Below are 56,418 nucleotides of genomic sequence, written 5' to 3'. Positions count from 1 at the left end.
TTGTCGCGCCCCTCCTCGGCAAGGTCGCCGATGAAATCGGCAAGGCCGGCTTTTGTCAACGCTGCGGCGGCCTCAGTATCTGAGTGCGCCTCGACGGGATCGGGGAGGCAAATCAGTTCCTTCAGCGATATTGTCGGCAGCTTTATGTCCTGCGCGGCATAGAGGGTCCGCACCCTCCTGGGCAAGGCAATGGTGCCACGGCCATGCGGCCAGAGTCCGTTGAACGCTTTGAGCAACGACGACTTGCCGCTGCCCGATTCGCCGACGAGAAGCGTCCATTCGCCATGGTCGAAGTGGAGGAGCCCGGTGGTGACGAAGGGTTGATCATCGCCCGGGTGCATCAGTTCAAGATGCCGGATCGTCAAGCCGAACTCAGGATCCTGCCGGGTATAGTGCAGTTCGGCGTGACCGGTGTGGGCATAGAAATCGCGCGGCCGCTGCACGTCTTCGATGGCCCTTGCAAGGTCGGTAATGCGGTCCGCGTTCGCCCTGAGCCTCGCTATGTCGGGCATGACGTGGATGAACCACGAACAATCGTTGATGATCGCATTGGCGAGCTCCGCGCCGGTTACGTATGCTTGCAAGCTGAGCCTGGCCTCCACATAGGGGAGCAGCCCGGGCGCGTAGGCGACGATGCGCGAGCTGAAAAAGTTGTAGACGAGTTCGAAACCCATATAGCTCGCGGTCAGAATGTTGAGCCTTGCCCAGGTGCGGTCAATGTCGAGATAGCGCCGCCTGTGAACACCGTTCTGTGCTTCCTCGCCGCCGGCGGCCGCGACGTGGAAACTGCGGTGGAGAAGCGTAGTCAGTTCGCGGCGGTAGCTGCCCTCGGCCCATTGCATCCTGACATCCAGCCTTTGCTGGATCGCTCCGATCTTCACAGCCAAAAGCGTGTTGGCGGGGACATAGACGACGACGGCCACAAGCGTCAGGCAGGCGCTGGCGTAACTGCCAAGGAACTCCAGTCCGCTGACCTTGGTGGACGTTTCAATGATTTTGCCCCCGACAAAGAGGAGCGACAGGACCACGCCGGCGATGCCCATGGCAAGCCCGATGGCGCCGCCGGTCATGCCCTTGATCGATTCCTGGATGCGCTGGTCGATATTGTCCGGCACTGCGGCGTCGGACGGAATGGCGTCCACCGCGCCGTGCTGCAGGTGAAAATGCGTATGGTTGCGGTCGAGCAGTGCGTCGTTGAAACGCCGGTCAAGCCAGGCGCGCCACTTGCGATGCAGGCTCGTCGAGAAGAAGTGGCGGACTGCGGTGAAACCGACTTCCTTGAGTACGACGATCGCGGCCAAGGTCACGGCGCTTGCCAGAAGCGACTTGAGCGTTGTCGGGTTTTCCGGATGGTGGAGGAAGGCGATTGCGCTGACAAGTTCGCCCGACGCCTCGGCGAACCAGACGCTGGCCATTGCCGACAGGGCCGTAAGCACGACGATGATCGCCGCCAGTCCCCAAGCCTCCTGCCAACTGTCGGAGAACCAATAGGCCCACATCAGCCCCCAGAAGCTGCGCATCGAGGAGACGGGGGTCGGCTGCGGCTGCTTTCCCAGTTGCGGCTCCACCAGTGCAACGCCTCCCTGCCGTGATCAGTACATCCCTCACTGTTGCATTCGCCGCTCAACCCTCCGAAGAGCGGAGTGCCGGTTGAGTCCTCCCCGGTTCGATGCGCAGCTCGCTACGCCCAAGGCTCCTGAAACGTTCCTGACCAGATGTCATGACGGAGGCGTGACGCTTCGATTCCATGGCGACTGTCAGTCGGCAGTGTCTTCAGCGGCGGTGTGCTACATCAAGCCGTCCAGGCCAACGGCAGCGAGCAACAACGATCCTCACTGCAACAGACGCTACAAACAAGTATAGTCCCTAAGCGATCGCGGAGGGAGAAGGAAAAGAACAAATGTCCATGGACGCGGGACCGCGAAAGTGGACGCCGGTGTGGAGCAACGGCCGAACGGACGTCTGATACTGACGTGGCCGTGCTCTATATGCGATGGATTAGGTAAGCGGGCTTGCAGTGCCTCCAATAGCTTCCACGCAAAAGAACCGTGGCCGGCAATTCCGTTACTGATACGCACCAAGACGAACGCGACGCGTTGCGCTATAATAATTGCTTATGGCGACGGAAGCTGGGCAGCCGATTTCACCTGTTCAAGAGCAGGATTTGCGCGGTCGCGAGATGATTGCGATCGTTAAGGAATTTGTGCGCGAAGTGCATCTTCGGCACGATCGAGCCATGGACGTCGTCCCGTCGAGCCGCATCGAACGCGATCTCGGCATCGACAGCCTCGGCCGGACTGAACTGGCCTTGCGGATCGAGCGCGCATTTCGCGTGCAATTGCCCGCCGAAATCGTCGCCGGGGCGGAGACGGTCCTTGACCTTGTGCAAGCCTTGGAGCGGGCGCAACCCGCGTCGGAGCGGATCGCGCCGAGTACACGGCCGGCCGCCGTTCTGTCCTCCGTTCCGGCTGCGACGGAGGCACGCACGGTGGTCGAAACGCTGGAGTGGCATGCGACGCAGCATTCGGACCGACTTCATCTGACCGTGTTGCAGGATGAGGTGACCAGTATCGGAGCCCTGACCTATGGAGAACTTGCGACGAGAGCGCGCCGGATTGCCGGGGGTCTCATCGTCCGCGGCGTCGTTCCGGGTGACCGGGTGGCACTGATGCTGCCAACCGGCATCGATTTCTTCGTCGCGTTCTTCGGGATCCTTTACGCCGGCGCCATTCCGGTTCCGATATACCCCCCGACACGGCTTGCACAGCTTGAGGAGCATGTCCGCCGCCAGACCGGCATTCTCGGCAATGCGGGCGCCCGCCTGCTTATCACGATGCCGGAGGCACGACGGCTTGCCGGACTACTCAGAGCGCTTGTGGACACGTTGAACGCGGTCGATTGCGTCGCCGATATAGAGAGCGCGGCAGCAGCGGTGGACCTTCCCCGATCTTGCGACCCGAATGCCGTCGCGCTCATCCAATATACCTCCGGCAGTACAGGCGATCCCAAGGGCGTCGTGCTGAGCCACGCCAATCTTCTTGCCAATATTCGCGCGATGGGCAGCGCCATGCAGGCAAGCTCCGCCGACACCTTTGTGAGCTGGCTGCCGCTTTACCACGACATGGGTCTCATCGGTGCGTGGCTGGGATGCCTCTACTACGCCGCGCCGCTTTACGCGATGTCGCCTCTGAGCTTCCTTGGAAGGCCGGCAACCTGGCTGTGGGCGATGCACAACTTTCGGGCGACCTTCTCCGCTTCGCCGAATTTCGGCTTCGAAATTTGCCTCAATAAGGTTGCCGACGCCGACCTGGAGGGCCTTGATCTCTCTTCGCTGCGTATGGTCGCTAATGGCGCGGAGCCGGTGAGCGCGTGCACGCTTCGCAGGTTCATCGAGCGGTTCGGCCGTTACGGCGTTTCCGCTGAGGCGGTGGCCCCGGTCTATGGGCTTGCTGAGAATTCGGTGGGTCTCGCCTTTCCGCCGCTGGAACGCCCGCCTGTTGTCGATCGCGTCGATCGCGATCGCTTGGCCACAAGCGGCGTGGCAGAAGCTGCCAGCCCGGAAGACCATACGGCCCTTGAAATCGTCGCCTGTGGCCAGCCATTGCCCGGTCATGAGATTCGGATTGTCGACGAAGCGGGCCATGAACTCGGCGAACGACGGGAAGGAAGGCTCGAGTTCCGTGGTCCCTCGGCGACGGCCGGCTATTTCCGAAACGACGAAAAGACCCGCGCGCTCTTCCATGACGACTGGCTCGACAGCGGCGATCGCGCCTATATGGCCGGGGGCGACGTCTTCGTCACGGGCCGCGTCAAGGACATCATCATTCGTGCCGGTCGCCATCTCTATCCGCAAGAAATCGAAGAGGCGGCGGGGGCCTTGCCGGGAATACGCAAGGGAGGGGTCGTGGTCTTCGGCACATCCGATCCGGACTCCGGCACCGAGCGAGTGGTGGTCGTCGCCGAGACGGCCCAGACCGATCCGGCTTCACGAGCATCCCTGCAGGCGCGCGTGATCGACGTCACGACCGACATCGCCGGCACGCCGGCCGACGAGGTTGTCCTGGTCCCACCGCGGTCGGTGCCCAAGACATCGAGCGGCAAGATCCGCAGGAGCGCCGCGAAAGCGCTCTACGAGGCGGGCCGTATGGGATCCGCCCCACACAGCGTCGCGCTGCAATTCACACGCTTGATACTGCTGAGTGCCGTCCCTCAGATGTGGCGCTCTGCGCGGCTCTTTCGGGAGGCGCTGTATGCAGCCTGGTGGTGGACGGTTCTTGGCGTTGCACTGCTGCTCGGATCCCTCGCCGTGCTCGTTATCCCGCGTCTCCCCTGGCGCTGGCGTGCCGTTCGGTGGACTGCGCGCACTGCGTTAGCAGTCATGGGCGTGTCCGTCTCTACCGGGGGAACGGAGCGCATCCCGAAGAGCGGCGCGATGCTGGTCTTCAATCATTCGAGTTATGCAGATGCGCTCGTTCTGGTCGCCGGCCTTCCGGGCGAACCGGCGATCGTCGCCAAGAGGGAACTGGCCGAGCACGTCGTCGCGGGCCCGCTGCTGCGGCGCCTCGGTATTCCCTTCGTCGAACGCTACGACGTTTCCGCGAGCCTCCAGGATGCCGAGGCGTTGACAGGTCTTGCCCGCGCGGGCCGTGTGCTGGTCTTCTTTCCGGAGGGTACCCTCACGCGCAGAGCCGGTCTTTCAGGCTTCTATCTCGGTGCGTTCAAGGTAGCGGCGGAAGCCGGCCTTGCGATCCTGCCGGGGGTCATTCGTGGAACGAGATCAATGCTCCGAAGCAATCAATGGTTTCCGAGACATGTGCCGCTCAGCGTCGAGATCGGCGAGCCGATTGCGCCGTCGGGCACGGACTTCGGATCCGTTCTGCGGCTGCGCGACGCGGTACGCAGCGCAATCCTCGCCCGCTGCGGCGAACCCGATCTCGGCGGGCTGGCAAAGCCGGAACCGCCACAAGTCGTGGCGTAGCGGCACGGTCCCTCCTGCAGTCAACCGCCGATGACAAGCGAAGGGGGTAGGTCGCGCACGCCCGACGAACTCTTGCCGCAGGCCAAGTCCCATGGCTGGCACGGCCCGTTTTCTCGACGGCGAGGGGGCAGCATGGTATGGTTTCGCCGCGCACCGACCTTTCACTCCGGAGTGTTCGGCAGGTCGGTGGAAGGGATGGCCTGCAATGAACGCCACCGGCCAGATATCCGGATTTGGCTGGGAGCATTTCCATCATGACGCCGACATCGGGGTGTGCGGAAGAGGTCGGTCTGTTGTGGAGGCCTTCGAGCACGCCGCCTTGGGCCTAACCCGGATTGTCACCTACAGTCCGATCGCCGCGGATAGCCGGGTTGATGTAGAATGCCGTCAAAACGACCTGGAATTGCTCTTCGTGGACTGGCTCGACGCCATAATCTACGAGATGGCGACCCGCAAGATGCTTTTCGGGTGCTTCGCGATCCGCATAGAAGGACTTGCTTTACGGGGCTCGCTCTGGGGTGAGTTCGTTGACGTGGTGCGACATGCACCGGCTTGCGAACCGAAGGGAGCCACGCTCACGGCATTGAAGGTGGCGCGAGACGACAATGGCCTCTGGTCTGCACAATGCGTCATCGATGTGTGAGGTGCTTCGATGAACCCGGCAAGTTTCCCTGAGCTCAATCCGGTTACGTGGCGCATCGAACCGACCGGAGCGATGCGCGTGCCGGCGATCATTTTCGCGGGTGAGCAACTTATCACCGAGATGGACGATAAGGTTGGTCAGCAGGCCTGCAACGTCGCCACCCTGCCGGGGATCGTGTCTGCCTCTATCGCGATGCCCGATGCCCATTGGGGTTATGGGTTTCCGATCGGCGGCGTGGCCGCCTTCGATCCGGCGGAGGGAGGCGTGGTCTCTGCCGGCGGCGTCGGCTTCGACATTTCCTGCGGCGTGCGAACGATGCTCACCGGCCTGTCGGTAGAGGATATTCTGCCGCGGCAGGAGGCTGTGGCCGAATCTCTGTTCCGGCAAATCCCCGCAGACCCTCATTGCTTATGTCCATATACTCTCGGGTGTAAGGATATCAAACGGGACAATGCGCTGTTCTATCGAGGATGTATCACGGCGATCGATCAGTCGCAGCATGACATCGATGAGCTCCGCAGGCATTTTGTCTAGTGGATGGGACAATGATGCTGTGATCAGCCCCTCGCTCAACCCTTTGCGTGTTTCTGGCCCCACGTCGCTGCAGACGATGCGGATCTTATTCTGTCGCTCAGCCGGGAGCTCGCGCATAGCGCGCAACACGCCCGATATACCGCCGCCGTTGACGAAAATGCCCTTGATCTCCGGTTCCTGCAAAATCAGGCTGCGTACGATCTCGTAGGCGTTTTCCGGCTCCTCATGCGTGAGGAGCGTATCGCTGATCTGAAAAGAAGGGGCGTTTTCTCGCATGTATGAACGGAAGCTGGCATCAGCTATATCCTGGCACTGATATCGATTGCTGCCGACGAGAGGAAACACCTTCCCGGCCCCGTCGGCGGTTTGGCTGATAAACCACGCGGCAGTTCTTCCCCTCTTCCAGTTGTCGGTACCCACAAACCCGGCGCGGCTGGCGGCAGACAGATCGGTGACATATGCGACGACAGGAACTCCTCTACCGCGCAAATCGTCGATCGCCTGGCTTACCAAGGGGTGATCGGCAGTGATGACTGCCACAGCATCTGCCGTCTCGCCAATCCTCAGCAGGTTGGCGGAGACTGCCTCCGGAGACAAATCGTCCTCAAATATGACATTCGGTTCGATCACGGCATCGTTCCTTCTGCAGGCCGCCGCCGTCAGTGCTTCTGCCCACAATTGGTAAAGGGGCCGATGAGACTGCTGCAGGAGAAAAGCGAACCGGCGGCGAGGAAGATTGTCATGTTTGCGTTGGCGCAATGCCCCCAACCCATAAAAGCCAATCTTGTCCGCGGCATCGAGGATCCGGTCAACTGTGTCGGCCCGAACGGCTCCCGTACCGTGCAGGAGCCTGTTGACCGTGGACAGGCTTACGCCAGCAGTATTCGCCAGGTCAGATATTGTCGGTCTGTTCATCGCGCTCTCCACCATGCCATCCGTGAATGATACGTTTTGGAACGAAATATGTTCCAGCACGCCAACTCGATTTCATTTTGGCATTCCGCGCGCTACAGTTCAACATGCATTCACGTCCTTGAGATGACGTGAAACGGGAGGAGAAATTATGAAGAGTATTAAGCGCTTTAGCGTCGCGTTGCTTGCAGCCACTGCCGTTACTTTCGCTGTGCCTGCGGCCATGGCCGCTAACATCGCCGTCGTAGGCGGCAAGAACGACGACGCTTTCTGGAACCTGATTAAGAAAGGTGTTGATGATGCTCGTTTGGTCGTCGAAGCGAACGGCGGCAAGGTAAATTACCTGCGCCTTCAGACCTATGACAACTTCGCCCCCGATGTTGTCCAGCTCATTCAGACGGCAATTAGCCAGAAGGTTGATGGTCTGGTTATCCCGAACTGGGTCCCTGAAGGCGAGGATCCGGCTATCAAGGAAGCCGTCGCAGCTGGCATTAAAGTCATTCTGATGAATGCTGGCGGGATCGATAAAGCCAAGGAACTCGGCGCAATCAACTATGTCGGCTCGGACGAATATCTTGCGGGCGTCGCCGGCGGCGAATATTTCTTCAAGAATGGCAAGAAAAACGTCCTCTGCGTGAACACCGTTCCGGGCGCCGCCAACTTGGAAGCGCGTTGCAAGGGTGTCATCGAGGGCATCACCAAGAGTGGCGGTGCTGGCAACCAGCTGCCCTTACCCGCAACTAGCTTTGGCGATGCCACCGCCGTTGCCGAGGCCATCAAGGCAACACTACTTCAAGACTCCAAGATCGACGGCGTGATCACGATCTCAGCTGGCGACGCGGACTCAGCTGCCATTGGTATCCAGCAGGCTGGGAAGACCGAGGGCGTTCTGCTGGGCACCTTCGACCTCAACCAATCCGGCCTTGACCGTATCAAGAGCGGAACTCAGAGCTTCGCGATCGACCAGCAGCCCTACCTCCAGTCGCTCCTGGCTGTAACACTTCTGGCCTCTGCGATCGACTTTGGGACGGAACTTCCGACGTCACCAGTTCTCACCGGTCCGAGTATCGTTGACAAGTCCAACATTGAGGCAACCCTGGCGGGCGTCTCGAAGGGCGCGCGCTGATCGCAAGTCGATGTTTCGCGCCGAGCCGCCACAAACGCTGCGGATCGGCGGATGCATCCGCACTTCGAAGCAGCCAACACTGGGAGTGAATTGCGTGAAAAACCTGTCCTTGGGTGATCTTATTCGACGTCCCGAATCCGGTGCCTTCCTCGGCCTCGCTTTCGTGCTCATTTTCTTCGTTGTCTTCGGGAGCGTTGAATTCCTGAAGCCAGCCGGTGCCGCCAGCTGGCTTAACGTTGCGGCGAACCTTGGTATCATAGCATTCCCTGTGGGGTTGTTGATGATATCTGGTGAGCTCGATATTTCCATCGGCGCCATGATCCCAGCGGGCGCGCTCACGGTCGCGATCATCACCGGCACCTACGACATGCCGATCTGGGTGGGCATTCTGGGCGCTTTGAGCTTGGGGCTGGTGGTCGGCTTGATCAACGGCTTCCTGGTCATTCGGACTGCAGTACCATCGCTCATTGTGACACTTGGCACTCTGTTCGCGGTGCAGGGCTTGATACTGGGCTTTTCCGTGCTTTGGACAGGGACAACGAGCGTGGCGCTCAGTCCAGCCGAATCCGGCGTGATAGCCAAGTCGATCTTCGGATCTTTCGTCGGTGGAAGCTTCCAGGTAACAATTTTCTGGTGGATCGCCCTTACGGCTCTCTACATATTCTATGTCCATTTTTCGCCGTTCGGGAACTGGATCTTCGCCATGGGCGGCGACCGCGTGAGCGCGCGAAATGCAGGTATTCCAACCGACAAGCTTACTGTGACACTCTTTGTGCTGTCGTCCGTTAGCGCAGCCTTTGTCGGGATGTGTCAGGCGATCTTGTTCAACGTCGCGCAGGTCTCTGCCGGCATGACATTCATCTTCAATTCGATCATCGCAGTTGTGGTCGGCGGTGTTCTGCTGACGGGTGGTTTTGGTTCCATCGTCGGAATTTTCCTCGGCACGATTACCTTCGCGATTGTCAACCAGGGCATCTACTTCACGACTTTTGACCGCAACTGGTCGAGCCTGATCATCGGCGTCATGCTGCTGCTGGCCGTGTTGATGAATAACACGTTCCGCATCATGGCCCTGACCTATTCGCCGAAGAAGAAGTGAGGGGCAGCTATGAGCACTCCAATTCTCGAACTCAGGAACGTCAATAAATCCTTTGGCCCAATCGACGTCCTTAATGACATCTCGCTCAAGGTGGATGCAGGTGAGGTTCTGTGCCTTCTTGGCGACAACGGCGCCGGTAAATCTACCCTCATCAAGACGCTGGCGGGCGTTTACAAGCCGACTACCGGCGAGGTGCTGATGGATGGAAAGCCTGTGGACTTTCACGGGCCACGCGACGCCCAACAAATGGGTATTTCCACCGTCCACCAGTTCGGCGGAACGTTTCCTCTGATGAGCATCGGCCGCTCGTTCTTCATCGGAGCAGAACCGACAAAGGGATTCTGGCCGTTCAAGATCTATGATCGAAGGAAGGCCAACGAAATCGCTGTAAAAGCTGTGCAGGAATTCGGAATCACCCGGATCGATGACGGTGACCGGTTGATCGGCGGCCTGTCAGGGGGCGAGCGTCAATCTCTTGCGATCGCGCGTGCAGTCCATTTCGGCGCACGCGTTCTGATCCTCGACGAGCCGACCGCAGCATTGGGTGTCAAACAGGCATCACACGTTCTGCGCATCGTCCTTGAAGCGAAGAAGCGTGGCATAGCCGTTATCTTCATAACGCACCAGGTGACACATGCGATGGCCGTCGGCGACCACTTCGCTGTCCTCATCCGTGGGGCGGTCGCCGCCAACTTCCGAAAGGGTGAAAAGACCCGCGAGGAAATCACCGATCTCATGGCGGGTGGTGAGGCCCTGGCGAACCTTGGCGCCGAGGTGGAGAGCTACATGGCTGCCCATGAGGGCCATCCTCCCCCGGTTACGCCAAACTGATTTGATATGGATAGAAAGAAACCCTCATGAAGATCGCCATTGACCCGTTCATGCATCGACATCTCAGCCTGGAAGAGCTTCCAGGCAAGGTGAAGGAGCTCGGCTTCGACTGGATCGAGCTTAGCCCGCGCGCCGACTTCCTGGAATGGTTCAAGGCGCCGCGCGTGTTTCCGGAACGCATCAAGACCCTCAAGAAGGCGCTGAAGGAAGCCGATGTCGGGATTGCCTCCCTTCTGCCGATGTATCGCTGGGCTTCCAACGACGAGACCGAGCGCCAGGCAGCGGTGAAACACTGGAAGCGTGCCATCGAAATCGCCGTCGAGCTGGAAGTCGATACGATGAACTCGGAATTCGGCCGCGGTCCGCATCCCGACAAGGGTTCCTGCTACTGCTGCCACACTGGCTCGATGATCGAGGCCTGCGAGGATGCATGGTGGCGCTCGATGGAGGAACTGGTGCCGATCTTCGAGCGTGAAGGCATCCAGCTCAATGTCGAGCCTCACCCGGAAGACTGGTGCGAGACGCTCCAGCCGGCACTCGACATCATCCGCACGGTCAACTCGAGGAACGTCAAGTTCCTCTACTGTGCCCCGCATACCTTCTATTTCGGCGACGATACCAAGGCGATGCTGCGCGAGGCGAAGGACGTCCTTGCCCACGTCCATGTTGGCGACACGTTCAATCACAAGGCAAGCTCGGGCCTGCGTTACATCCTCAACCCGCCCGGTACCCAGGCACGGGTGCACCAGCACCTTAATATCGGCCAAGGTGAGGTTCCGTGGGAGGACTTCTTCGGAACGCTGGCCGATATCGGCTTCGACGGAATCATGACTTCCTGCGTCTTCGCCTGGGAGGACAAAGCAGACGAGTCCGGACGCTTTATGTGCTCCGAGATCAACAGGTACATCGACAAGCACAAGAAGTGAGACCGCTGATACGGTCTCAATAGTCCGCCACGGGGCGGGCCCATTCGAAATGACGGTTTGCGCAACCGGCGGGCTTTGTCCGCCGAATGGCGGAGCTTTGCCAAACACAAGAGCCGGCGCAGTGCCGGGGGAGTAACTGAAATGATCAATGGTGAAAGACAGATATCGCGCCCGCTCCGCTGGGGGATGGTGGGAGGCGGCCGAACTGGCCAGGTCGGCTACAAACATCGTACAGGTGCGCAACGTGACGGAACATACAAACTGATATGTGGCGCCTTTGACTTGGACGCCGAACGCGGACGTGACTTCGGCGTAAAGCTCGGCATCGAGGCGGACCGTTGCTACGCCGACTACAAGGAGCTGATCGCGAACGAGTCGGCGCGCGAGGACGGCGTCGAGGTTGTCTCGATCGCGACTCCGAACTTCACTCACTACGAGATCACGAAGGCCTGCCTGGAAGCCGGCATCCATGTGATCTGCGAAAAGCCTCTCTTCTTCACCGTCGTCGAATGCGAGGAGATCGAGAAGCTGGCCAACGAGAAGGGATTGATCGTTGGCGTGACCTACGGTTTCACTGGCCATCCGCTGGTGCACCAGATGGCTGCGATGGTCGCCAAGGGAATACTGGGTGAGATCCGCATCGTCGACCTTCAATACACGCACGGCTTCAATTCGGGTGACGACGTCGGCGCACCGGAAGCAGTGAAGTGGCGCACGAACCCAAAGACGGCCGGCCCGACCTTCGTTCTCGGTGACATCGGAACGCATCTCTATTACCTGTCAGAGATCGTCCTGCCGGATCTGAAAATTGAGAAACTTCTTTGCGACCGCAAGGCATTCATTCCGAGCCGCGCACCGCTGGAAGACCACGCCACCGTTTTGATGCACTATGACAACGGCGCGCGCGGTCGTCTTTGGGTATCGTCCGTCAATGCCGGCAATATGGGCTCGCAGCGCTATCGTTTCACTGGTTCCAAGGCATCGATCGAATGGTCGGATGCCCATCCCGACCAATTGATCTATGAAGTCCAGGGCGAACCCAATCGCACGCTCCATCACGGCATGCCTTATTTGGAAGAAGAAAGCCTTGCGGTCGATCGCATGGGCGCGCTTCACACCGAAGGTCTGGGCGATAGCTGGGCCAACATCTATCTCTGGATCGCCCAAGCAATCGACGCGAAGAGCCACGGTGACGAGGCCTTCCTGAAAACGCATCATTACCCGGGAATAAAAGCCGGCACGGAAGGCGTGCGCTGGCTGGAGAACTGCGTCCGCTCGGCAGATGCGGGCTCCGCCTGGGTCGATTTCAAATAGTTGCAGCCTAGGGGGCGCGTCACCCTCCACTCCTCCCAAGCACGGGTCCCCAATTTTTCGAACACTGGAAAGACAACCTTATGAAACTCTCGATTTGCACTGACGTAATGGGCGATTTGTCCTTCACGGATATGCTCGACAAATGCGTCAAACTCGGCGTCGAAGGTGTCGAAATGACCGGGGGCGGTTGGTCCCGCGCGCCGCATTTCCGCGCCGACGAGCTCCTTGCCGACAAGGGGCTGCTCAAGTCCAAGCTGAAGGAGATCGAGGCGCGGGGCCTGGAGATCGCCGCCCTCAATTGCTCGGCAAATCCGCTCGATCCGGGTAACATGGGCAAGCGGCATCGCAAGGAGATGGAGCAGACAATCCGTCTTGCCGGCGAAATCGGCGTTAAGACGATCGTCACGATGTCCGGGCTGCCGGAAGCCGCTCCGGGCGATATGGTGCCGAACTGGCTCGTCTATACCAAGAGCTGGCCGGATGAGATGCCCGAGCGTGACCGCTACCAATGGGAAGACCGCGCTTTCCCACTGTGGCACGACCTCGTGAAACTCGCCAAGGAGGTCGGCGTTGAGAAATATGCGCTTGAGAACTTCTCGGCGATGCTCGTATGGAATCCCGAAACTCTGTTTCGTCTGCGCAACGAGGTCGGCCCGACCGTGGGTATGAATCTCGATCCCAGCCATCTGTTCTGGAAGGGCGCCGATCCGATTGCCTCGGCTCGCGCGCTCGGAAGCGCAATTCATCATTGCCACGGCAAAGACACGCGTATCGAGCGCGGACTTGCCGACGTCAACGGCCTCCTGGAGCTCAAGGATGTCACAGACGTGGCCAACCGCACTTGGAACTACGTCGCAGTCGGCGCCGGCCACGATCTGCAGTGGTGGAAGGAGTTTTTCTCTGTTGTTCGCATGGTGGGCTATAACGGCTGGGTCAGCCTCGAAATGGAAGACTTTACCATGTCGACTGACGCCGGCATCCAGTCGTCCATCGACGCGCTTCAGGCCACGATCAGCCGATGACTCAGCCGTACAAGTTCATCGTCACGGTTGAGCTTGTTCCGGGGACGCGGGACGAGGTTCTCGCCCGCGCTCCGGAGTTGCAGTCAGCGACGAGGGCCGAAAACGGCTGTCTTTCCTTTGACTGCTTTACCTGCACGGACGATCCGAACCGGCTGGCTTTTATCGAGTCGTGGCAAGATGAGCATGCCTATGCGGAACACCTACTAAGAGACCATACGCAACGCTTCCTCGAGTTTTACGAACCGTTCCACCGGTCGTTTACTTTCGAGACAATCACGGCCGAAACCTCATGCGCAATCCAATCACTATAACAACTGCGCCCTGCTGTTGGGGTGTCGATGACGTCAACAATCCGCACCTACCAGCCTGGGAAAAGGTGCTCGATGAAGCGCAGGCAGCCGGCTTTGGCGGATTGGAACTCGGACCCTATGGCTATCTGCCATTGGATCTGGGGCAGGTATCAAAAGCGCTCGACCAACGCGGCCTAAAGGTCGTCGCCGGTACAATCTTTGCAGATCTCGTTTCCCCGTCCAATCGCGAAAATCTTTTGCGCCAGACCGACGAAATCTGCGCGCTCATCACCCGGTTACCGAAACCTGAAACGCACCCGGGCCAATACTATGCGGCGCCCTATCTCACAGTGATGGATTGGGGTCACGACGAGCGCGACTATGCGGCGGGCCATTCTGATCGCGCACCCCGCCTCGATGAAAGCGCGTGGCAGGGCATGATCGACAACATCTGTGCCATCGCGGCGCTTGCGCGCGGCAAATGGGGCGTGCGCTCGACGATCCATCCTCACGCAGGCGGATATATCGAGTTCGCCGACGAGCTGCAGCGAGTCGTCGACGACATCCCGGCCGATCTTGCAGGGCTCTGCCTGGATACCGGCCATATGGCCTATTCCGGCATGAATCCTGTTGCCACGCTTCGGCAATACTGGGATCGCGTCGACTACATCCATTTCAAGGACATCGACGCCAAGGTCTACGCCGAGGTCATGGAAGAGCGCATCCGTTTCTTCGACGCCTGCGCCAAGGGTGTCATGTGCCCGATCGGTCGCGGATCGATCGACTACCATTCCGTCCGAGCGCTTCTGACCGAACTTGGCTACGGCGGCTACATCACCATCGAACAAGAGCGGGATCCGCGCAACACGGGCAGCGTTCTGGATGATCTGGCAGCCAGCCGGGCTTTCCTTGCGCGTGCCGCTTTCTGAGTAGGAGAGACTCGAAATGAAACCACTCGACGTCATTACCATCGGCCGATCATCAGTCGATCTCTACGGCCTACAGGTGGGCGGCCGATTGGAGGATATGGGCTCGTTCAGCAAGTACATTGGTGGTTCCCCGACGAACATTGCCTGCGGGGCAGCACGGCTCGGACTGAAATCCGGCCTGATCACGCGGGTCGGCGACGAGCACATGGGCCGCTTCATCCGCGAACATCTTCTGCGGGAGGGTGTGGATGTTGGTGGTGTCGTTACCGATCCGGAACGTCTGACGGCCCTTGTGCTCCTCGGCATTCGTGACGAGGATACATTCCCCTTGATCTTCTACCGCGAAAATTGTGCAGACATGGCACTCTGCGAGACCGATATCCAGCAGGCCTATATCGCCTCGGCGCGCGCCGTTGTCGTAACAGGCACGCATTTGTCGAATGCTCGCACCGAGGCTGCTGTTCTCAAGGCGCTCGGCTTCGCGCGAGATAGCGGTGCCAAGACCGCGCTCGATATCGACTACCGGCCTAATCTCTGGGGAGTCGCCGGTCATGATGACGGTGAAAGCCGTTTTGTTGCCAGCCGTGAGGTTACCGAAAAACTTCAGTCGACATTGCATTTCTTCGACCTGATTGTCGGCACTGAAGAGGAATTTCACATCGCCGGCGGGACGACCGATACTGCCGCAGCCTTGAGAGCAGTCCGTGCGGTATCGTCTGCTACGCTAGTCTTGAAGCGAGGCGCCAAGGGGGCGGTAGCGTTTGAGGGCAGCATCCCTAACAGTCCGGACGATGGAATCTCGGGCGAAGGTTTCCCGATCGAAGTCTTCAATGTCCTCGGCGCCGGCGATGGCTTTTTCTCCGGTCTCCTCAAAGGCTGGCTCGACGGTGAGGATTGGTCGACCTCTCTCAGATACGCAAACGCCTGCGGCGCGTTTGCGGTCTCCCGCCACGGCTGCACGCCCGCTTATCCCTCATTGAGGGAGCTGGATTTTTTCCTGCAACGAGGTATTCAGCGGCCAGACCTGCGCAATGATGGAGCGGTCGAACAGGTCCATTGGTCGACCAATCGCCATCGCAATCATGGCGAAGACTGGCGGGACTATCGGATATTCGCCTTCGACCATCGATTCCAGCTCGAGCAAATGCCGGGCTACACCTTGGAACGCGGTGGCGCATTCAAGGAACTCTGCCTCCAGGCTGCAGTCCAAGTTCAGGCTGGACGACCGGGCTACGGCATTCTCTGCGACAATCGCATCGGCAGAAAGGCGCTGCATGCAGCCTCGGGGAGTGGCTTGTGGATTGGGCGGCCTTGCGAGTGGCCAGGGTCACGCCCACTGACGCTGGAGCCCGAACTTGGGAGCGACTATGGGGGCTTGAGCGAATGGACGCGCGACAATGTCGTAAAGGTCCTGTGCTTCTGCCACCCAGGCGATGATGCCCAGACACGTGCCGACCAGGAGGCGACCGTCAAACGACTGTTCGAAGCGTCTCGGCGCAACAATTTGGAGTTCCTGCTGGAAATCATTCCGTCGAAGGTCGGCCCGGTTAACGACGAGACCACCGCTGTGCTCATACAGCAGTTCTACGATATCGGCGTTTCCCCCGACTGGTGGAAACTGGAACCGATGACGACGCCCGCGGCGTGGTCGAACACGATAGCAGCAATTGAAAAGAACGACCGGTACACGCGCGGCATCGTCGTGCTCGGTCTCGATGCGCCGGAGGCGGAACTCGCCGCCAGCTTTGAGGTAGCGGCGAGTTTCGACCTGGTCCGCGGATTCGCGGTTGGGCGAACCATCTTCGGCGATGTCGCGCGCGCCTGGATGAAGGACGAAATCGAAGACGCGGTCGCCGTCGAGGAGATGGCGAAGCGTTATGGGCGCCTGGCGTCGATCTGGGACAAGGCGCGGGCAGTCGCGCGGGAGAAGGCAGCATGACAAAGACAATCAAGCTCACGGCAGCCCAGGCGCTGGTCAAATGGCTTTCCGTGCAGATGACAGACGACGGCGATCGCTTCATTGAAGGCGTTTGGGCAATCTTCGGCCACGGAAACGTGGCAGGTCTCGGCGAAGCTTTGCATGGCATTGGGGATGCCCTACCGACATGGCGTGGCCAGAACGAGCAGACGATGGCGCATGCTGCCATCGCTTATGCCAAGACCAAGCGGCGAAAGCGCGCCCATGCTGTGACTTCGTCCATCGGACCGGGGGCCACCAACTTGGTGACGGCAGCCGCGCTCGCACATGTCAATCGGCTGCCGGTGCTATTCATCCCCGGTGATGTCTTTGCCAATCGCCGGCCGGATCCCGTCCTTCAGCAGATCGAGGATTTCGATGACGGTACGATCAGTGCCAACGATGCTTTCAAGCCCGTAGTCAGATATTTCGATCGGATCGCACGACCGGAACATCTGCTGACCGCGCTTCCGCGGGCGCTCTCGGTAATGACCGACCCAGCAAACTGCGGTCCGGTATGCCTCGCCTTCTGCCAGGACGTGCAGGCGGATGCTTTCGACTACCCGGAAAGCTTCTTCGAACCGAAGGTCTGGCGGATCCGCCGGCCGGAGCCCGATCCGCGCGAACTGGAAGAGGTCGCCACTTTGGTACGTGCCGCCAAAAACCCGGTGATCATCTCCGGTGGCGGCGTTCTCTATTCCGATGCAGAAGATACGCTGGCCGCCTTCTCGAGAGAGCACAATATTCCTTTCGTTGAAACTCAAGCGGGGAAGGGTGGCAATGCCTGGACCGTTGAGTTCAACTTCGGATCTCCAGGGGTTACCGGCTCGGAATGCGCCAACCGTCTATGCGAAAATGCAGACCTGGTGATTGGTGTGGGAACGCGGTTTCAGGATTTCACGACGGGATCCTGGGCGCTCTTCAAGAACGACGGACGCAAACTCATCTCAATCAACCTTCATGGTTACGACGCGACGAAGCACGGTGCAGTTCCTGTCGTCGGGGACGCGCGCGTGACGCTGGAGAAACTATCTGCACTTCTTCACGATCACAAAGCCGCAGATTTCGATGCCGGCTCCCGGAGCCGCTGGCATGAGGCAGTGAAATCCGCTACCGCGGCGCCCGAAGCCGGTGTAACGAACCATCTCCCGACCGATGCGCAGGTCATCGGTGCCGTGCAAAGGGTCTCCACCGACGACACCGTGGTCATGTGTGCCGCCGGCACCATGCCCGGAGCGTTGCAGGTCCTTTGGCAGTCCGCCAAGGGCGGCTACCATATGGAGTATGGCTATTCCTGCATGGGCTACGAAGTGGCCGGCGCCATGGGTATCAAGCTGGCGTCTCCTGATAAGGAGGTCGTCTGCTTCGTCGGTGACGGTTCGTATATGATGGCGAATTCGGAGTTGGCCACGGCGGTCATGCGCCGGGTCCCGTTTACGGTGGTTCTGACTGACAACCGTGGCTATGGCTGCATCAATCGCCTGCAGATCGAGTGTGGCGGAGCCGAATTCAACAACATGTACAAGGACAGCAATATCGAGGAGATGCCGGAACTGGACTTCGTGGGACATGCCCGATCGATGGGTGCCCATGCGGAGAAGGCAGCCGACATCGCCGACCTCGAGAGAAAGATCGTCGAAGCGCGTTCTCGCACCAAACCGACGGTCATCGTGATCGAGACCGATGCCGTTCCAGGCACAGGAGCGGGCGGTGGCTGGTGGGACGTCGCGGTGCCACAGGTCGGCGGCCCGGAACGGCTAGAGCGCGCGCGTGATCATTACAATCGGAATGCGCGCGATCAGCGGACCTTCAACTGAGGAGCTCGATATGGTTGATCTTCTGCGCAAACCATTCGGCAGCCATGGCAAGGTCCATGAGATCACGCCGCACGCCGCAGGTTGGCGTTTCGTTGGCTTCTCAGTCTACCGTTTGCGGGCGGGCGAGGAGGCCGCGGAGACGACCGGAGATCGCGAGGTCATACTCGTGATAGTCGAGGGCAAGGCCAAGCTTCGTGCGGCGGAGCAAGACTGGGGCGTGCTTGGTGATCGCATGAACGTCTTCGAGAAGACACCACCCCATTGCCTCTATGTACCGAATGACAGTAACTGGAACGCGGTCGCTGAAACGGATTGCGTCATTGCAGTCTGTTCAGCACCGGGAAAGGGCGGCCACGCTGCACGCCGGATCGGTCCTGGCGGAATTTCGCTGACCGCACGCGGTAAGGGGACAAATACCCGATACATCAACAACATTGCCATGGAAAACGAGGACTATTGCGATAGCTTGCTTGTGACGGAAGTCTTCACGCCTGCTGGGCATTGGTCGTCCTATCCAAGCCATCGCCACGATGAGGACGACTTTCCTCGTATCACCTATCTCGAAGAAACCTACTATCATCGCCTCAACCCCGCCTCCGGGTTCGGTGTTCAGCGGGTATACACTGATGACGGACGGCTCGATGAAACGATGGCGGTCAAAGACGGCGACGTCGTCCTTGTTCCGCGCGGCCACCATCCTTGCGGCGCGCCCTATGGTTTCGAAATGTACTACCTCAACGTCATGGCCGGGCCGTTACGCAAGTGGCGCTTCATTCCCGCACCAGAAGTCGAGTGGATCATGGAGAGCGATGCAAAATGATACAAAGAGCGCTCAACCAGAAAACCGCCCCGCACCTGTCTTATGAAGCATTCCTCGACTTGGCAAAAGCGCTCGGCTGTGTGGGCGTGGAGCCGCGCAACGATCTTGGCAGAGGGCTGTTCGATGGGATTTCTCCTCGCGAAGCGGGAGCGATGGCGCGCGAGAAAGACCTCAGGCTATTGGGGCTTAGCGAAGTCTATCCCTTCAACGACTGGTCCGCCAAGACGGGCTCTGCCGTGCAGGCACTCATTGATGCCGCAGTTGAAAGCGGCGCCGAGACCTTCAGCCTGATTCCGCGCGTCGACGGAAAGGCGACAGAGGATGGTGTTCGGCAAACGGCGCTGCGCCAGGCCATCCGCGAAATCCTCCCCATGCTGGCAGGCATCAATCTGTTCGGGCTTATCGAACCGATTGGCTTTGCGTCCTCATCGTTGAAACACAAGGCGGAGCTTGTCGATGCCATCGAGGCGGAGGGCGGGAAAGCGAAGTTCAGGCTGGTGCACGACACGTTCCAGCACGCGATCGCCGGCGGGGGAACGCTGTATCCTGCATATACCGCAATGGTGCATATATCGGGGATATCCGATCCGCTACCGGCGCTTGACGAAACCCTCGATGCGCACCGCGTCCTGGTAGACGGCGATGACCGCTGCGGCACCCTTGCTCAGATCGCCGCCTTGTCAAATGCGGGCTATGACGGACCCTTTTCGTTCGAATGTACGTGTCCCCTCGTCCAAACCAGTGGCGCGATCGAAGATGACATTCGCCGATCCTTCGAATTCATCGAGGCATCGTTGGCCCAGCTTCGAACTGACCGGGCCTATCGGTGACATTCACGAAGACCGCAATGCCGCCGCTGAAACCTTATCTCGACAAGGGACGCTCGGCCAATGACGTCAGCCTGCTGCTCGACGCCTCTCACGCAGCCATGGTTCAATCGTTTGGCGTGCTGCAGGGAGACCTGCTACCAGGTCGTATCGGAGCACTAGCATCCTTTTTTTGCAGGCGCTCGACACCGGGGTTGCCGATTAGATCGGAAACGGGCGGCTCTGAATGACGTTTTTCATCACTAGCGTCGAGCTTAGGCGCGAGACATGCGGCAAAGCCAAAAGGCTATCGTCATAGAGCCGTTGGAAGGTAGCCAAGTCCTCGGTAATAACATGAAGCATGTAGTCGGGATCGCCAAATAGGCGCTGTGCCTGAATGATTTCGGGCACCTTAAACAAGGCCGTCTCGAACGAGAGGACGTTATCCCGGCTGCCCTCCCCCAATGTCGCGAACACGATAGCAGAGAAGCCCAGCCCCAATTTCGCAGGATCAATCGTTGCACGGTAGTCTGTAATCACGCCAGCTTGCTCAAGCGCTCGCAGGCGTCGGTGGCAAGGCGACAGACTAAGGCCTACGCGAGCAGCTAAGTCCGTGGCAGAAAGTCGACCTTCGCTCTGAAGCGTGGCAAGTATCTTGCGATCAATCGCGTCCATGAGGGAGATATTGCCTCAAATCGCCGTCCGTTGGCAATACTTAAGGAACATCTCCTTCTGATTTCAAAGTATATTCCCGGACCATTCAACGAAGGTGGTTCACGCATGGAAATGGGGTTGCTGGGGGCCTTCTGGGCATTGTCGATATCGTTGGTCCTGACGCCGGGGGCTGATTGGGCCTACGCGATTTCGGCAGGCATGCGGGATCGCACAGTCGTGCCCGCAGTCGGCGGGATGCTGTTGGGCTACCTTGTGATTACGCTCGTGGTCGCGGCCGGCGTCGGTGCGATTGTAGCAAGCGTTCCCCTCATTTTGACAGGTTTAACCTTGATCGGTGCTGGCTACCTATTCTACCTCGGCCTTAGAGTTTTACTGAACCCGCCTGTTCCAAAGGTTGGCCACGGCCAAGAAAGTACATGGTCCGGGTGGCTATTTCGGGGTTTCGGGATCAGCGGCGTGAACCCAAAGGCGCTTCTGCTATTCCTTGCCCTGCTACCTCAATTCACAAGTCAGACGACTACATGGCCGATATCCGGCCAGATCACCGCATTGGGCTTGGTTCATATCGTCAACTGCGGGGTGATCTACTCCATTGTTGGCCTCGGCTCCCGTTTTGTCCTGCGCACCCGGCCAAGAGTTGCTCGTCTTGTAAGCCAGGCATCCGGGGCCGCGATGATCACCATCGCTCTCCTGCTTATTCTGGATCAGGCCCTCATTCTTACAACGACCGTGTGACGCGAAGTCCGCTTCGGGCCGAAAACCATCATCCAGCCCCATTCCCGGCGGTCTAGGGATCATGCGATCTTAGTTAGACCCTTTTCTCGCCCATGCCTGGTTCCCATGGTGGTCCTTGAGCGATCGATCGTTGCTCTCGTCGCGTTACTGTCGGGGGCATTGGACACACGTTTCACGAGCTCGGAAACATACTTCCTGTCCCGCGCGTCGTCGCCTCTCATCGCCGCCCTGCGCTATCTCACTGCTGGTCAGTGGGCGGTCGCTAACGCGCAGCTCAGAAGGATCGCGCGTGTCAGCTCTCCGCATCCGAAGATGACATCCAGGGGGCGACTGATGGCAATAAGGGTGCATTGCGTCGATTATCCGCTCACCGTCCGGGCGGAACATGCGACTATGGCTAGGGCGTGCCGGTTACCATCGCGAGCGAGCACGTGAACGTTGTCGCCAAGTACAAAACACCAAAGCGCGGCAAGGTACTGTGGCGAGGAGGAACGTGCGTCTACATTGGGGAAAATGCGCCAACACATCGTTTCTGGCAGCGGAGGTTCGATCCGCTGCCAGAGATGCTTCAACCAGCGGCCTGCTTATTTTGCCGGGGGCCTGTAGGAAGATGCGATTTTGCCCGCCTTCTCTTGGGCAGCCTTGAATTCCGCGCCCGTGTAGGCTCGCACGGTTTTTACATTCGATACAGCTCCCGATGCGCTGACGACGAGAAGTGCGGGGACCAAGTCAGCGCCATCGTCGAATTCCGTGATTGCCATCCAGTCGGTTTCGCCCGTCGTAACGTAGAAAGAATGCAGTTTCCCGCCCGCTGCTTCCATGATGCCACGGGCCGCCTTTTCTCGGTTCGATGGACTGTCAATCATTCCCTTCGCTGACGTGGTCGTATAGCACCCTGTGGTTATGAACAGTGGCATAGGACATCCTCCATCAATAGCTGGGCAGATCGGGTGATCTGCCATACTCAATATCTCAAAAAACTTGGCGTTAGACGAGCGTTGGGCTGCGGAGCGCTAGATTAGTCGCGCACAACTCGGCGACGCACAGTGAGCATGATCGCCACCGCGGCGGGCCGTGAAATGACGGCACCACCCGCCGTCGCATCCGAGGGGGTTGCACGCTAAGGCCTTGGACCGTTTAGCAGGGGAATCCCCTGGCACAGCGAGTGTCTCCTTCGGGCCGATAGCGGAGCTAGGCACGGCTTCAATTAAGGCAGCACAACGTCCGTGTGTTCTGCCGACCAGTCCCTTTTACGGCGGACGTTTAGTTGACAGACGTCGGTTTGGATCTCGCGGTTTCATTAGTTTATCCTTTCAAAGCCCGGAGGATTGTATGCGTTTATCCGGTCCCCGTGGTCCAGTCGGAAGGGTTCACGCCATTTTACCGCTTTGTCGGGCCCACCCGAGCATCATGAATAATGATGTTTTACGCTGGGCTGTCTCCGCCTAGTTGGGTCAAATCAAATGGAAAAACGGGCTAGTTCTTTGCGAAACTCAAACGGATCGAACACAGTGTCTCTCGATCCAAATGCCAAAGGCGTGCATAAACCCGTGTAGGAACGTGCGCGCACTTTCGTTGCCGATGTTGCCGTCGGCGTCAAACATCGTCTCAGCACCACCGATGTAAACTTCGGGCTGCTGCAACACCGGAATGTTGAGAGATACTAGTGATTGGCGCAGATGGTGAACCGCGCCAAAACCACCGAGTACCCCTGGTGAAGCGCCGGCTACCGCGCCGGGCTTTCCATTCCACGCGCTTATGCCATAGGGCCGTGAACCGACGTCGAGCGCATTTTTCAGAACACCGGGCACCGATCGGTTGTATTCTGGGGTGATGAATAGCACGGCGTCGGCCGCTCTGATGCGATCTCGAAACGTGACCCAGGAAGGCGGGGCGCCCTGATCCTCGAGGTCCTGGTTGTAGAGGGGCAGGTCGCCGATCTGCACGATCTCGAGCCGGAGTGATGCTGGCGCGAGTTTTTCCAGCGCCAGGGCCAGCTTTCGGTTAATCGATTCCTTGCGAAGGCTTCCAACCAGAACAGCGACATCGCGCGAAAATGACATAGGATGTACTCCAGTTTGCTCGTGGTTTGTGGATCCCGAGCCGCCGTGGGGCGATAGCCTCATTAGCGGACGCGCCCTGTTGAGATGCACGACCGGTAACTAGACAACTCGCCAATTTCCTTGCAAAGGTTGATTTTCGGCCTCCGGCATTGCCGAGAATTGGTGTGGCGGGTGCCGCAAAAGCGACGCCCGCAATTTAGGCAAGCGCTGCGGCTTGCTGATCGCGTCGGCGGGCGCTCTTTTTTTGTGACAACTGATCGCAACTCAACAGTTCCCCGTCCGAACTCATCGTCCTCGGCCCTCGATCTCGATGTAAAGTCGAACCTCATCGCCGATCATGCCAAGCGCTGATTTCATTCCGAAGTCGCTTCTTTTGACGGTTGTCTGCGCGCTGAAACCGACGACATGGCTCTTGTCCCAAGGATTTTCGCCTTCCTTGTTGAAAACGACGTCGAGCGTGGCCGGCTGGGTCACACCTGCGATGGTTAGGTCGCCAACGATGCTGCCGGTGTTTTCGTTGGCCTGTTTGAATTCCTTGCCGACGAAAGTGATGTCCGGAAACTCGGTGGCGTTAAACCAGTCGGCGCCTTGAATATCGCTATCTCGCTGAGTGTTGTTTGTTGAAATGCTTGCAACTTTTACATTCACGTCAAGGGAACTGGCTTCCGGCTTAGCTGCGTCGAATTCGAAGGTTCCCCCGAACTCCTTTGCCACGCCGATGACGCGGGAAAAGCCGAGGTGGTCGATAAAAAAGGCCATGCTGGAATGCACGATGTCGATATCGAAGGTCTTCGCTTCGACTTGACCGGCCAGCAGCAAGGTGGAGAGAACAGTAGATACGAGATATGCACGCGTGAGTTTCAACATTGACATTTTCCTCCCTTGTCAAATTGGAAAGCTTGAACCGTATGAAAGAACGGCGATGGCCGTGGCGCATACCGCCGGAACAGCACAGAAGAGCGCAAAGGCAACGAGGCGCACGACCTTACCCTTCCGGGTCGCCACCCACGGCAGGCGGTCGCTCAGAGAGGGAACCAGGAAGATGAGACTCCATACTGCGAGAGCGAGGAGGTCCGTCTTCCGGGTTATCAGTGTGACCGCGTAGACGACTGCGATCATGCCGCCCGCACCCCCCAAAAGGGAGGAAGTGCCAAAAGCGTAGTCGTCGTTTCGCAGGTTCCATACCAGTGTCGCAAGAACCGCAAAGGCGAAGATCAGGCAAAGCTGCAGGCTGGCGGATGAGGCTCCAAGCAGGGCGATGGGGGCAAAACCGAGCGCAGCGATCGCCAGCACCAGGGCACGCCTCATACCCTCCTCTCCCGTGGAAACCTCCCTATGCCGTCGCATGAGCCACATCGCGGCAAAGCCGGCGGCGGCTGCGCCCAGCACCTCGATCGGCGCAGCCCGCAAACGCGCCTCTCCGATGTACAATGCGGCCGCCACCGGCTGAAGCGCCATCAACAACGACGCCAAGCGGGGCTTGCCTGCGAGGTCAACCATGAGACCAAGGACGGTGCCGAGGAGGGCGATATAGAAAATCTTGTTGACCGCGCCCACAGGCGGAAAGGACGGAACCTTGCCGTAGGCCATGAAGTAAGCGGCAAGAAAGACCCCCGGAACAAGAAGTGCGCGCCAGACTCTCCCGATGCGCAGGAGTTGGCAAAGTCCAGCCAGGAGAAACGCTGCGAGACTGACCGCCCCGATGCCGATGACAAGTGCCTCTTGGGGTGACTGTCCCATCGAAGCTAACCCGGCTGGGTGGTGGTCAGAGGGCGCGCCTTTGAAGCCAGAGATCTCGACGTGATCTCGAGACCGCGTCCACACAAAGCTGAGGTCTTCATCGCGCGACGCAATTTCATCTGCTCCTCCCACTCCAAGGCATTACATACCAGTTAGACTCCCAATACTTACGGTATTTTAATACTTAAGGTCTGTCAAGTGTCGAGCTGCAGGATCCCTTCCTCAAGGCTGGGCTATTCATGGAGTGAACAAACGAGAGGTGAAATATTGTGAAATTCCATCAAGCGCGGTGGCGTGGCCAATACGCGAACGCTGCTTCTCTACGGGCACGCGATTGTGCCCACTAACTGTTTGAGACCGCAAAAGGCCCGAATCCGGCTTGTCGTCGCCACCGGCACTGAGTCATCTATCTGCTGCCGTTAGTTCCGGAGAAGGTTCGGCCTGGAGGCCGAGTAGACGATAAAATTCCGGAGACCAATTTCAGCGATTGGCGGGATGCACGAGCGCTTTTTCGTGGATAAGCACGCCCCAGAGACCGACGCCGCATTTGCTCTGCAAAAAGCTATAACCCTTCTCGGCGCTCGCTGCGCCTTGTACTGGAATGGCTCCACCAGAATTCTTGCCGCGACGACGCGAAAATATGCCCATGCCTGAACCCGATTCAGAAGAATTGATCTCAAAGAGTTGGCGCCAATGAAATTGCATCCGGGGTCAACGTTACGGACCACGGCTCAGACGTTAGTGCGCCATGGCCTTGACGATGTCTTCGGTGACCTTCTTGGCGTCGCCGAGCAGCATCATGGTGCCGTCCTTGTAGAACAGCGTGTTGTCGATACCGGCATAACCGGAGCCGAGTGAGCGCTTGACGAAGAGGCAGGTCTTGGCCTTGTCGACGTCAAGGATTGGCATGCCGTAGATCGGCGAGGTCTTGTCGTCGCGGGCCGCCGGATTGGTGACGTCGTTGGCGCCAATGACATAGGCAATGTCGGCCTGGGCGAATTCGGAATTGATGTCTTCGAGTTCAAAGACGTCGTCATACGGGACGTTTGCTTCGGCGAGCAGCACGTTCATATGACCCGGCATGCGTCCGGCCACGGGATGGATCGCATATTTCACATCGACGCCGGCGGCCCTCAACTGATCGCCGATTTCGCGCAGTGAATGCTGTGCCTGGGCTACGGCCATGCCGTAACCCGGAACGATGATCACCTTGGAGGCATTCGACATCAGGAAGGCGGCGTCGTCTGCCGAACCTTGCTTGACCGTGCGGCTGACGCCGTCATCGGCAGCGGCTGCCGCCGCCCCGCCACCAAAGCCACCGAGAATGACCGAGATGAAGGAACGATTCATGCCCTTGCACATGATGTAGGAGAGGATCGCGCCGGACGAGCCGACCAGCGCACCGGTAACGATCAGCGCGAGGTTGCCGAGCGTAAAGCCAATACCGGCCGCGGCCCAGCCCGAATAGGAATTGAGCATCGAGACGACGACGGGCATGTCGGCGCCACCGATCGGGATGATCAAGAGAACGCCGAGTGCCAACGACAGCGCAACGATGAGCCAGAAGACCGTGGTGCTCTGAGTTCCAACGAGCATGATCACCAGGACTACAAGCGCGATGGCGAACACTGCGTTGCATACATGACGGCCGGCCAGAAGGATCGGCTTGCCGGACATACGCCCGTCCAGCTTCAGGAAGGCGATGATCGAGCCGGTGAAGGTGATGGCGCCGATGGCCACGCCGAGCGACATTTCGACCAGCGCCTGCGGGTGGATATCACCGATGGCGCCGATGCCGAAGCTCTCGGGCGCATGCATCGCCGCCGCGGCAACCATGACTGCCGCCAAACCAACGAGCGAGTGAAAGGCGGCAACCAGCTGCGGCATCGAGGTCATGGCGATACGCCGGGCAATCACCGCGCCGGCACCGCCGCCGATGGCAAGGCCGAGCACGATCAGCAGGAAACCGCCGAAGGTGGGCTTTGCCAGGAGCAGCGTCGTGACGATGGCAATACCCATTCCGATCATGCCATAGATATTGCCCTTGCGGCTGGTGGTCGGATGCGACAGGCCGCGCAGTGCCGTGATAAACAGCACACCGGAAACGAGATAGAGGAAGGCTGAAAAGTTAGCGTTCATCAACCGGTCTCACTTTTCTTTTTTCTTGTACATGGCGAGCATCCGCTGGGTGACCAGGAAGCCGCCGAAGATGTTGACCGAGGCCAGCAGCAAAGCGACGAAGCCGAAGCCGGCGGCAAGCCCCGAGGCCGAGATCCCGACCGCGAGCAGCGCGCCGACGACGATCACCGAGGAGATCGCGTTGGTCACAGCCATCAATGGCGTGTGCAGCGCCGGCGTCACCGACCAGACGACGTAGTAGCCGACGAAAATCGCCAGCGCGAAGATCGCCAGCTGGAAGATAAACGGATCGATTGCGCCGCCGGTGGCTCCATGTGCCAAAGCGCCGGCAACGGCCGCGACATCCGGCACGCTGTCTGCCGCTTGCCGTACAGCTATGAGTGCGTGGTCAAGACCTTCCAATGCTTTGTTCAAAGCGTCATTGGCCATCAGCTCTGCCCTCCCCCAAAATTCGGATGAACGATTACGCCGCCATGAGTGAGCGCCGTCGCCTTGATCAACTCATCTTCCATGTCGAGCGCCAGCGCCTTTGACTCCTTCGACACCATCGTCTCCAGGAAGGTGAAAAGGTTCTTGGCGTAGAGCGCCGAGGCGGATGCGGCGATGCGGCCGGGCATGTTCAAATAACCGACGACCTTGACGCCCTCGACCTCGACCACTTGATCAGCAATAGCACCCTCGACATTGCCGCCACGTTCGACGGCAAGATCGACGACGACCGAGCCGGGCTTCATCGCCTTCAGCATCTCGCGGGTGATGAGCCGCGGCGCCGGCCTACCCGGAATGAGAGCCGTGGTAATGACGATATCCTGCTTGGCCAGATGCTCGGCGGTCAGCGCCGCCTGCTTGGCCTTGTATTCCGCCGACATTTCCTTGGCATAACCACCCGATGTTTCGGCCGCCTTGAACTCCTCGTCCTCGACGGCGATGAACTTGGCGCCGAGCGAGGCGACCTGTTCCTTCGAGGCTGGACGCACGTCTGTCGCCGAGACAACCGCGCCGAGACGCCGTGCCGTGGCGATCGCCTGCAGACCGGCAACGCCGGCGCCCATAACGAAGACTTTCGCGGCTGGAACAGTGCCCGCCGCTGTCATCATCATCGGCATGGCGCGATCGAATTCAGTGGCAGCATCCATCACGGCCTGGTAGCCGGCAAGGTTGGCCTGGCTCGACAGCACATCCATCGATTGGGCCCGCGTGATGCGCGGCATCAGTTCCATCGCAAAGGCGGAAACACCGGCCTTCGCCATATCATCGAGCGCTTGTTCGTTGCCATAGGGGTCCATGATCGCCAGCACGATGGCGCCGGACTTATAGGTTGCAACCTCAGGGGACGTTGGGCGGCGCACCTTCAAAACCACATCGGCATTCGCCGCGTCTGCGGCAGAGCCTATCCGCGCACCCGCATTTTCGAACTCGCTGTCCGGAATGCGCGACAACGTGCCGGCCTCCGCCTGAACGACGACATCAAAACCGAGCGACTTCAGCTTCTTGACGCTCTCGGGAGAGCCGCCAACACGGCCTTCAGATTCACTGGTTTCTTTTGGTATGAATATTTTGTGCTGCACCCGTGGTTCCTTCCGAGAGACTGCGATTTCCGATGCCGTAGATTGCGTCGGCGTGATCAATCTTCCGGCGCCAGGACGACGATCATGCCTTCGAGCTCCGGTGTGAACGGAAGCTGGCAAGAAAGGCGCGACTGCGCCTTCCGATAGTCCGAACTGTCGAGCAGTTCGTCCTCATCGATCGAAAGCGCCGGCAGACGAACCTTTATGTCGTCATCAACATAGACATGGCAGGTTGCGCAGGAACAGCAGCCGCCGCAGAGCGCAAGGAGTTCGTCCAGGCCTGCGTCGCGGATATGCTCCATGACCGACACGCCATTCCGTCCCTCAACCGGGACGACCTGGCCGGTGCGCGTGATTACTGTAAATGTAGACATCTCGATCCTCCCATATAGTCTGCGACGCACACCGCGCGGCGGTGACGTCAATTCACCTGTTCACCAACGATTTCAAAGCGATGCCGTTGTCGGCCAAAATATCGGCAGCGATGCGCGCTCGGCCCTCAACAAGTGCGCGGCCCTCGACGTAATCCTTGACTGCGTTGACGCAGTCGAGCGCGACGACAACGCCGTCCCGGAGATAGACGACGCTGAACTTTCGCTCGTTCGGATCACCCCGGACGACAGTCTGATCGTATCCACTCGAAAGTCCGACAGTCTGCAGACGCAGATCGTATTGATTGGACCAGAACCAGGGAACGGCGCTGTAGGGCGCCGGCCCTCCACACAATGTCTTCGCCACAGCGGTGGCCTGGTCGCTCGCATTCTGGACGGACTCGATCCGCAGGCCATGGCCGGAGACCATGCGCGCGCAATCACCGATGGCGAACACGTCGGCCAGGCTGGTTCGGCAATGGTCGTCGATATCGACGCCGTTGCGTCCAGCAGCACCTGCAACAACAAGCGGTTCGACACAGGGCAGAATGCCGATCCCGACGATCGCCATGTCGGCAGCCAGCATTTCGCCATCCGTCAGCCGTACGCCGCTCAGGCGCCCATCGTTCCCAACGAAGCTCTCGATACCGGTTGCCAATCTGATATCGACGCCATGATCGCGATGCTCCTTCTCGTAGAAACGAGAGAGGGGCTCGGCCGCTACGCGGGCAAGAACGCGGTCCATCGCCTCCACGACGACAACTGCCTTGCCGAGCTTGGTCAGAACGGCCGCCGCCTCAAGCCCGATATAGCCGCCTCCGATGACGACCACGCGCTGGACGCTGGCAAGTTCATTCATGATCCCGTCGACATCGGCCCGATTGCGCACGGAATGGATGCCGCGAAGCTCGTGACCGGCACAGGTCATTTTGCGCGGCCGACCTCCGGCCGCCCAGATCAGCTGCCCATAGCCGAAGGCTGCACCATTCGCACAAGAAACGCGCTTTTCTGTCGCGTCCAATCTCGTGACCTCGTTGCCGAGCAGAAGATCGATGTTCCGTGTGGCCCAGAATTCGGGTGGGCGAATGAGAATACGCTCGAATGGCTTGGCGCCAGCCAGATAATCCTTGGACAGCGGCGGGCGCTCATAGGGCAGATCGCGGTCATCGCTGACAAGGCCGATCGACCCGGCAAAACCATGCTGGCGAAGCGAGACAGCCGCCTGAACGCCGCCATGCCCGCTGCCCACGATAAGACAATCGTAATCCATCGTCGCGCTCCTCCCAGTTGGCGCAATCTCGTATTGGTCAGGTTTGATCCGGGCTTGATCGCCGACGCTTGCCTCAGGGCCGCGTCGCGCCAATCAGGATAAAAGCCATGGTTGCCGGCGACGTGCCCTTGTTGCGCCAGGCATGACGAGTGCCGCACTGGATGGCGACATCACCCTGGCGAAGATGAACCTCCGCGCCATCGTCGAGCTCCAGCCAGATGTCACCTTCGAGTACGACGTCGTAGTCGACCGTGTCCGTCGTGTGCATGCCGGGTGCCTCGCGCTCGAAGAGCTCAGCAAGGCCGGGCAGATATTGGTGTTGCTCCGCGTCGGCGGCGACCGGGTCGAAGGACGGATCAGCCATGACGGAATCTGGTGGAAATTGCACGATCATCAAACGCGTCTCGCCCGGAGCAGGTGGTATGCTGATTCCCCGAAGAGATGGGTCGCCGCGATCGAGCGGAAGACTTAATTGTGAGGGCGTCGCCCAGCAGACAGACGTCATGAAGCCGGGGATGGATTGATGCAGATGGGCGTTCGGAACCGCGCCGTCGCTGACGAAAACGGACTTGCCGTCACGGATACCGGTCACCACGCGGCGCGGCACTCTGGCACTGATTTCAGTCGACATAGACAAGCCCCTCCTGCAAGAGTTTGGGTCGCATGTCGTTGACGTCGAGGCTGAGTTCTCCGGCCGCGTAACGCTGGCGCTTCTCCTCCTCCATCCGCTCCCTGCTTCGGCCCTTTTCCAGAACGGCTGCAGCGTTCTCCGCCGGCACCACGCAGACGCCGTCATCGTCCGCGATGATCACATCGCCTGGCCGAACGAGACATCCGGCGCAAACAATCGGAACCTGTACGTTTGCCAAGGTCTCCTTGACGGTCCCTTGCGCGGAAACCGCCTTCGACCAAACGGGAAACCCCATGTCGGTCAGCGTGGCTATATCGCGAACGCCTGCGTCGATAACCAGCCCGCGAATACCGCGAGCCATTGCCGACGTGGCAAGCAGATCGCCGAAATAGCCGTCCTCGCAAGGCGAGGTCGGCGAAACGACGAGAATGTCCCCTGGGCGGGCTTGCTCGAGCGCCACATGGATCATCCAATTGTCACCAGGCGCCACTTCGCAGGTCAGCGCATTGCCGGAGATTTTTACCGGCCGGTAGATCGGGCGCAGCGAGGAGGCAAGCAACCCCTTTCTCCCCTGCGCCTCATGAACCGTCGCGACACCCAACTCGCCAAGACCACGAACAATGGCGTCGTCTGTTCGCATCACGTTTCTAACTACCTTCGCCATACTTTCCTCCCGTAACCTCCATCTCGGAGCGGCCGTCAAAACTGCCGCTAACTGATCTGGAAGCTTCCTCCGGCTTCAATTCAGGATACCATTAGTATCCGAATTCTCATTGGAATGTCAATAGTGAATTCGCATTGGGGTGTTGAATCAGCGCCTGAAGCGACCGCGACCTGCCGACACGAAAAAAGGGGGCAGCCCGCCCCCTTCGAAAACCACAGATGCTCTTTCGATCAGTGCTTCGGTGTCTTGCCTTCAAACGAAATGACATCGCCGAGCGGCTGATAGGCCGCCCCGTCGAACTGGAACAGCTGGAGCGATTCAATCGGATAGACATCCTCGCCGGCTTTCGTCGTCAGGGTGATCCCCGGCAGCAGCAAATCCAATTGTGTGTGATCGAGATTGCGGGCCGCCTCCATCATTGCCTCGCGGCTTGGCGCCTTCATCGATTCAAGCACCTTTGCCAGCGCGTCGCCGATCGCGTAGCCGGATTGGCCAAGTGCGTCGTCGGTCGAGAATTTCGACTGAGCGGCCGCGTGATCGGCCAGGTAGCGTTTCACACCAGCATCGTCTCCGGGCGCCGATGCGTTGACCTGCTTCAGAAATTGGCTCGTGATGACCCCTTTGGCATTTTCGAGGCCCGCCGGCTTCAGGGAGGCGATGGACGCGGCGATATTGGAGACGAGCGTCGTCGGCTTCCAGCCGCTTTCGGTCGCAAAGCGCACGGCCTCCGCGCCCTGTTTTGGACCGGTGATGACGACAAGCGTATCCGCCCCGGAAGCCTTCAGCGTCGAAAGCTGCGTCTCTACAGTGGGATCGGCCGAGGTTACGGGCTGAGCCGCGACGATCGAGGCGCCCGACCCGCTGATTGCACTTTCCAATGCTGCCTGAAATGTCTGTCCTGTTTCGGTGTTCAGATAGAGAAGCGCGATCTTGGCCTGAGGCTTGTTGTCCAATAGATACTTCGCAAAGGTCGCGGCCTCCGTGGTGAAGGACGGCACAAAGCCGATCTCCCATTCAGGGCCGGAGAGTTCGTGAACGCCGGAATACATGAACAGGTTGGGAACGCTGCGCTGCGTGATGTAGCGTCCGATGGCCTGATTGTTGGGTGTGCCCGCAGTCGCAAGGACAGCAAATACCTCTTCCCGCTCGGCGAGCTTGCGGACATTGGTCAGCGTACGTTGCGGATCCAGCCCGTCGTCCTCCACGACAAGTTCGATCTTGCGCGTTTTGCCATCGGCCATTTTGATGCCGCCAGCGGCATTGATCGGATCAATCCGTGTCCTCACGCCGTCGGCAATGGCCCCGAGTGCGGCCACCGGACCGGTGAGCGGCCCTGATATGCCGATCTTCACGGCGTCATCCGTGATCCCCGGCGAAGGCTCTTGTGCGTGCAAGGGCCCGGCGACAAACACCGCCAGCGCGAACGCCCGCAGTGCAAGCGACGTCCTCGATGAAGTCAGTAATTGCATGTCATTCTCCTCCCAATTGCCCGGGCACAGCGCCCGAAACACGTGACAAACCCTTTTTGTTGAAGAGGTGCTTCAAAGCCTGCAGGCCGCGACCAATCGGAAGCCCGGCGATGCCTTGTCGTGCGACCATCATCATGGCGATCAGGCAGAGGCCATAGATCAGGCCCCCGAGTGCAGGATTGATGGCTGTCGTCCAACCCGGCACGAAGACGATGAAAACAGCGCCAATGAACGCTCCAGCCATGCTGGTGATGCCGCCGACGATGCCGCCGATCAGGATGTCGATCGATTTCATCGGCAGGAACGACTGCGGACTGATAAAGCCGTTCAGGATGCAGAAGAGGCCGCCGCCGAGACCGGCAAGTGCGGAGCTTGCGGCGAAAGCCGCCAGCCTGCCCTTGGTCAGATTGACACCTAGTGATTCAGCGACCAGCGGATTGTCGCGCAACGCGCGCAGGAGCCGGCCGGTGTCACCGCGAAGCAAGCGGCTCAGCATGAACACCGAGGCAGCAGCGCAGATCAGCGAAAGACCGTAGAGCCACAATTCCTGGCTGCCTGGAAACCAGCGCGGAGCCATCGGCTGATCGATGGCAAGCCCGGTAACGCCGCCGGTGATCGAATCCATCTTCAGCAACAGTTGCGGAAAGGCGCTCGCTACGCCGAACGTGACGATCGCAAGCTGAAGCCCCTGTAGGCGCAATGCCGGCAGACCGATGAGAACGCCGATGAGGCTGGTGACGATTGCCGCGAACGGCAAAGTCACGATCGGATCCATGCCGAAGTTCACATTGAAAATGGCCGTCGTATAGGCACCGATCCCGAAGAGCGCACCCTGAGCAAGACAGATCTGGCCGCTGAAACCCAGAAGCAGGTTCAGGCCAAGGATCGCAATGCCATATGAAACAGCGATGCTGAACTCGAACAGCATGAAGTCCGGCGCCAGAACCGGGAGGCAGAGGGCGACGCTAGCGACCAGCACTGCGGGAGCGGATTGGAACATTCGGGTGCCGTTCATACTTTCACCACTGTGCTGGAGCCGAAGAGACCAACAGGCCGGACGAGGAGAATTACCAGCGTCACCGCGATCGGAATGACCACGCGCAGATCTGCGCCGATGAAGGGAAGGAAGGTCGCACCGAGGCTTTCGGCGACCCCGACGATCAGCCCGCCGACCAGCGCTCCGAGCGGGCTATCCCAACCGCCCAGCGTTGCCGAGGCGAGCGCATAGAGCAGGATGGGCATCATCATCGTCGGGCTCAGGAAAAGGCGCGGGCCGACGAGGGCAGCTGCGATGAATCCGGTGGTGGCCGCAAAGCCCCAACCGAGCATCAGCATTCGCTCGACCCTGATGCCGACCAGCAGGCTTTTCTCGCTGCTATAGGCAGAGGCCCGCATGGCAAGCCCGAGACGGGTAAAGCGGAAAATTGCACCCATGGTCGCGGCTAGGCACAGCAGTACGAGCAGGATGCCAAGGGTGCTTGCGGTTACGCGGACGCCAAGGATGTCCCAACCGCCACCGGGAAACATTGCCGGGAAGGCCCGCTGGTCGGCCCCCCAAAGCCACAGACACAGCGCCTGAAAAAACACGAACAATCCGAGCGTGACGACAACGACGGTTTCGGTCGACGCCTTCGAAACCGGCTTGATGACGGCACGGAAAACGAGAACCCCTAGCAGGAACGACGCAGCCCCGACAATAAGAAGCGACAGCGCGATCGGCACACCCCATTCGCAGAGTTGCCAGGCACAATAAGCAGAGAGAGTGGCCATCTCGCCCTGGCCAAAGTTGACGATGCGCGTCGCCCGGAAGATCAGAACCAGAGCAAGAGCGAGAGATGCATAGATGGCGCCGGAAGCAAGGCCGTCGATGAGCAGTTGGAAAAAGAGCACCATGTCAAACCCCCAGGTAAGATTGCTGGACCGCCTCGTTGCTCAACAGTTCGCTTGCCAGTCCGCTGACCGTGATATCGCCAGCCTCCATGACATAGGCGGTGTGCGCGAATTGAAGCGTGAGGTCCGCATTCTGCTCGACAATAAGAAGCGTCATGCCGTGCTCGTCGTTGAGCGACTTGAATATCTCGAAGATCTGCTCGGTGATCGCCGGCGCCAGTCCAAGGGACGGTTCGTCGCACATCAGGAGCTTAGGTCGGGACATCAGCGCCCGGGCGAGCGCCAACATCTGCTGTTCGCCACCGCTGAGACTTCCCGCCTGTTGCCGTCGCCGTTCGGCGAGCCGCGGAAATACCGAGTACCAACGTTCCATGTCTTCGGCGATCTGCTTCTTGTCGCGGATCGTAAATGCACCCGCGGCCAGATTTTCCTCGACGGAAAAGTCACCGAACGTGCCACGACCCTGCGGTATGTGGGCCAAACCCAATTCCACCCGTCGGGCCGGGCTGCACTGGCGCAAATCCGTCCCGCCGAATTCAACAACACCTCGCGACGGAAGAAGCCCCGACAGAGCACGAAGGATCGTCGTCTTGCCCGCTCCGTTGGCGCCCAGCAGGGCGACGATGGTCCCTTGCTCGACGGTAAAATTCACCTTGTGAAGAACATCGGTGGCGCCATATCCGGCGGACAAATCCCGGACCGTGAGAATGTTCATCTGGACCTCCCGAGATACGCGTCGATGACCGCCGGATTGGCTCTCACCTCTTCGGGCCTGCCGCTTGCCAGGTTCTGGCCGAGATGAAAGACCTCGACTCGGTCGCAAAGGCTCATGACAAGACCCATGTGATGTTCGATCAGGACCACCGTCACGCCATAGGCTTCCCGCACCCGTGAGACCAAGGCGCCGAACTCCGTCACCTCTCCATGGGTGAGACCACCGGCGGGTTCATCAAGGAGCAGGAGGGTTGGTCTGGACGCCAGGGCCCGGGCGATCTCCATGCGTTTCTGCGTGGCATAGGGCAGTGACCCGGCCGCTACGTCGGCAACGTCCTCCAGGCTGAGGTCGGCAAGGATATCCCTGCAGCGATGCTCGATCTCCTGCTCCCGTTGGCGCGAACGCCTGGGTCGCATCAAAGCGTCGACAAAGCGTCCTCCACTGAGGTGATGGGCGCCAAGCATGACATTCTCGAGCACGGTCATGCCGGCATAGATGCCGAGGTTCTGGAATGTCCGGGCAATTCCCATGCGGATGATTTGGCGGGGTGGCAGGGTTTCGATCGTTTGCCCATGAAGACGGATGGTACCGGCGGTCACGGTGCTCAGCCGCGTAACGCAGTTGAACAGCGTCGTCTTACCCGCGCCGTTGGGGCCGATCAGGCCGCAAATCTCGCCCATACGCACATAGAGCGAGACGCCTTTTAGCGCCTGAATGCCACCGAAGCGGACGTCGACATTTTCGACCGAAAGCACTGGGCTGCCCTCCTCGGCAGCCGGCGCAACCACAGCCATAGTCTCTCCTCCCTTGCGTTGGAACTGCTTGTCCGAGCCATCTCTCCTCGTCGCGTTTCGCTCTCCTCAAAACGCGATTGACAGCTCTCATTCCTCAAGATACCGTAAAGTATCTGAAGTCTCAGTGGTATGTCAACGGTTACTTTAGAGAGTCAAAAGAATTGTGGTGTCGGCGTAGACGCTTCTTCGACGCACGGAGCGGAAAGTCCCGACCTTGGGCTGGCGCTTCGGCGTGATGAGTTTCCGGCCCCTTGGGACGGACGACACCGCGTTATCGAATGCCTCGGCGACAGGCCGAAGTATTCGCCACAAAGCCAATAGGAGATTACGTTGATTGACCTGCGCACTGCCCCCTATGCCATCCTCGTCCTGCGCGTCGCGCTCGGTATTTTGTTTCTCGCACATGCGGGTCTTAAGATCTTCGTGTTCACGCCTGCCGGTACGGCACAGTTCTTTGGAAGCCTTGGGCTTCCCCCGGCGCTTGCCTATTTGACAATAGCGGTCGAACTTGCGGGAGGCGTTGCGCTGATCGCTGGCTTCTTCGCACGCATCGCTGCCGTAGCGCTCATTCCCGTGCTGCTTGGAGCCATATTCACTGTGCACGCTGCGGCTGGCTTTTTCTTCACCAACGCGAATGGCGGATGGGAATTTCCGGCATTCTGGATCGTTGGCCTCGTTGCCGTCGCTCTGGCCGGCGACGGAGCTCATGCGCTTCGCCCCACCCTAAAGCCTTAGGCTCTGCCACGCGGGCCGGCGCGCTAACTAGCGCGCGCGGGCCCGTCGAAGTTCTGTTCAGGGGCGGCGTGCGGACAAATTTGTCCCGCCCAGGTAAACATGACCATCGATTGTCATGACGACTACGCGACTGAGCCAGAACCTCCCACGCCATCCGCGAAGTACGCATCGACCACGCCAGCAATCGGAAAAAATGCTGACTTGCTTGGCTAGACCAATTGGGACTAGCAATCTCGCGTAGGACCGTTCATCAGGACTTCCGCTCCCACCAATTCCCTGAAGGTCAGCCATGCCACTTCACTTCAAAACCCCTACCTATGTATCAGCCTCGCTGTCGAAGGCATGCGGCCGAAATGTCTCGATCAAGCTGGACTCGCTTCAACCATCGGGGTCCTTCAAGATACGCGGCATAGGCTTGGCTTGCGAGGAACATGCCCGTCGAGGGGTCAAACGCTTCGTCAGTTCGTCAGGCGGCAATGCCGGCGTTGCTGTTGCTTACGCGGGACGGCAGCTTGGCATCCCCGTGACCGTCGTCGTTCCTGAGACGACGTCCGAACGTGCACAGCAAACCATATCGAATCTGGAGGCCCAGGTTGTCGTGCACGGCGCCTCCTGGCAGGAGGCGAATGATTTGGCCATGTCGATGCTGGATATCGCTGACGCCTTTATCCACCCGTTTGACGACCCGCTGCTCTGGAAAGGGCATTCCACAATCATCGATGAAATCGTGGAGGACGGATTGCGTCCCGACGCGATCGTTCTTTCTGTCGGCGGAGGTGGACTGCTCAGCGGTGTGGTAGAGGGATTACAGCGTCATCGCCTCGACATTCCTGTTCTTGCGGTCGAAACGCTTGGAGCGTCTTCATTTGCACAGTCGGTTGCCGCGGGACAACGCGTCGTTCTTCCAACAATCGCGAGTGTGGCGACGTCGCTCGGTGCTCGCCAAGTCTCGGAGCACGCCTTTGCGCTCACGCGCCAGTATCACATCGATTGTGCGGTTGTTTCTGATTTGCAGGCGGTTGATGCTTCTCTGCGCTTCCTTGACGACCATCGCATCATGGTCGAACCAGCATGTGGAGCAAGCCTTGCTGCGATCTATGAAAACCTCGAACAAATCCATGGTTGGGTGAATATAATGGTGATCGTTTGTGGAGGTATCACCTCCACCCCTGAGCAGCTTCAGTTCTGGAAACAGGACCTCTCCGGCGCATGATGCGTCGGGGAAATAGACCATCACGCGCAATTCAGGTTCATTCGAGTCGGGAAATTGTGGCTCCGCTTACTCCAAGACAAAGCGAAGAGTGCCACTGAAGTGGACGCTTCCCAACCCAACTATGACTGCTTCACCGGACCCATACGTTCAATTCAGATCTTGTAGGGCAATTTTCCCGTGTTTTCGTGATGGCGCTTTGATGGTTCCGTATGACAGTGGCGTGCTGCCTGTCATTGCACGCGGTCTTGCAAGTCGCTGCGCCTATCGATGCACAACCTCCGTTCCGAGGAATAATCGAATGCGGGCGCCCATATTGGAGCAGGTCGGCACCCAACGGCGGGCATGCATCAGCCGGCTGTTTCGCGCCCCACGCCATATGCCTTATACATCGAGCTCAACGCGACCTTGACCAACTCACCGACGGTCGGGCCGTTGGTGAAGCTGGATGCCGCTCCATAGGTTAATTCGAATACGATGCCACCAAGCGTCGCCGGTTCGGCAGGCGCCTTACCTTCCGGAAATAGACGCAAGAGGATCTTTCCAAGTCCCTCCCACTGAGCACGAAACAGATTTGAGTGTCGCTCACCAAACGTCGCATCGCGTCTTGCGCGGCGAAACAGTTCCAGCGCCAGCATGCCCCAGCTTGGGTCCGCTGAACGCTCTTGCGCCCAGTTGCTGAGAGTATCAATGAAGAGCTGTCCGTCCTCGATGTCCCCGAGAAGGCGTTGCAGTTCGACAACGTCTTCGCCGGAATGCGTTTCCAGCAGATAAAGGAAGATGTCTTCCTTCCCGTTGAAGTTGGAATAGAACGCACCCTTGCTGAAGCCCGCCTCCTCGGCGATGCGTTCGACGGTCGCGCCTTCGTATCCGTCGCGCGCAACAACTTCGCGCGCGGACGCCAGCAACTTTGCTTTCGTCCGCGCCTGGCTCTGTTCGCGTGTCAGTCGCATCAACTTACACTCCTTGATTGCTCCAGCACTCAGATACCACGCGTATCCCGAAAACGATATGGCGTCAATCAAGCACGGAGAGAATACAGGCCAATGACCAGAACACCATGAATTCCGGCCCCTGCTTCTGCCATCGCCAGTTCAATCCGTTGATTTTGACCACGGCGTAGCTGGCTCCCAGCAGGACTGCGACCGCCATGCCGGCCGCAAGCCGGGGAAGGATATTGAATACCATGCCCGTTCCGGCAATCAGTTCCACGACGATCGTCGCGATGACGAACAGCCGAGCGGGATGAAATCCGGCTTTGGCAAATGTCGCGGAAGCCGGACCGACGTGCCTGATTTTCCCGATGCAATGCGGGATAAACCAGATGCCGCACAGCACCCGCAGGATAGCCATAGGCTCGAGTGTGAATTCCATAGTTTTTCTCCGCCTATGCTGCGATCTTGGTTTCGATGAAGCACTCATCGAATGTTGTCGATGCTAGACCGCGTTTGCCGGGATCGAGACGGCTCGCCTCGATCATCAGATCCAGCGTCGTCTCGCGCGCTGCCGGTGGGACTTCCAGGGACCGGGCAAAGACGCCCTTCTCTCGCATGTAGTCGAGCGCGCGTTGGCCGCAGTGTTCGTCGGTCTGGGCGACTTCCATCACGATCGATCGCGCCAGCGCGTTACTTGAGGAATCGTAGAGAAATTCCGTCGCTTCGCGCAGTCCGGCCAGCAGCGTCGTGATCTGCTCACGGTGTGTGGTCGCCCATCTTCGATGGCCGACAATCGCGGTGTACACAATGTCTGGAATATAATCGCTGAACTCCCCGAGATTGATATATCCCGCATCCACACCGACAAAGTTGAGCGGCAGCACTGCCGCGTCAATCTTTCCTTCCTGGAGCGCTTTCCACCGCGCCGGATGCGTATCGACCACGCAGAGTTGGTAATCCACTGGATAGTCGAGGCCGCATCGCGAGAGCATTTCGCGCGTGTAGATCGCCGTTCCCTCGGTCATGGAGGATGTGCCGAGCACCTTCCCTTTCAACTCCTCGATCCGAGTAAAGCGGGGATTGGCAATCAGCGATAGCGGCAGGCGGTTGACGTTTCCAGCCAGGATGCGCATCGCGCCCCCGGCAACGTTATCGGCAATGGCGCCCTCCGGTGGCGTGATCGCAAGATCGGCCTCCCCCGCTTTGACTGCGGCTGTCGCTTTCTCGGCGCTACCTGTCCTCTTGAGAGATACGCGCAATCCGCTTGCCTCGAATATTCCTGCGCAAAGGGCAAGATGGACCGGTAGCCAATTGAGGCCGAGCGCACCGCCTGCCAGAACGATATCCTTCAACTCATGCTTTTGCGCCTGGTGGCCGCCGGCTACATTGAACATTCCCACCTCCCAATTTCAAAACGCGCACGCGTCCTCCCAGGGTCGCGCCGGCATTTCTTCCTCCGCAAGTCAGCATCTCGCCAATTCAAAGATGCGCCTTGCAATTTCAGATACCTGATAGTATCTACAGACCAGCACGAACGTCAATAGGAAACCCAACCCGTTCGCCGGGTAGAGGAAAGGGAGGAAAACCATGGCCGAATTGATGCGCGCGGCGCGACTGATCGCCAGCGGAGAGCCGCTTGCAATCGACACGGTCGAAGGCGTCAGCGCATCCGAACCGGACCCTGGCCGTCAGGCAGCAATTTCCGGAGCCAAGCGCATCATCGGGCGGCAGCACCTACCGCTCTAGTCATCTCCGACACACGCGTACGGGCCGCTGGACACCGCCGGTCTTTCTTAACTGCAACGAATGCGGGACATGCCCGCGTCGCGACAAGGGATTCCACATGAAATCGCGCGCTGCGGTCGCTTGGGCGGCCAACAAACCTCTGACCATCGAAACGATCGACATCGGCGGCCCCAGGACCGGTGAGGTCCTCATCGAGATCATGGCGACGGGCGTCTGCCACACCGATGCCTACACGCTTTCGGGTCTCGATTCCGAAGGCAAGTTCCCGGCAATCCTCGGCCATGAGGGCGCCGGCATTGTGAGAGAGGTCGGCCCGGGCGTGACCTCGCTCAGGGTTGGTGACCACGTTATTCCGCTCTACACGCCGGAATGCCGGGAGTGCAAAACCTGTCTTTCACGGCGATCCAACCTCTGCACATCAATTCGAGGGACGCAGGGGCTGGGGCTGATGCCGGACAAGAGCACCCGCTTCTCCTGCGATGCCGGAGAAATCTTCCACTATATGGGCTGCTCGACCTTCTCGAATTTCACGGTGCTACCGGAGATCGCGCTCGCCAAGATCCGCGAAGACGCGCCGTTCGACAAGATCTGCTACATCGGCTGCGGGGTAACCACGGGCATAGGCGCGGTGATCTACACCGCAAAGGTCTGGCCGGGCGCGACTGTTGCCGTCTTCGGCCTTGGCGGCATCGGTCTCAATGTCATCCAGGGCGCCCGCATGGTCGGCGCCGACCGGATCATCGGCGTGGACCTCAATCCGGCCAAGGTCGAAATGGCCCGCAAATTCGGCATGACCGACTTTATCAATCCGCAGGATGTCGGCTCCGACAAGGTTGTGCAGGCGATCCAGGATCTGACCGGCGGCGGCGTCGATTTCTCCTTCGATGCCACCGGCAACACGACTGTGATGCGCCAGGCGCTGGAATGCTGCCATCGCGGCTGGGGTGAATCGATCGTCATCGGTGTCGCGGAAGCCGGCAAGGAGATATCGACAAGACCATTCCAGCTGGTGACCGGCCGCGTATGGAAAGGCAGTGCCTTCGGAGGCGCGCGTGGACGGACCGACGTTCCGAAAATCGTCGATTGGTACATGGAAGGCAAGATCAACATCGACGATCTCATCACCCACACCATGCCGCTGGAGGAGATCAATACTGCCTTCGATCTGATGCATGAGGGCAAGTCGATCCGCTCGGTCGTCGTCTACTGAAAAAGAGACAGCCGCAAACGCGACACGGTGCGAGCCGGCGCCCGGATCCGTTTCAGAGGCCGGCATAGTGAGGAACCCATGACAAATTCGATCTCGATACATCCCCTGCTCGACAATGGCGTATCCAGGAGTACCGGGGAGTTTTCGGGCGGCGTACTGATCTGCGCCTGCACCGAACGCCCCGTCAAAATCAGGGTCGAGGGCGCCATCGCCCATAACCACGCCTGTGGCTGCACCAAATGCTGGAAGCCGGAAGGTGCGGTCTTTTCCATGGTCGCGGTCGCACCGCACGACAAGGTCAGCGTGCTCGAAAACGGCGACAAGCTGGCGGTAGTCGATCCGTCGGCGCTGATCCAGCGGAACGCCTGCACGGAATGTGGCGTACACATGTACGGACCAGTGGAGCGGGATCACCCCTTCCAGGGCCTTGATTTCATCCACCCCGAACGCTTCCAGGAGAGCGGATGGCAGGAGCCCGGTTTTGCAGCCTTCGTCTCCTCGATCATCGAAGCCGGCGTCGGGCCGGAAATGATGGATGGGGTCCGTCAACGTCTCAATGATTTGGGACTTCCCACATACGACTGCCTGTCACCGGGCCTGATGGACTATATCGCGTCTTGGACGGCCAAAAGAAACCTCGCACGAAACAACTGAGCAAGGCCGGATCAACTCACTGGCCGGTCGGCGCCACGCCGGCCGGTTGCGGTAAGCACGATCGGCGATGACATGCTCCAAAAGCACCCTTTCCATTCGTACCGGCAACAACCCATGGGGTAAGATCAATGGCTTCTTCGGGCTACACCTATGAAGTATCAGTCAGGCTGGTTCGTGGACGCGATGGTCACGCTCCCGACAAGCCCACCTCTGTCACCTTCGAACATAACAATCATGATGACATCATCGCCATAGTGGAACGCATGCGCGGCAATTCAGGCCTTGCGCCGGAGGCGGCGACGGCCGTGGCGGTCGGCACCAAGCTACTCGGCGAGGTCCTGCTAAAGGAAAAACACAATCCACTGTTTAATCCGCTCCGAGCTGGGCTGCATGCTTTCATAGCTGCACTGAAAAACACGCCAACGACCGAGCGGACCGATTAGGCGTCTATCAATGATCTCGAGTGCGCTTCGATGGCGTGCGTCGGATACGGCCGGCTGAGCGGTCACGGTGGAAAATCAGTCCATGTTGGGTAAGGAGCGATACAGCTTGAGGGAGAAGGCGATACCGTCCTTTTCGGATGAAGGGCCCATCTTCGTCTTCGACGGCCAATGCGTCTTTTGTTCTGGCTGGGTCAAGTTTGCGCTGAAGCACGATAAGAGTGGCAAGTATCGTTTCATGACTGCGCAATCAAAGGTCGGTTCGGCGCTGTATCGGCACTATGGATTTGACGATCGCGACTTCAAAACCAACCTGTTTCTTCAGGACGGCCGGGCTTACCATCGCGCGGAAGGCACTATTCGGTTTGTGGCCGGCCTCGGATTTCCCTGGACGATGTGCCACGTCCTTCGTCTCATGCCGAGAAAGTGGGCGGACGGGATTTATGAATTCGTAGCGCGCAACCGCTACAGGTTCGCCGGGAGAACGACGACCTGCTTCGTTCCAAATCCGGACGAAAGAGACCGCTTCATCCTTTAAGACATTCTGTAATGCGGCCGCGTGTTGGCGGGCGTCGGCTCTCGAGTCATCGACCGGGGCAATGTCCTTCGCTGAGGAGCAAAGCTGGACGGGCCTGCCCCCCTGAATGGGGGGCCAGGCTCGCGTTTAGTCACAGTCGTTCTGATGCCCGCTTCGCCTGTCGGCTAGAGCGTAACGGCGTAGTAGGTGAAGCCGCCGTCGCCCTTGGTCACGCCGGAAATCGCTTCATTGATGTCTTCCAGCGGCCAGACCATCGGCTCCATAATCGAGAGGTCTACGACATTGCCTTCGACCATGGCGGCGATTTCCATGCCTTCGGCCGCGGTGAACCAGACCGAGCCGATCAGTTCCATTTGTTCGTCCATCCACCATTTGACATCGACAGGCAGATCGCCCGCCGTGCCACCGATATTGATGATGCGGCCACCGCGCCGAACGCCCTTCATCGCGTCGATCATGGACTCCAGGGGAGCCTTGGCGCCAAGCGTGTCGAGCATCAGATCCGCACCGATACCGCCGGTTTTGGTTTTAACGAATTCAGCGGTGGAGCCGGTCCGGTTCGAGAAGGTTTCGATTCTGTTTGGGGCAAGCGCCTTCAGGCGGGCGAGCAACTCGTCGCCCCGCGCAACTGCGTAAACCTTGCCGACTCCCATGGCGAGCGCAAAGAGCGTAACTCCGACCCCGAGGGTTCCGGTCGCGCCATTGATGATCAGCGAGCGTCCCATCAATGGGCCGCATTTCTTCAAGGCGGCGTAAGACGTGCCGAGATAGCCCATGCGCGATCCCTGCACAAAAGACATGTTGTCGGGAATTTTGACGACCTGCGCTTGCGGCGCCAGCATGTATTCGCAGAATCCGCCGTAGGGATAACGTTTGAACATCTCCAGGCTCTTCGGATTGTAGCCGAAGTAGCCGCCGAGCGTCCAATGCTGGCAGGCCTGAGGATGGCCCGACGAGCAGGCGTGGCAGGCTCCACAGAAACGGCCGGGATTGACGTAGACCCGGTCCCCAGGCTTGAGGCCCACGACCTGTTCGCCGACCTGGTGAACGATCCCTGAAGGGTCGAGGCCGTGGATCGCAGGCCGCGGCGGCAGTGGCATCTGGGGATACCACGTCTCCCAGTTCGCAAGCACGTTGCCGAGATTGGGCACCATTCCGCAGGCTTTGACTTGGACCACGACATCGCTGCCGGAGACCAGCGGTCTTGCGACTTGTTCAATTTTCATCGGCTCGCCAACCGCGTGCAAGCGCGCGGCACGCATCGTCTGCGTCATGTTTTCCTCCCATTAACATTAGATCCCAATAGTTTTCCAATACCAAAGCGTATCCGAAAAGGCAAGGCCATCTCGCCTTTGGCCGGCTGGCACACGAATGAACCGAAGATTTGCCGCTCCGAGTGGAAAGGCCGCCCTGAATCTCGCAGGAAATCCCGCCGCTCATTGACAGCTGATTCATTTCAGGATACTTACGGTATCTGAAAACGCAATGGTATGCGAAATCAGTTTTGTCGGCCCGGACTCTTCCGGCTCGGCACCAGCAGAGAAGCAACCGAGGCGGGAGGAGCAGAGCTGAATCAGCACTGCCGCCAGAATGAGCAATGGGAGGAAGAAATGACTAACGACGCGTCAGCACTGACAAGCGGCAATCTGTATACAGACCCCTACCCCGTCTATGCGCGGCTCCGCAAAGAAGCTCCGGTCGCCTTTTTCGAGGGGACCAAAGAATATTTCGTCACCCGCTACGACGATTGCCGTACGGTCGGTGCAAATGACAAGATTTTCGGCCCGTCCGGCGCCGCCGACCGGCCCGAGGCGCGCGTCATGGGCATGCCGAACGTCTTGACCATGTCGGGCGAAGAGCACGCGTGTCTGCGTCAAGGCATTGAAATCGATCTGACGGCGGAGCGCGTTCGTTCTTACGTCGACCGTCTGACGCGGCCCGTGGTGCAGCGCTTCATCGACCAGATCAGGGACAAGGGTGAGGCAAACCTCACGACCGAGCTATTCGAACCGATTTCCGTGCGCTGTATCGGCGACGTGATCGGGCTGACGGAAACCTCGAATGACAATCTCGTCGAGTGGTTCCACGCCATGGCGCTCGGCCTGCAGAATGTATCCAACGACCAGGCCGTCTGGGATCGGCTCGATGCGGCGCTCCAGGACATCAGCAACCAGCTAGGCGCACTCTACGACGCGGCGTTGTCGAAGCCCAACCACACGCTGATGAGCCACGTCATGTATGGCGGCATGCCGGAAGGCAAGGTTCGCAGCCTGCAAGAGATCTCGCCAACGATGCGCGTCATCATTCTGGGAGGGCTGCAAGAACCCGGACATGCGGCGGCAAATGCCTGCGCCGGCCTGCTTTCGAACGCCGATCAGGCGAAGGTGATGGCGGAGGACCCGACGGCACATGCCCTCAGGGCTTTCGATGAGGGGTTGCGCTGGATCGCCCCGATCGGGGTGACGCCGCGCGTCGCCGCCACCGATTTCGAGATTGCCGGTACAACGATTCCCGCAGGGTCCTCGGTGGCTATCGTCATGGGCTCGGCAAACCGCGACGAGGCACGTTTCGAACACGCGGATCAGTTCGACATGTTCCGCAAGAAGAAACAGCACGTCTCTTTCGGCTTCCGGCCGCATTTCTGCTCTGGGCATTTCCTCTCTCGGGCGATGGGTGAGATCGCACTTCAGGAGGCCTTCAGGCAGCTCCCGAACCTGCGCCTCGATCCAGACAAGGAGCTGAAGGCCAAAGGCTGGCGATTCCGCGGCGTGAACGTTCTTCCAGCAAGATGGGACGCGTGATGACTCTGATTATCGACTGTCACGGCCATTTCACGACAGAGCCGCAGAAACATCATGACTTCCGCAAGGCACAGGTCGCCTTTGCGGAAGGAAAGGTGCACGAAAGACCCGTCTACCCCGGCATCTCCGACGAGGAATTGTCAGTGATTGTCGAGGGCAATCAGCTGCGGCTCCAAAAGGAACGCGGGTCTGACCTGACAATCATTAGTCCGCGCGCTTCCGGGATGGGGCATCATATTGGCAACCTGGATATCGCCGCCGAATGGGCAACAATATCCAACGATTGCGTCAAACGCATCGTTGACATGTTCCCGAAGAATTTCGCGGGCGTGTGCCAACTGCCGCAAACTGTCGACGGCGACCTTAAACCGGTGATAGCGGAGCTGGAACGTCGCGTCGATCAAGGCTTCGTCGGTTGCAACCTCAATCCTGACCCCTCAGGCGGGCGATGGAGTGCGCCGCCAATCTATGATGAATGGTGGGACCCGATGTGGGGGGCCATGGCTGCGTTGGATGTCCCGGCAATGATCCATGTGTCAGGCTCCTGCGAACGTTGCCTGCATACGACCGGTGCCCACTACATCAACGCCGATACGGCTGTCTTTATGCAGCTGATCCAGGGCGACCTGTTCGAACGTCATCCGACGCTGCGGCTGATCATCCCGCACGGCGGCGGCGCGGCGCCATATCACTGGGGGCGCTACCGGGGTCTATCGATCATGCTCGAGAAACCTCCGCTTGCAGAGCATCTGATGAATAACTTGTTCTTTGACACCTGCGTCTATCACCAGGCCGGTATCGATACGCTGTTCCGGGTGGTTGACAAGAAGAACATCCTGTTCGGCTCCGAGCTGCTCGGCGCGGTGAAGGCCTTGGATCCGGAAACCGGACACAGCTTCGACGACACCAAGCGCTACATCGACGCCCTGAACCTGAGCGCCGAAGACAGGCACGCGATCTTTGAAGGCAATGTGCGGCGCGTTTATCCGCTGCTCGACAAACGGCTCAAGGCACAGAACCGCTAGTTCACCGCCGATATATTGGAGGAATGTTCATGACGATCACAGTAAAATTGGCAGGCGGGGCACAGGGTTTCAACTGGCTACCTGTCTTCGTCGCTGAAGAGCAGGGGCTGTTCGAGAAGCGCGGGCTTAAGATTGAGTATCTGCGCATGGGCAACGTCGACAAGGCGACAACCGCCGTCCTGGAGGGCGAGGCAGATCTCGCGATCACGCCACCTGAAGGCGCCGTTTCGAATTACGTCAAGGGCGGCGAACTCCGTGTGGTGGCGTCAAACTCCAACCGCCTTCCCATGTCGATCGTGGCAAGCGCTTCGATCAAATCGATCGCCGAACTGAAGGGTAAGAAAATCGGCACCTCGTCGCTGACAGAGGGCACGGCGATCTACACCCAGTTGCTACTTTCCCGCGAAGGGCTCAAATATCCCGGTGACTACGACTTCGTGCTCGCGGGCATCCACACAAAGCGCTGGGAAGCGTTGCAGGCTGGCGAGATCGATTGCGCGCCGCAGCCGGCGCCCTGGAACTTCGTCGCTGAACAGGCCGGCTATAACCTGGTCGGCGAGGTCAATGACGTCATCCCGGAAATCCTGTTTGCCGCGCTGATCGCCAACAGGAGCTGGCTCGATGCGAATAGCGAGACGGTCGGCAAGCTGTTGGAGGCGCTGTCCGACGCCTATGTGATCACCAACGATCTATCGATGGAGGAGATCACGCTGCCAATCTTCCAGCGCATCACCGTGCCGGACGATGCAGATCTTGCCCGTCGCGGGCTGCGTTACATGCGTGACATGGGCATGTGGCCCCAAGGCCTCGCCATTCCCGACAAGGCGCTTGAGACCACCATCGACCTGATGATCCGGGCGGGTCTGCTCGATGAAGGCAACCGGGCATCGGCCACCGGCGTCTTCGACCAGTCCTATCTCCAGAAGGCCCGTGGGTGACGGTGGTTACCTGGTCCGATGCGTCGGGAACAGACCGACGGTGCGGACTCGCGGCCCCCATGGTTTCCAAGGAGCTTTCGATGAAAATGATCGCGCAGAATACCGCCTTCGGCGGTGTGCAGGGCGTCTTCGCGCACGAGTCCATTGCCTGCAAGGGCGAAATGACTTTCGCGATCTATGTGCCGCCGCAAGCAACCCATGAGCCTCGCCCGGTCTTATGGTATCTCTCCGGCCTCACCTGCACCCACGCCAACGTCATGGAAAAAGGCGAGTATCGTCGCTTGGCATCGGAACTCGGCCTTATCGTCGTGTGCCCTGACACGAGCCCGCGCGGGCCAGAGGTACCGGACGAGCCGACGAACTGGCAGATGGGCAAGGGCGCCGGCTTCTATCTCGATGCGACGGAGGAGCCATGGGCCGAGCAATACCGAATGTACACCTATATCACCGAGGAGCTGCCTGCCGTTGTAGGCCAGCATTTCCGCATCGACACGAGACGCCAGGGTATCTTTGGACATTCGATGGGCGGACATGGCGCGATAACAATCGCGCTCAAGAACCCTGAACGATTTAGAAGCTGCTCTGCCTTCGCACCAATCGTCGCTCCATCGAGCGCCGACTGGTCCGCCGGCGCCTTCGAAAAATACCTCGGTCCGGACAAGGCCGCCTGGCGTAAATACGATGCCTGCGCCCTCGTCGAGGACGGCGCACGCTTCCCCGAATTCCTGATCGACCAAGGCAAGGACGATACCTTCCTTGATAACGGACTCCGGCCGTGGCTCTTCGAGGAAGCTGCAAAAGGCACCGGGATCGAGCTTACGCTCAGGATGCACGAGCGCTACGACCATTCCTATTATTTCACTTCGACGTTCATGGACGATCATTTGATTTGGCACGCTCACAGGCTCGGTTGAGGTGAGCTTGCTGGCGACGGCACTCGCCACCTTCCTGCTTGTTCAGCCGTGATTATCCAGGCCGAAGCGGACGCACACGTTACCTTGAGGCACGTGGCGAAATCGCCCCCTTCGCTGAAATCATGACGAAGCGGTGACGCCAGAGGCTATCCATCTGCGTAGCCTCCGCATGCCTGAAACGGCATGCCCGGTCTGTGGCAGTACCGACCATCCCCACCTTCGACATCCCGGCGCTTCGTCGCCGGCGCGAGGAAGTGGATGCTGACCTGGCTGCAACGGATCGGCCCGGCGGACCTTGCCGCCGACATGGGCTTTAGCGCATCAGAGTGGAAGCCAGGCGTAGATTTCATCACCAAATGGTGCTATTTATAATGCCACAATCAGGAAACCAGACGATGCGATCGACTATCAACCTCGACGACACTCTCATGGAAAGGGCTAGGTCCCTAACCGGCACAAAAGAAACCGCCGCTTTAGTTCGCCAAGCGTTGGAAACGCTTGTTCGTGTGGAGTCAGGAAAACGCCTCATCGCGCTTGGAGGAACTATGCCCGATGCGGAGGCAGCCCCACGCCGCCGGAGCGCAGTTGTCAAGTGATACTTGCAGACAGTTCTATTTGGATTGATCATTTCCGGCATGTCGATGCAGAGCTGAGTAAGATTATTGAGGACGATCGCCTACTCTGCCATCCGGCTGTGATTGGCGAACTGGCGCTTGGCAGTCTTCGGGATCGCGGGAGCGTGATAGCTTTCCTGGCAGCTCAGCGCGAAGCGTTCGTCGCAACGCACGACGAAGTCATGACGATGATTGATCGCCACGGCATTTTCAGTATGGGCCTTGGCTACACAGATGCCCACTTGCTGGCCTCGGTTCTCCTTGATCAGCGGGCGGCCTTATGGACCAGGGACAAGCGTCTGCGGGCAGCGGCCGATAAGGCGGGGGCTTCACTGCATACTCCTGCCAACGCGCGGAACTAAATGCTGAAATAATGATGCTAGGGTTTCGGACTCTTTCGAATCGCTTCGCCTTGAAGGACTTGAACCGCCGCCCATGTCGTTGATTGCCTGGTTCTCGAAGCTGCCTGCCAGGCCCGCCCCGGTATTGTTGACGAGAACCCCGATACGATGATCGTCACGGAGCCGAGTCTCTATGGCAGCCAGGTCGCCAGGCTCGGTGAGATCTGCCTGCCGGATGTCGACAGTCACGCCGCTTTGCCGCAGCGTACCGGAATCAGGAAAACAGACCTTCCTTCCGCTGATCTTGGCCGTTAGCGTACATGAGCAGTTTCTGTTGGATGCAATCCTTCCCCGCGCCCAGATAAAAAGCCACAACAGAATGCTTGAACGCCGTGCTGTGTTTGCTCATGCAAAAACCCCCGAAGTTGGAGGTCCAACTTTCGGGGGTCAGTTCACTACCGGCGGGGCCTTTTCTTTCCGACACATTGGATTGGCTACATCAAAGCTCGACCGTCGCACCCACTGACGTTTCAGGTGACATTGCCAGATATCTGTGCCGCCAGCTCGGCCTGGATCTCTATGAGTTTGAAAGCGGTCTCAGGAGAAGCAATGGAAAAGCGCATGCCTGCGGACTTGGCGCTCACAGCATTCCGATTTCGACGAGCTTATAGAGGTGCTTGTAGACCATTCCTGGAGGCAGTCCGGCCACAGCTGCAAGCCTGCCGGCGGACAACTGCCCGATCGGAAAGAACTGCCAGCAGCAAAAGCCGCTTTGGATGCGCGATTGCTTGCAAGAGTTTCGCGGCTTCATGGGCCTGCTGTACATTCAGTTCGCTGGTCACGGTATTTGCCATATCTTGGTCGGTGCATGATCGGGCACGCTGCAGCCGTCCCTTATCCGACGGACTGCGAAACGCAACACCGTGGTCGGCAAACTGCGGTGTAACTTCCCGCACCTACCGACCACGCGTGGCCTGCATTCACGACCCATAAGGGATCACTCCAAAAGCCGCATCGTCAATCTACAAATTCCTGAATTAGCATGGCATCATACTTGACAATGGAGCTCACCATTTCATAGAACGAGCGAGCCCCGAGACCGATCCCCGATCGCGCCGGGAGCAACAAATCGCGACAATCCGCGGACGTCGGATGTGCCCCGTATCGGGGTGCGAATGCATACGCGCGTTTTCTTGGGGGGAGTTGGGAATGGGTGCTCTGGATCTTTCTTTGTCGTCGGCACCGACGCTGGTCTCATATATCCGCACATCGCTACGGCTAGTCCATTTCTCCGGCTTGGTCCTCGGGCTCGGCGGCGCCTTGTTTCTCGATCTGATGCTGTCGCGCTACCGTAGGATGATCGTCAGCGCCGAACTCGTCGAACACGTAGAATGGATCAGTCGGTTTATCGCAGCCGGGCTCCTGCTGCTATGGGCCTCCGGCTTGGGATTTCTCCTTCTCTATCACATGACCGAAGCCGAGAAGCTGCTGAATCCCAAGATCTGGGCCAAGGTGACGATCGTCAGCATCCTCACCGTCAATGGCCTCGCCATCCACCGCTTCGTCATACCGTTCATCCGCCGCCAAATTGGCTCCCCGCTCCTCTCGGAAATCAAACCCGTCACGAAGACCGCACTGATAGGATGCGGCGTGATTTCGATTGTCTCCTGGAGCGTGCCAGTCATCCTCGGCGCCGCGCCACAACTGAATTTCGTCATGCCTTGCGAGGTCATACTTGGGGCCTATGCGCTACTGTTAATCCAAGCATTTTTCATCGCCACTCTCGTCATGCGCGGCCGGCGCGACAGGTGCGCCAGCGCCACCACCTAAAACCACGGGAGCCAAGGGCATCCAGCCGCTGACCTCAACTCGGCGACAACAATTGGATCGAGATGTGATCGATCCCCGGGTACAGTTCAAGCACGGCTCACCTGCCCTACTCAACAACGCACTGGTTGGGAGGGCGACGGTAGACCGGTATGCTAACTGACACGTTTTGAGAGGCGCCGAATTGTCAATCCGCTAAAGCGGAAACCTCGCGCAGCCACTCAATGAACAGCCGCCCACTTTCCTTTCGTGGCTTCCTCGTCGGCACAACGACGAAGTAGGCCGCCCTGGTGCGGATGGATGCTTCAGTAAGGCGGACCAAGCGGGTTTGCTGGATAAGGTCGGCGACCAGGCGATTCCAACCGAGCGCAATGCCTTGCCCGTTCATCGCGGCATAAATGGCCTCTGTGTAGAAGCTGCATCGCAGGCCGCGGGCCTTTTTCGGTGTCTTCACGGAAAAAGCCGCAAGCCACTCGTCCCAGCCTGTCCATATCGGGTCGTCAGTATCGCTGGATATCAGCGGATGACCGACGAGATCTTCCAGTGTGCGGATCGGGCCGGCCGTGAGCAGATAGTCCGGGCTGCAGATCGGGAAAACTTCATCCTCGAACAAAAGCTCTGCCTGACCGTCCGACCAAGTGCCGGTTCCATAGCGGATCGCTAAATCCACATCGCTTGCCGCGATGCTCGTTCGGGCATCCTGCGTAATGATGCGAAGTTTGATCTCGGGATAGGCGCGCGAAAATGCGGCGATCCTTGGTAGCAGCCAGAAATGCGAGAATGAGATGGTCGCCGAGATTGCCAGCTCGTCATCCGGGCTTTCCGACCGGAGATCGGCGACGGTGTCGGCAATAAGGTTGAATGCGTCGCCCGCCGCCGCAGAAAGCAGCCTGCCCTTTTCAGTCAGTTCGATCTTGCGATGGAGCCGCCGGAACAAGGGGAAGCCGAAATCCTCTTCCAGCAAATGGATCTGCCGGCTTATGGCAGCCTGGGTCACACCGAGCTCCATTGCTGCCCGTGTGAAGCTGGACAAACGTGCTGCAGCTTCAAATGCCGTCAAGGCGGTCAGTGGCGGTAGTTTCTTCCTCAGGTTCGCCATATTTCTTCCATTACATCTGGTAATGTCACACGCACACATTTGTGCCGTTGAGCGACCGCACCACCTGAGCGATCCTGCCTTTGAAGCCGTCGACCTTTCGATCGGAACATAAGGTGGAATTATGCTACAGACATTTGCTTCTCCCATATCGGCCCTCCTCGATGCAAGAGCCGAGGGACATTCACTTCCGGCCGGTCTTTATACGCGCGAGGATGTGTTCGAGGCGGATCTCGAGGTCTTCTTCCGCCGGCACTGGATCTGCATCGGCCTTGAATGCGATGTGCCGGAGCCGGGCGATGCAACCGTTGTCGATATCGGCAAGACGAGCCTCATCCTCCTACGCGACGACGACGGCGAGATCCGCGTCATCCACAATGTCTGCCGCCACCGCGGCGCACGCCTGCTGGATGCCGGAAAGACAATCGTTTCGAAGCTCGTCTGTCCCTACCACACCTGGACCTATGAGCTGACCGGCGAGCTGAGCTACGCCCCCCACATGGGCAAGGGCTTCGACAAGGAATGCCGTAGCCTCAAGCCGGTGACGTTCAAGTCGGTCGGCGGTCTCATTTATGTCTGCCTGTCAGACAATCCGCCCGAAGACATCGACCGCCTCGTCGAAGTCATGGCGGAACGCCTTGCCCCCTACGACGTTCGCAACGCCAAAGTCGCGTATGAATCCAATGTAATCGAGCAGGGCAACTGGAAACTTACAATCGAGAATAATCGTGAATGTTACCACTGCTCCGCCAACCATCCCGAACTCTGCGTCTCCTTCGTCGACCTCGATTTCGGCTTCGACCCGGACGCATTGAGCCCGGAAGATCGAGCCCAGGCCGAAGAGCATTTTTCGTTATATGAGGAACGCACCAAGCTGTGGGAGGCCGACGGCTATCCGTCTGCAGCGGTCGAGCAACTGATGGACTGCACCACGAATTTTCGCACGCAGCGGCTGATCATTTCCGGCGCCGGCGAATCCCAGACCCCCGATGCGACCGCGGCCTCGGCAAAGCTGCTTGGCACGATGTCGCGCAAGGATCTTGGAGACATGCATCTCTGGGGCCACAACAGCTGGAACCACTTCATGGGCGACCACGCCATCGTTGCGATCGTCATACCGCTCTCCGCGGATAAAACGCTCGTGCGGACGAAGTGGCTCGTGCACAAGGACGCTGTTGAAGGCGTCGATTACGACCTCGAAAAGCTGACCAACGTCTGGATCGCCACGACCGATCAGGACGCCGAGCTCGTCGCCCGCTCGCATGCCGGCGTCGAAGATCCCGCCTATGTGCCCGGCCCCTATTCACCTTTCTCCGAAACGAACCTGGACAAGTTCGCCTCGTGGTACGTCGACCGGATGCGCGCACATGGATACTAAGAGCACCTTTTCTCCGGCCGAGCGTCTTGAGCTTACCGATTTGTGGAACCGCGACGTGGATGAAGATCTGATCTGCGTTGATGTCCATCAGGAAACGCATGACGTGAAGACTTTCACCTTTGCCTCTCCGGAGGGTAAGCGCTTTGCCTTCGAGGCCGGTCAATATTTCCTGTTCGACCTCGATATCGACGGAGAGCCGGAGAGCCGTTGCTACAGCATCTCGTCGTCGCCGAAGCGCAGCAATGCGTTTTCGGTCACGGTCAAGCGCGTTGCCGGCGGCAAGATCTCGAACTGGCTTCACAACAATCTCGAGGTCAGCGCCAAGGTCAAGGCGAACGGTCCCCTCGGCCATTTCATTCGCCCGAACGGCAGGAAATATCTGTTTCTGTCCGGAGGTTCAGGGATTACGCCGGTCATGGCGATGATCCGCGAGTTTGCCGACACATGCGAGCCTGTCGACGTCGTTTTCATGCACGCAGCGCGGACTCCGAAGGACCTCATCTTCCGCGACGAACTCGCCACGCTCGCCAATCGGCTGAAGGGCCTCCGGCTTCAGCTTCTGCCGGAAGTCGTTTCCGGCGAGGCCAACTGGCCGGGACTGACCGGACGCATATCGGCTGAGTACATGAAGCTTGCGGTTCCCGATCTCGCCGAGCGCGTCGTCCTGTGTTGCGGCCCGGCGCCGTTCATGGCGGCGGCACGCGCGATCTCTGCCGAACTGGGCGTTCCCCCGTCAAACTACATCGAGGAGAGCTTTGATGCGGCCGCGACAGACGACGTTGATGTTCCTGTCGTCGAACAACCGGCCACCCGAACGTTCCAGGTGGAGTTCTCCAAACAGGCCCGCAAGATCGAGGTTGCAGGAGAGCAGACTGTGCTCTCCTGCGCAAAGAAGGCCGGGGTGAAGCTCCCCTCATCCTGCTCAAACGGCGTCTGCGGCACTTGCAAGTCCAAGCTCGTATCCGGCTCGGTCGATATGAACCACAATGGCGGCATCCGGCAGCGGGAGATCGACGCCGGGCACTTCCTGCCCTGCTGTTCGAAGCCGCTGAGCGATCTGGTCATCGATCGCTAGGTTACCGGGCAAATGATCCCGGCCCAGCTACTGGCTGGACCGGGACATCTCATGCTGCGAGTGCTCCGCTCTTTTTGGCCGCCCAGGTGGCGATAACGTCCATCAGAACGGGATTGAGGCAGTCATAGGGCTCCAGACCCAATTCGCGCAGCCGGGCACGCACACTATCCATCTTTGCCGGATCGTATCCACTCTCGATGATCGAAGACACGA

Annotated in this window: 56 protein-coding genes and 2 pseudogenes (1 of these 58 only partly in view); 32 read left to right on the top strand and 26 right to left on the bottom strand. The window is 59.2% G+C overall.

Annotated features, from left to right (window positions below; translation table 11 throughout):
* On the bottom strand, window positions 1-1,520 hold the 5' portion of the coding sequence (locus tag AC244_RS29470) for an ABC transporter ATP-binding protein/permease (RefSeq protein WP_082367249.1). The gene continues 352 nt to the left of window position 1, outside the view; only the first 1,520 of its 1,872 coding nucleotides appear in the window; the start codon lies at window positions 1,518-1,520; its stop codon lies off the left edge, out of view.
* A 659-nt stretch (window positions 1,521-2,179) separates the two neighbouring features.
* Between AC244_RS29470 and AC244_RS29465 the strand changes: the two genes are divergently transcribed.
* The 3 genes and pseudogenes from AC244_RS29465 to AC244_RS35845 form a co-directional block, all read left to right on the top strand.
* A complete protein-coding gene (locus AC244_RS29465) occupies window positions 2,180-4,978 on the top strand; it encodes an AMP-binding protein (protein WP_234717066.1) in 2,799 nt (932 codons plus the stop codon).
* Between the two features lie 205 nt (window positions 4,979-5,183).
* Entirely contained in the window at window positions 5,184-5,621 is a 438-nt protein-coding gene (locus AC244_RS29460; protein WP_053252376.1) for an archease, read from the top strand.
* Between the two features lie 9 nt (window positions 5,622-5,630).
* Window positions 5,631-6,014, top strand: a pseudogene (locus tag AC244_RS35845) (RtcB family protein); the annotation flags it as partial.
* Window positions 6,015-6,029: 15 nt separating this feature from the next.
* On the opposite strand, the gene AC244_RS29455 reads toward AC244_RS35845, so the two are convergent.
* Window positions 6,030-7,070, bottom strand: a complete 1,041-nt coding sequence (locus AC244_RS29455) for a LacI family DNA-binding transcriptional regulator (protein ID WP_053252395.1) — start codon at window positions 7,068-7,070, stop codon at window positions 6,030-6,032.
* A gap of 148 nt (window positions 7,071-7,218) precedes the next feature.
* Here AC244_RS29455 and AC244_RS29450 point away from each other — a divergent pair, with 148 nt between their 5' ends.
* From AC244_RS29450 to AC244_RS29395, 12 genes are all read left to right on the top strand, one after another.
* Window positions 7,219-8,193 (top strand): substrate-binding domain-containing protein, encoded by a 975-nt coding sequence (locus AC244_RS29450; RefSeq protein ID WP_053252375.1) that lies wholly within the window; start codon window positions 7,219-7,221, stop codon window positions 8,191-8,193.
* Window positions 8,194-8,287: 94 nt separating this feature from the next.
* Window positions 8,288-9,292 (top strand): ABC transporter permease, encoded by a 1,005-nt coding sequence (locus tag AC244_RS29445; protein WP_053252394.1) that lies wholly within the window; start codon window positions 8,288-8,290, stop codon window positions 9,290-9,292.
* A 9-nt stretch (window positions 9,293-9,301) separates the two neighbouring features.
* Complete coding sequence (locus tag AC244_RS29440; protein ID WP_053252374.1) at window positions 9,302-10,123, top strand: ATP-binding cassette domain-containing protein; 822 nt, start codon at window positions 9,302-9,304, stop codon at window positions 10,121-10,123.
* A 26-nt stretch (window positions 10,124-10,149) separates the two neighbouring features.
* Entirely contained in the window at window positions 10,150-11,049 is a 900-nt protein-coding gene (locus AC244_RS29435) for a sugar phosphate isomerase/epimerase family protein (protein ID WP_053252373.1), read from the top strand.
* Between the two features lie 141 nt (window positions 11,050-11,190).
* Window positions 11,191-12,363 (top strand): Gfo/Idh/MocA family protein, encoded by a 1,173-nt coding sequence (locus AC244_RS29430; RefSeq protein ID WP_053252372.1) that lies wholly within the window; start codon window positions 11,191-11,193, stop codon window positions 12,361-12,363.
* 80 nt (window positions 12,364-12,443) lie between these two features.
* A complete protein-coding gene (locus AC244_RS29425) occupies window positions 12,444-13,385 on the top strand; it encodes a sugar phosphate isomerase/epimerase family protein (RefSeq protein WP_053252371.1) in 942 nt (313 codons plus the stop codon).
* Entirely contained in the window at window positions 13,382-13,696 is a 315-nt protein-coding gene (locus AC244_RS38955; protein WP_053252370.1) for a putative quinol monooxygenase, read from the top strand. The genes AC244_RS29425 and AC244_RS38955 overlap by 4 nt, the downstream gene beginning before the upstream one ends.
* Window positions 13,675-14,604 (top strand): TIM barrel protein, encoded by a 930-nt coding sequence (locus AC244_RS29415; RefSeq protein ID WP_053252369.1) that lies wholly within the window; start codon window positions 13,675-13,677, stop codon window positions 14,602-14,604. The genes AC244_RS38955 and AC244_RS29415 overlap by 22 nt, the downstream gene beginning before the upstream one ends.
* A 16-nt stretch (window positions 14,605-14,620) precedes the next feature.
* Window positions 14,621-16,543, top strand: a complete 1,923-nt coding sequence (locus AC244_RS29410) for a bifunctional 5-dehydro-2-deoxygluconokinase/5-dehydro-2-deoxyphosphogluconate aldolase (protein ID WP_053252368.1) — start codon at window positions 14,621-14,623, stop codon at window positions 16,541-16,543.
* Window positions 16,540-18,378 carry a 3D-(3,5/4)-trihydroxycyclohexane-1,2-dione acylhydrolase (decyclizing) gene (gene iolD, locus AC244_RS29405; RefSeq protein WP_053252367.1) on the top strand — a complete coding sequence of 613 codons (1,839 nt, stop codon included), beginning with the start codon at window positions 16,540-16,542 and terminating at the stop codon, window positions 18,376-18,378. The genes AC244_RS29410 and iolD overlap by 4 nt, the downstream gene beginning before the upstream one ends.
* 10 nt (window positions 18,379-18,388) lie before the next feature.
* On the top strand, window positions 18,389-19,198 hold the full coding sequence (iolB, locus tag AC244_RS29400; RefSeq protein ID WP_053252366.1) for a 5-deoxy-glucuronate isomerase: 810 nt from the start codon (window positions 18,389-18,391) through the stop codon (window positions 19,196-19,198).
* Window positions 19,195-20,028, top strand: coding sequence for a TIM barrel protein (locus AC244_RS29395; RefSeq protein WP_053252365.1), 834 nt, complete (start codon window positions 19,195-19,197; stop codon window positions 20,026-20,028). The genes iolB and AC244_RS29395 overlap by 4 nt, the downstream gene beginning before the upstream one ends.
* A gap of 198 nt (window positions 20,029-20,226) precedes the next feature.
* On the opposite strand, the gene AC244_RS29390 is transcribed toward AC244_RS29395, so the two are convergent.
* Window positions 20,227-20,679 carry an Lrp/AsnC family transcriptional regulator gene (locus AC244_RS29390; RefSeq protein ID WP_053252364.1) on the bottom strand — a complete coding sequence of 151 codons (453 nt, stop codon included), beginning with the start codon at window positions 20,677-20,679 and terminating at the stop codon, window positions 20,227-20,229.
* A 105-nt stretch (window positions 20,680-20,784) separates the two neighbouring features.
* Between AC244_RS29390 and AC244_RS29385 the strand changes: the two genes are divergently transcribed.
* Window positions 20,785-21,414 carry a LysE family translocator gene (locus tag AC244_RS29385; RefSeq protein ID WP_053252363.1) on the top strand — a complete coding sequence of 210 codons (630 nt, stop codon included), beginning with the start codon at window positions 20,785-20,787 and terminating at the stop codon, window positions 21,412-21,414.
* Window positions 21,415-21,998: 584 nt separating this feature from the next.
* On the opposite strand, the gene AC244_RS29380 is transcribed toward AC244_RS29385, so the two are convergent.
* The 17 genes from AC244_RS29380 to AC244_RS29305 all read right to left on the bottom strand — a co-directional run bounded on the left by AC244_RS29380 (window position 21,999) and on the right by AC244_RS29305 (window position 36,728).
* On the bottom strand, window positions 21,999-22,331 hold the full coding sequence (locus AC244_RS29380; protein WP_053252362.1) for a GYD domain-containing protein: 333 nt from the start codon (window positions 22,329-22,331) through the stop codon (window positions 21,999-22,001).
* A gap of 576 nt (window positions 22,332-22,907) precedes the next feature.
* The gene (locus AC244_RS29375) at window positions 22,908-23,477 is read right to left on the bottom strand and encodes an NADPH-dependent FMN reductase (RefSeq protein WP_053252361.1); all 570 of its coding nucleotides are present in this window, start codon (window positions 23,475-23,477) and stop codon (window positions 22,908-22,910) included.
* A 285-nt stretch (window positions 23,478-23,762) separates the two neighbouring features.
* Window positions 23,763-24,344, bottom strand: a complete 582-nt coding sequence (locus AC244_RS29370) for a YceI family protein (protein ID WP_053252360.1) — start codon at window positions 24,342-24,344, stop codon at window positions 23,763-23,765.
* Window positions 24,345-24,362: 18 nt separating this feature from the next.
* A complete protein-coding gene (locus AC244_RS29365) occupies window positions 24,363-25,349 on the bottom strand; it encodes a hypothetical protein (RefSeq protein ID WP_234717065.1) in 987 nt (328 codons plus the stop codon).
* A gap of 348 nt (window positions 25,350-25,697) precedes the next feature.
* Entirely contained in the window at window positions 25,698-25,922 is a 225-nt protein-coding gene (locus tag AC244_RS36865) for a hypothetical protein (RefSeq protein ID WP_152976163.1), read from the bottom strand.
* A gap of 33 nt (window positions 25,923-25,955) precedes the next feature.
* Window positions 25,956-27,356, bottom strand: coding sequence for an NAD(P)(+) transhydrogenase (Re/Si-specific) subunit beta (locus AC244_RS29360; RefSeq protein ID WP_053252359.1), 1,401 nt, complete (start codon window positions 27,354-27,356; stop codon window positions 25,956-25,958).
* Between the two features lie 9 nt (window positions 27,357-27,365).
* Entirely contained in the window at window positions 27,366-27,785 is a 420-nt protein-coding gene (locus AC244_RS29355) for a proton-translocating transhydrogenase family protein (RefSeq protein ID WP_053252358.1), read from the bottom strand.
* On the bottom strand, window positions 27,785-28,924 hold the full coding sequence (locus tag AC244_RS29350) for a Re/Si-specific NAD(P)(+) transhydrogenase subunit alpha (RefSeq protein ID WP_053252357.1): 1,140 nt from the start codon (window positions 28,922-28,924) through the stop codon (window positions 27,785-27,787). The genes AC244_RS29355 and AC244_RS29350 overlap by 1 nt, the downstream gene beginning before the upstream one ends.
* 56 nt (window positions 28,925-28,980) lie before the next feature.
* Complete coding sequence (locus AC244_RS29345; protein WP_053252356.1) at window positions 28,981-29,298, bottom strand: 2Fe-2S iron-sulfur cluster-binding protein; 318 nt, start codon at window positions 29,296-29,298, stop codon at window positions 28,981-28,983.
* Between the two features lie 52 nt (window positions 29,299-29,350).
* Complete coding sequence (locus AC244_RS29340) at window positions 29,351-30,565, bottom strand: NAD(P)/FAD-dependent oxidoreductase (RefSeq protein ID WP_053252355.1); 1,215 nt, start codon at window positions 30,563-30,565, stop codon at window positions 29,351-29,353.
* Window positions 30,566-30,638: 73 nt separating this feature from the next.
* Window positions 30,639-31,196 carry a cupin domain-containing protein gene (locus tag AC244_RS29335; protein ID WP_053252354.1) on the bottom strand — a complete coding sequence of 186 codons (558 nt, stop codon included), beginning with the start codon at window positions 31,194-31,196 and terminating at the stop codon, window positions 30,639-30,641.
* On the bottom strand, window positions 31,186-31,860 hold the full coding sequence (locus tag AC244_RS29330; RefSeq protein WP_053252353.1) for a 4-carboxy-4-hydroxy-2-oxoadipate aldolase/oxaloacetate decarboxylase: 675 nt from the start codon (window positions 31,858-31,860) through the stop codon (window positions 31,186-31,188). The genes AC244_RS29335 and AC244_RS29330 overlap by 11 nt, the downstream gene beginning before the upstream one ends.
* 230 nt (window positions 31,861-32,090) lie before the next feature.
* On the bottom strand, window positions 32,091-33,329 hold the full coding sequence (locus AC244_RS29325) for an ABC transporter substrate-binding protein (RefSeq protein ID WP_053252352.1): 1,239 nt from the start codon (window positions 33,327-33,329) through the stop codon (window positions 32,091-32,093).
* Window position 33,330: 1 nt separating this feature from the next.
* The gene (locus AC244_RS29320) at window positions 33,331-34,344 is read right to left on the bottom strand and encodes a branched-chain amino acid ABC transporter permease (protein WP_053252351.1); all 1,014 of its coding nucleotides are present in this window, start codon (window positions 34,342-34,344) and stop codon (window positions 33,331-33,333) included.
* On the bottom strand, window positions 34,341-35,222 hold the full coding sequence (locus AC244_RS29315; RefSeq protein WP_053252350.1) for a branched-chain amino acid ABC transporter permease: 882 nt from the start codon (window positions 35,220-35,222) through the stop codon (window positions 34,341-34,343). Before AC244_RS29315 ends, AC244_RS29320 begins: the two co-directional genes overlap by 4 nt.
* A 1-nt stretch (window position 35,223) precedes the next feature.
* Window positions 35,224-35,934 (bottom strand): ABC transporter ATP-binding protein, encoded by a 711-nt coding sequence (locus tag AC244_RS29310; RefSeq protein ID WP_053252349.1) that lies wholly within the window; start codon window positions 35,932-35,934, stop codon window positions 35,224-35,226.
* On the bottom strand, window positions 35,931-36,728 hold the full coding sequence (locus AC244_RS29305) for an ABC transporter ATP-binding protein (protein ID WP_053252348.1): 798 nt from the start codon (window positions 36,726-36,728) through the stop codon (window positions 35,931-35,933). Before AC244_RS29305 ends, AC244_RS29310 begins: the two co-directional genes overlap by 4 nt.
* Window positions 36,729-37,058: 330 nt before the next feature.
* On the opposite strand from AC244_RS29305, the gene AC244_RS29300 reads away from it, so the two are divergent.
* Together AC244_RS29300 and AC244_RS29295 are read left to right on the top strand one after the other, a co-directional pair.
* The gene (locus AC244_RS29300) at window positions 37,059-37,463 is read left to right on the top strand and encodes a DoxX family protein (protein WP_053252347.1); all 405 of its coding nucleotides are present in this window, start codon (window positions 37,059-37,061) and stop codon (window positions 37,461-37,463) included.
* A gap of 289 nt (window positions 37,464-37,752) precedes the next feature.
* The gene (locus AC244_RS29295; protein WP_053252346.1) at window positions 37,753-38,676 is read left to right on the top strand and encodes a pyridoxal-phosphate dependent enzyme; all 924 of its coding nucleotides are present in this window, start codon (window positions 37,753-37,755) and stop codon (window positions 38,674-38,676) included.
* A 347-nt stretch (window positions 38,677-39,023) separates the two neighbouring features.
* On the opposite strand, the gene AC244_RS29290 is transcribed toward AC244_RS29295, so the two are convergent.
* The 3 genes from AC244_RS29290 to AC244_RS29280 form a co-directional block, all read right to left on the bottom strand.
* Window positions 39,024-39,629: a TetR/AcrR family transcriptional regulator gene (locus AC244_RS29290; RefSeq protein WP_053252345.1), complete on the bottom strand. Its 606-nt coding sequence runs from the start codon at window positions 39,627-39,629 to the stop codon at window positions 39,024-39,026.
* A 61-nt stretch (window positions 39,630-39,690) separates the two neighbouring features.
* The gene (locus AC244_RS29285) at window positions 39,691-40,047 is read right to left on the bottom strand and encodes a DoxX family protein (protein WP_053252344.1); all 357 of its coding nucleotides are present in this window, start codon (window positions 40,045-40,047) and stop codon (window positions 39,691-39,693) included.
* A 13-nt stretch (window positions 40,048-40,060) separates the two neighbouring features.
* Entirely contained in the window at window positions 40,061-41,002 is a 942-nt protein-coding gene (locus AC244_RS29280; protein ID WP_053252343.1) for an ABC transporter substrate-binding protein, read from the bottom strand.
* Window positions 41,003-41,195: 193 nt separating this feature from the next.
* Here AC244_RS29280 and AC244_RS37290 point away from each other — a divergent pair, with 193 nt between their 5' ends.
* From AC244_RS37290 to AC244_RS29260, 5 genes are all read left to right on the top strand, one after another.
* Window positions 41,196-41,354 (top strand): hypothetical protein, encoded by a 159-nt coding sequence (locus tag AC244_RS37290; protein ID WP_161807913.1) that lies wholly within the window; start codon window positions 41,196-41,198, stop codon window positions 41,352-41,354.
* A 97-nt stretch (window positions 41,355-41,451) separates the two neighbouring features.
* Window positions 41,452-42,564, top strand: coding sequence for an S-(hydroxymethyl)glutathione dehydrogenase/class III alcohol dehydrogenase (locus AC244_RS29275; protein WP_053252342.1), 1,113 nt, complete (start codon window positions 41,452-41,454; stop codon window positions 42,562-42,564).
* Between the two features lie 78 nt (window positions 42,565-42,642).
* Window positions 42,643-43,218, top strand: a complete 576-nt coding sequence (gene gfa, locus AC244_RS29270; protein WP_053252341.1) for an S-(hydroxymethyl)glutathione synthase — start codon at window positions 42,643-42,645, stop codon at window positions 43,216-43,218.
* A gap of 128 nt (window positions 43,219-43,346) precedes the next feature.
* Complete coding sequence (locus AC244_RS29265) at window positions 43,347-43,661, top strand: DUF3861 domain-containing protein (RefSeq protein ID WP_053252340.1); 315 nt, start codon at window positions 43,347-43,349, stop codon at window positions 43,659-43,661.
* Window positions 43,662-43,743: 82 nt separating this feature from the next.
* Complete coding sequence (locus AC244_RS29260; RefSeq protein ID WP_152976162.1) at window positions 43,744-44,196, top strand: thiol-disulfide oxidoreductase DCC family protein; 453 nt, start codon at window positions 43,744-43,746, stop codon at window positions 44,194-44,196.
* Between the two features lie 164 nt (window positions 44,197-44,360).
* Here the strand turns inward: AC244_RS29260 and AC244_RS29255 are convergent, their stop codons facing one another.
* Window positions 44,361-45,470 carry an alcohol dehydrogenase catalytic domain-containing protein gene (locus tag AC244_RS29255; RefSeq protein ID WP_053252339.1) on the bottom strand — a complete coding sequence of 370 codons (1,110 nt, stop codon included), beginning with the start codon at window positions 45,468-45,470 and terminating at the stop codon, window positions 44,361-44,363.
* Between the two features lie 336 nt (window positions 45,471-45,806).
* Between AC244_RS29255 and AC244_RS29250 the strand changes: the two genes are divergently transcribed.
* The 7 genes from AC244_RS29250 to AC244_RS29215 all read left to right on the top strand — a co-directional run bounded on the left by AC244_RS29250 (window position 45,807) and on the right by AC244_RS29215 (window position 52,659).
* Window positions 45,807-46,997, top strand: a complete 1,191-nt coding sequence (locus AC244_RS29250; protein WP_053252338.1) for a cytochrome P450 — start codon at window positions 45,807-45,809, stop codon at window positions 46,995-46,997.
* Window positions 46,997-48,022 carry an amidohydrolase family protein gene (locus AC244_RS29245; RefSeq protein ID WP_053252391.1) on the top strand — a complete coding sequence of 342 codons (1,026 nt, stop codon included), beginning with the start codon at window positions 46,997-46,999 and terminating at the stop codon, window positions 48,020-48,022. The genes AC244_RS29250 and AC244_RS29245 overlap by 1 nt, the downstream gene beginning before the upstream one ends.
* Window positions 48,023-48,051: 29 nt before the next feature.
* A complete protein-coding gene (locus AC244_RS29240; RefSeq protein ID WP_053252390.1) occupies window positions 48,052-48,960 on the top strand; it encodes an ABC transporter substrate-binding protein in 909 nt (302 codons plus the stop codon).
* Between the two features lie 80 nt (window positions 48,961-49,040).
* Entirely contained in the window at window positions 49,041-49,874 is an 834-nt protein-coding gene (fghA, locus tag AC244_RS29235; RefSeq protein WP_053252389.1) for an S-formylglutathione hydrolase, read from the top strand.
* A gap of 395 nt (window positions 49,875-50,269) precedes the next feature.
* On the top strand, window positions 50,270-50,470 hold the full coding sequence (locus AC244_RS29230; protein WP_053250356.1) for a type II toxin-antitoxin system VapB family antitoxin: 201 nt from the start codon (window positions 50,270-50,272) through the stop codon (window positions 50,468-50,470).
* Window positions 50,467-50,850, top strand: coding sequence for a type II toxin-antitoxin system VapC family toxin (locus AC244_RS29225; protein WP_053252337.1), 384 nt, complete (start codon window positions 50,467-50,469; stop codon window positions 50,848-50,850). Before AC244_RS29230 ends, AC244_RS29225 begins: the two co-directional genes overlap by 4 nt.
* Before the next feature lie 1,188 nt (window positions 50,851-52,038).
* Window positions 52,039-52,659, top strand: coding sequence for a hypothetical protein (locus AC244_RS29215; RefSeq protein WP_053252335.1), 621 nt, complete (start codon window positions 52,039-52,041; stop codon window positions 52,657-52,659).
* 184 nt (window positions 52,660-52,843) lie between these two features.
* Here AC244_RS29215 and AC244_RS29210 read toward each other — a convergent pair whose 3' ends face one another.
* The gene (locus AC244_RS29210; protein WP_053252334.1) at window positions 52,844-53,755 is read right to left on the bottom strand and encodes a LysR substrate-binding domain-containing protein; all 912 of its coding nucleotides are present in this window, start codon (window positions 53,753-53,755) and stop codon (window positions 52,844-52,846) included.
* A 121-nt stretch (window positions 53,756-53,876) separates the two neighbouring features.
* Between AC244_RS29210 and AC244_RS29205 the strand changes: the two genes are divergently transcribed.
* Both AC244_RS29205 and AC244_RS29200 read left to right on the top strand, forming a co-directional pair.
* A complete protein-coding gene (locus AC244_RS29205) occupies window positions 53,877-55,130 on the top strand; it encodes an aromatic ring-hydroxylating oxygenase subunit alpha (protein ID WP_053252333.1) in 1,254 nt (417 codons plus the stop codon).
* Window positions 55,120-56,205 carry a hybrid-cluster NAD(P)-dependent oxidoreductase gene (locus AC244_RS29200; RefSeq protein WP_053252332.1) on the top strand — a complete coding sequence of 362 codons (1,086 nt, stop codon included), beginning with the start codon at window positions 55,120-55,122 and terminating at the stop codon, window positions 56,203-56,205. The genes AC244_RS29205 and AC244_RS29200 overlap by 11 nt, the downstream gene beginning before the upstream one ends.
* Window positions 56,206-56,254: 49 nt before the next feature.
* Here the strand turns inward: AC244_RS29200 and AC244_RS29195 are convergent.
* Window positions 56,255-56,418, bottom strand: a pseudogene (locus AC244_RS29195) (aldehyde-activating protein); the annotation flags it as partial.

Source organism: Ensifer adhaerens (assembly GCF_001270265.1).
In the GTDB taxonomy this organism is placed as follows: domain Bacteria; phylum Pseudomonadota; class Alphaproteobacteria; order Rhizobiales; family Rhizobiaceae; genus Ensifer; species Ensifer adhaerens_B.
Note: the sequence above shows the minus strand (reverse complement) of the source record. Positions and strands in the feature narration are given on the sequence as shown.

Bases quoted from the DNA above. Each gene is read 5' to 3' on its own strand.
- AC244_RS29450 (WP_053252375.1), top strand. From the start codon at position 7,219: ATGAAGAGTATTAAGCGCTTTAGCGTCGCGTTGCTTGCAGCCACTGCC.
- iolB (WP_053252366.1), top strand. From the start codon at position 18,389: ATGGTTGATCTTCTGCGCAAACCATTCGGCAGCCATGGCAAGGTCCAT.
- AC244_RS29260 (WP_152976162.1), top strand. From the start codon at position 43,744: ATGTTGGGTAAGGAGCGATACAGCTTGAGGGAGAAGGCGATACCGTCC.
- AC244_RS29395 (WP_053252365.1), top strand. From the start codon at position 19,195: ATGATACAAAGAGCGCTCAACCAGAAAACCGCCCCGCACCTGTCTTAT.
- AC244_RS29305 (WP_053252348.1), bottom strand. From the start codon at position 36,728: ATGGCTGTGGTTGCGCCGGCTGCCGAGGAGGGCAGCCCAGTGCTTTCG.
- fghA (WP_053252389.1), top strand. From the start codon at position 49,041: ATGAAAATGATCGCGCAGAATACCGCCTTCGGCGGTGTGCAGGGCGTC.
- gfa (WP_053252341.1), top strand. From the start codon at position 42,643: ATGACAAATTCGATCTCGATACATCCCCTGCTCGACAATGGCGTATCC.
- AC244_RS29210 (WP_053252334.1), bottom strand. From the start codon at position 53,755: ATGGCGAACCTGAGGAAGAAACTACCGCCACTGACCGCCTTGACGGCA.
- AC244_RS29245 (WP_053252391.1), top strand. From the start codon at position 46,997: ATGACTCTGATTATCGACTGTCACGGCCATTTCACGACAGAGCCGCAG.
- AC244_RS29250 (WP_053252338.1), top strand. From the start codon at position 45,807: ATGACTAACGACGCGTCAGCACTGACAAGCGGCAATCTGTATACAGAC.
- AC244_RS29215 (WP_053252335.1), top strand. From the start codon at position 52,039: ATGGGTGCTCTGGATCTTTCTTTGTCGTCGGCACCGACGCTGGTCTCA.
- AC244_RS29280 (WP_053252343.1), bottom strand. From the start codon at position 41,002: ATGTTCAATGTAGCCGGCGGCCACCAGGCGCAAAAGCATGAGTTGAAG.
- AC244_RS29265 (WP_053252340.1), top strand. From the start codon at position 43,347: ATGGCTTCTTCGGGCTACACCTATGAAGTATCAGTCAGGCTGGTTCGT.
- AC244_RS29355 (WP_053252358.1), bottom strand. From the start codon at position 27,785: ATGGCCAATGACGCTTTGAACAAAGCATTGGAAGGTCTTGACCACGCA.
- AC244_RS29360 (WP_053252359.1), bottom strand. From the start codon at position 27,356: ATGAACGCTAACTTTTCAGCCTTCCTCTATCTCGTTTCCGGTGTGCTG.
- AC244_RS37290 (WP_161807913.1), top strand. From the start codon at position 41,196: ATGGCCGAATTGATGCGCGCGGCGCGACTGATCGCCAGCGGAGAGCCG.
- AC244_RS29275 (WP_053252342.1), top strand. From the start codon at position 41,452: ATGAAATCGCGCGCTGCGGTCGCTTGGGCGGCCAACAAACCTCTGACC.
- iolD (WP_053252367.1), top strand. From the start codon at position 16,540: ATGACAAAGACAATCAAGCTCACGGCAGCCCAGGCGCTGGTCAAATGG.
- AC244_RS29330 (WP_053252353.1), bottom strand. From the start codon at position 31,860: ATGGCGAAGGTAGTTAGAAACGTGATGCGAACAGACGACGCCATTGTT.
- AC244_RS29460 (WP_053252376.1), top strand. From the start codon at position 5,184: ATGAACGCCACCGGCCAGATATCCGGATTTGGCTGGGAGCATTTCCAT.
- AC244_RS29320 (WP_053252351.1), bottom strand. From the start codon at position 34,344: ATGAACGGCACCCGAATGTTCCAATCCGCTCCCGCAGTGCTGGTCGCT.
- AC244_RS29295 (WP_053252346.1), top strand. From the start codon at position 37,753: ATGCCACTTCACTTCAAAACCCCTACCTATGTATCAGCCTCGCTGTCG.
- AC244_RS29415 (WP_053252369.1), top strand. From the start codon at position 13,675: ATGCGCAATCCAATCACTATAACAACTGCGCCCTGCTGTTGGGGTGTC.
- AC244_RS38955 (WP_053252370.1), top strand. From the start codon at position 13,382: ATGACTCAGCCGTACAAGTTCATCGTCACGGTTGAGCTTGTTCCGGGG.
- AC244_RS29385 (WP_053252363.1), top strand. From the start codon at position 20,785: ATGGAAATGGGGTTGCTGGGGGCCTTCTGGGCATTGTCGATATCGTTG.
- AC244_RS29430 (WP_053252372.1), top strand. From the start codon at position 11,191: ATGATCAATGGTGAAAGACAGATATCGCGCCCGCTCCGCTGGGGGATG.
- AC244_RS29410 (WP_053252368.1), top strand. From the start codon at position 14,621: ATGAAACCACTCGACGTCATTACCATCGGCCGATCATCAGTCGATCTC.
- AC244_RS29425 (WP_053252371.1), top strand. From the start codon at position 12,444: ATGAAACTCTCGATTTGCACTGACGTAATGGGCGATTTGTCCTTCACG.
- AC244_RS29325 (WP_053252352.1), bottom strand. From the start codon at position 33,329: ATGCAATTACTGACTTCATCGAGGACGTCGCTTGCACTGCGGGCGTTC.
- AC244_RS29340 (WP_053252355.1), bottom strand. From the start codon at position 30,565: ATGGATTACGATTGTCTTATCGTGGGCAGCGGGCATGGCGGCGTTCAG.
- AC244_RS29390 (WP_053252364.1), bottom strand. From the start codon at position 20,679: ATGGACGCGATTGATCGCAAGATACTTGCCACGCTTCAGAGCGAAGGT.
- AC244_RS29240 (WP_053252390.1), top strand. From the start codon at position 48,052: ATGACGATCACAGTAAAATTGGCAGGCGGGGCACAGGGTTTCAACTGG.
- AC244_RS29205 (WP_053252333.1), top strand. From the start codon at position 53,877: ATGCTACAGACATTTGCTTCTCCCATATCGGCCCTCCTCGATGCAAGA.
- AC244_RS29335 (WP_053252354.1), bottom strand. From the start codon at position 31,196: ATGTCGACTGAAATCAGTGCCAGAGTGCCGCGCCGCGTGGTGACCGGT.
- AC244_RS29200 (WP_053252332.1), top strand. From the start codon at position 55,120: ATGGATACTAAGAGCACCTTTTCTCCGGCCGAGCGTCTTGAGCTTACC.
- AC244_RS29370 (WP_053252360.1), bottom strand. From the start codon at position 24,344: ATGTTGAAACTCACGCGTGCATATCTCGTATCTACTGTTCTCTCCACC.
- AC244_RS29455 (WP_053252395.1), bottom strand. From the start codon at position 7,070: ATGAACAGACCGACAATATCTGACCTGGCGAATACTGCTGGCGTAAGC.
- AC244_RS29345 (WP_053252356.1), bottom strand. From the start codon at position 29,298: ATGTCTACATTTACAGTAATCACGCGCACCGGCCAGGTCGTCCCGGTT.
- AC244_RS29435 (WP_053252373.1), top strand. From the start codon at position 10,150: ATGAAGATCGCCATTGACCCGTTCATGCATCGACATCTCAGCCTGGAA.
- AC244_RS29380 (WP_053252362.1), bottom strand. From the start codon at position 22,331: ATGCCACTGTTCATAACCACAGGGTGCTATACGACCACGTCAGCGAAG.
- AC244_RS29465 (WP_234717066.1), top strand. From the start codon at position 2,180: ATGATTGCGATCGTTAAGGAATTTGTGCGCGAAGTGCATCTTCGGCAC.
- AC244_RS29315 (WP_053252350.1), bottom strand. From the start codon at position 35,222: ATGGTGCTCTTTTTCCAACTGCTCATCGACGGCCTTGCTTCCGGCGCC.
- AC244_RS29285 (WP_053252344.1), bottom strand. From the start codon at position 40,047: ATGGAATTCACACTCGAGCCTATGGCTATCCTGCGGGTGCTGTGCGGC.
- AC244_RS29375 (WP_053252361.1), bottom strand. From the start codon at position 23,477: ATGTCATTTTCGCGCGATGTCGCTGTTCTGGTTGGAAGCCTTCGCAAG.
- AC244_RS29255 (WP_053252339.1), bottom strand. From the start codon at position 45,470: ATGACGCAGACGATGCGTGCCGCGCGCTTGCACGCGGTTGGCGAGCCG.
- AC244_RS36865 (WP_152976163.1), bottom strand. From the start codon at position 25,922: ATGCAATTTCATTGGCGCCAACTCTTTGAGATCAATTCTTCTGAATCG.
- AC244_RS29440 (WP_053252374.1), top strand. From the start codon at position 9,302: ATGAGCACTCCAATTCTCGAACTCAGGAACGTCAATAAATCCTTTGGC.
- AC244_RS29230 (WP_053250356.1), top strand. From the start codon at position 50,270: ATGCGATCGACTATCAACCTCGACGACACTCTCATGGAAAGGGCTAGG.
- AC244_RS29310 (WP_053252349.1), bottom strand. From the start codon at position 35,934: ATGAACATTCTCACGGTCCGGGATTTGTCCGCCGGATATGGCGCCACC.